Consider the following 57,671-nt stretch of genomic DNA (forward strand, 5'->3'; position numbering starts at 1 on the left):
AACTTAGCGTCTGGTATTTCTTTAATGTTATTTTACGCCTTCGCCATGCAATGCATGAGTACGTTAGCCATAGTAAAACGAGAAACCAATAGCTGGAAATGGCCCATGCTTCAATTAGTTACTATGAGTGTTTTTGCGTATCTTGTAGCTTTAGTGGCTTATCAAATTCTAAAATAATGAACGACCTTATTCAAAATATACTTGCTTTTACCACATTAGGGATTGCACTACTTTTCCTTGTTAGGAAGTTTATCTGGAATCCTAAGTCTGCTACTTCAAAAAAAGCTTGTGGCGACACCGATTGTGGCTGCCACTAACCTAAAGCAACATCTAAGGACATCATAATAATAAACCCGCCTATAAAACCAAGCGTGGCAATGTCGGTATAGTTGTCGCGTTGGGTTTCAGGAATCACTTCTTCTACCACAACAAAAATCATAGCACCTGCTGCAAATGCTAAGGCGTAAGGTAAAATGGGTGTAAAAAAAGTTACTGCTACGGCACCAATAACAGCCGAAATAGGCTCCACAATGGCACTCATTTGTCCATACCAAAAACTTTTAAACTTACTCACCCCTTGACGACGTAATGGCATAGAAACCGCTAATCCTTCAGGGAAATTTTGAATACCAATTCCCATAGCTAAGGCAACAGCGCCACCAATAGTGGCTTCAGGAATTCCTGCTGCAACACCGCCAAACAATACACCAACAGCCAAACCTTCTGGAATGTTGTGCAAGGCAATAGCTAATACCAAAAGTGTGGTTCTGTGCCAAGGTGTTTTTACGCCTTCTTTTTCACTTTCTTTAAAATTAATATGAAGGTGTGGTAACACTTTATCTAAACCATATAAAAACAAAGCGCCCAAGGCAAACCCAACTGCTGCGGGAATCACTTTTACAAACCCTTCGCCAGGACTCATTGCAATACCTGGCGCTAACAAACTCCAAAAACTGGCGGCCACCATAACACCACCTGTAAAGCCCAACATACCATCTAACAAGGCGCGATTCATACCTTTAAAAAAGAATACCAATGCTGCACCAGCTGCTGTTAAAATCCATGTAAATAATGAGGCGTACAACGCGCCCAACACGGGATCTATGCTTTCAAAATAGGAGATTATTTCTGTCATTTTATATTTAAATTACTTTTACAAATAGGTTGTTTGATACGGATTTAGAGATGCTTTTGGTCTCTTTGTTTATTAAAATAGTCATAGATTCGTCAAAATCTTCTTTGGAAACGACCTTAAAATGCGTCCCCAAAGCAATGCCATTTTTATCCAGATAGTTTAAAAACTCTTTTGAAGAATCTTTTACACCAACGCATAAACACTCATCACTTGGTTTCAAACTTGCCAATAATTCCTTATCGGTTTTCTTAATATGGCCATGCTTATCTGGAATAGGATCGCCGTGTGGATCGTGGGTTGGGAAATCTAAAAAAGCATCAAGTTGATTAATGAGTTTTTCCGATTTGATATGCTCCAATTGTTCGGCTACTTCGTGAACTTCGTCCCATTTAAAATTCAAGTTTTCTACTAAAAACACTTCCCACAAACGATGTTTTCTCACTACTGACGCAGCGGTTAGTTGACCTTTTTTAGTTAAAGTAGCTCCTTGATACTTTTTATAATTAACCAAGCTTTTTTCAGCCAGTTTTTTAATCATATCGGTAACAGACGAGGCTTTAGTTTGCATCTGCTCTGCAATAGCATTAGTGCTTACCGAATTGTTACCAAATTTCCCTAAATGATAAATGGCTTTTAAATAATTCTCTTCAGATAAGGTTAACATTCAAAAATTAGTTTACGCAAATATACAATTTACTTTTTAATAAATATATTTTTAGTCTTATCTAAATTTAATTTTATATTTGCATAAATATAAACTTTAAAGAATGTATTCATTTATATATTTCCTAATACCAATTATTTTATTTCCAGTTAGTGTAATGTCGCAAAGCTTTACTATACATGGGAAAGTCACTTCACAGGGTAAACCATTATCCTATGTTAATGTATATGTAAAAGGCACTACCAAAGGCGCTGTAACAAACGATAATGGTCGTTTTAAAATTTCGAATATCTCTCCAGGTGAATATACCATTATAGCGTCGTTTACAGGGTTTAAAACAGAAACAAAACACATCGTCATAACCAGCCAAAACCTAAACATAAACTTCAATTTAAAAATAACCGAAAGCCTAGATGAAGTCGTAGTTACTGGCACGCTAAAACCTGTTAATCGTCTGGAAAGCCCTGTTCCCGTTGAAGTTTATTCGCCAACATTCTTGAAGAAAAACCCAACGCCAAATATTTTTGAAGCCTTACAAAACGTAAATGGTGTTAGACCACAACTTAATTGCAACGTGTGTAATACGGGTGATATTCACATCAATGGATTAGAAGGACCGTATACCTTAGTCTTAATTGACGGAATGCCCATTGTTAGTGGCTTGTCTACTGTTTACGGACTTTCAGGGATTCCAAATTCGTTAATTGAACAAGTTGAAGTGGTAAAAGGCCCCGCGTCGTCTTTATATGGTAGTGAAGCTGTTGGTGGATTGATTAACATCATCACCAAACGTCCTGAACATGCTTCAAAGTTTTCGGCTGATGGCTTTGTTACAGGTTGGGGAGAAGCTAATTTGGATCTAGGCTACAAAGCCCAAATTGGGAAAAAAACAACAATGTTATTAGGTACCAATTATTACAACTATTCCAACCCCATAGACAACAACAACGATAACTTTACCGATGTCACGCTGCAAGATCGAGTTTCCATCTTTCAAAAATGGGATTTTAAACGTCGTGAAAACCGTAAGTTTTCTCTAGCTGGACGGTATTTTTACGAAGATCGTTGGGGTGGCGAAATGCAATGGAATACAAATTATCGCGGTGGAAACGAGGTATATGGTGAAAGTATTTACACCTCGCGATTTGAGTTTATTGGCAACTACCAACTACCATTAAAAGAGACCATTAATTTTCAGTTTTCATATTCCGATCACGACCAAAACTCGGTGTATGGCGATATGCCCTATTTAGCACAACAACGCATAGGGTTTGGACAATTGGTTTGGGACAAACCACTTAAAAATCACGATTTACTCGTTGGTGCTGCGGCACGTTATAACTATTACAACGACAACACCACTGCAACCCCAAAAGCAGATGAAGTCACTATTCCATCTCTATTTGTTCAAGATGAAATAAGCCTAACAACCAAACAAAAATTATTATTGGGTGCGCGATACGATTATGACAAACGTCACGGCTCTATTTTCACCCCTCGAATTGCCTATCGTTATAAACCTACTAAAGATGATATTTTTAGAGTAAATGCTGGAACAGGGTTTCGAGTGGTTAATCTTTTCACCGAAGAACACGCTGCTTTAACAGGGGCAAGAGATGTGGTGATAGAAGAAACTCTAAAACCAGAAAAATCATACAATATAAACATTAATTACCTTAAAAAACTCTATACAAAAAGTGGTATGATGTTCACTTTTGATGCCTCGGTTTGGTACACGCATTTCACCAATGCCATTTTACCTGATTATGATACCGATCCCAATAAAATTATTTATAACAATTTAGATGGTTATGCTACTTCCAAAGGTGCAAGTTTAAATATAGATGCCGTATTTGGAAGTGGTATAAAAGCCCTTCTGGGAGTCACCTATCAAGACGTATCGCAAACCGAAAATAATGTAACCATAGATCAAATTTTAACCGAAAAATTCTCTGGAACTTGGGCATTATCCTACAAACATTACAAAACCAATTTAACTTTGGATTATACAGGAAACATTTACGGCCCAATGCGATTGCCAACCCTAGGCGAATTAGACCCAAGAAGCGATATCTCGCCAACATGGAGCATTCAAAACATACAACTCACTTTTGATGGTTTAAACAATCTTGAATTTTACGCTGGTGTAAAAAACCTCTTAAACTGGACGCCAAATAAAGGTGAGCCATTTATAATTGCTCGTGCTCACGATCCGTTTGATGAACAAGTGCAATATAATAGCGATGGTAGTGTTATGGCAACACCAGAAAACCCTTATGCGTTAACATTCGACCCGTCGTATGTATATGCACCAAATCAAGGACGACGCTTGTTTTTTGGAATACGATTTAATTTGAATTAAAAACCACGCTCTTTCTGTAGTTGTTCGTAAGCTTCTTGTACCTGACGGAATTTTTCCTTAGCCCCTTCTTGATGTTCTTTCCCAAGGTGAATTACCTTGTCTGGATGATATTTCTTAGCCATCTTTCTGTAAGCTTTTTTAATCTCATCAACAGAAGCTGATTTATCAATTTCAAGAATTTTATAGGCATTATCACTACTGCTGTAAAACATCGCTTTAATGCTTTCAAAATCCCTATGACTAATTCCCAAATATCCTGAAATGGTTTGAATTTGTTTCACCTCAGCATCGCTAACGTGTCCATCGGCTTTGGCAATCCCAAATAAAAAATGAAGCAATTGCAAACGCGATGGATGATCCATCATTTGCCGAATCTGCATACACACTTGTCTCGCCGAAATATCTTGCTTATTAATACTTTTAAACAACTTAAACGCATGATTGGCACGGTCTTTACCATACATACCGGCAAATTGTTGGCGCACATAATCCAACTCACGCTGGTCTGGTTTGCCATCAGCTTTTATAACGATCGATGCCAAAACCAAAAGACTCACCTCAAAATCGCCCGACTGTGTTCTTCTGGTTTGATATTGTCTTTTAAACGTTTTTGCTTCACTGCTAGACATACCATCAATTACACCACCTAAGGCCATACCAACAATGGCACCAATAGGACCACCAAATGCCCAACCTAGTGCAGCACCAATCCATTTTGTAAAACTCATTAACTATCGATTTTATTTATGGGTAAATATACTATTTGTTTGTAGAACAGATATGGAGTTTGTTACACAATTGGTATCTTTGCACAAACAAATAAAAATTCTAAAACACATAATATATGTATCCAGCAGAATTAGTAAAACCAATGCGCGAAGACTTAACTCAGGTTGGTTTTGAAGAATTGCACACCGTAGAAGCTGTAGATGCCGCCATAGCCAAAGAAGGAACAACTTTAGTAGTTGTAAACTCGGTTTGTGGTTGCGCCGCAGCCAATGCTAGACCAGGGGCTAAAATGAGCTTAAACAATGCTAAAAAACCAGATCATTTAGTGACGGTTTTTGCTGGTGTTGATAAAGATGCCACCGATAAAGCAAGAGCTTATATGATACCTTTTCCTCCAAGTTCGCCAAGTATGGCCTTATTTAAAGATGGAGAATTGGTTCATATGTTAGAGCGTCATCATATTGAAGGTCGCCCAGCTGAAATGATTGCTGAAAACCTTGTTGATGCCTATAACGATCATTGTTAAGACAACACAAATAACATTTTAAAACCACGGCAATTGTGTCGTGGTTTTTTTGTGCGTTCTTTTTAATATTTTTGTGCTATGATAAAGTTACTCTCATATCCATTAACCATTTTATTTTTTATTTGCTTTGGGTTAACACTACTTATTTTTCACCCCATACAATGGATATGCTTGAATATTTTCGGCTATCAAGCGCATAAAAAAAGTGTTGATTGGTTACAATTTTTCTTAATGCGAAGCACCAATGTTTTAGGTACGAGATATTCGTTTGAAAACACTTATGCCATTAATACGAACCTACCTGTTATTATTGTCGCCAATCACCAAAGTATGTACGACATTCCTCCTATTATTTGGTATCTGCGAAAACACCATCCCAAATTTATTAGCAAAAAAGAATTAGGAAAAGGAATTCCTAGTGTCTCATTCAATCTAAAGTATGGCGGCTCAGCTTTAATCGATAGAAAAAAACCTAAAGAAGCTATTCAAGTCATTAAAGATTTTGCAGAATACATTAAAAGCAATAACCGTGCGGCGACCATCTTCCCAGAAGGCACACGAAGCAGAACGGGCCAACCAAAACCATTTCAGAAAAAAGGTTTGATTACCCTGTTTGAAGGTATCCCAAATGCTACAGTTGTTCCCATTACCATTAATAATTCCTGGAAAATGTTACGCTATGGAAAATTCCCTATGGGATTAGGAGCACATTTAAAGTTTAAAGTCCATCATCCCGTAAAAGTGAGCGATTTTGATTATGATACGCTTATAAAGCACTTAGAAAAAGAAATTACTAAAGACGTGATTGTATGACACAAACCGAAATCATCGATAAAACAAAAACCTTTGTAAAGCAACAACTTGAAAATGCCGAAGGCGGCCATGATTGGTTTCATACGCAACGCGTTTTAAACACTAGTTTACTTATCGCTAAAAATGAAAATGTAGATGACTTTGTGGTGTCTTTAGGTGCCTTACTACACGATATTGCAGACAGCAAGTTTCACGATGGCGACGAAAATGTTGGCCCTAGAATAGCCCGTGAATTTTTATTCAAATTGGATGTAGATTTAGATGTTATCGATCACGTGGTGAACATCATTAAAAACATTTCTTATAAAGGTGGTAATTTTGAACAAAACTTTACCTCGCAAGAATTAGACATCATTCAAGATGCCGACAGATTGGATGCCATCGGCGCTGTTGGTATTGCAAGGTGTTTTAATTATGGTGGATTTAAAAACCGAAAACTTTACGATCCAGATATTGCACCGAACCTTAATATGAACAAAGAGGAATACAAAGCTTCAACAGCACCAACCATAAATCATTTTTACGAAAAACTACTACTTTTAAAAGACCGTATGAACACCAAAACGGGAAAGCAATTGGCCGAGCAACGCCATCAATTTATGGAAACCTATCTAGAGCAATTTTATGCCGAATGGCGTGGCGAACGGTAGTTAAAACAATGTCAATTGACCATCCTTATACTGCTCGTGAAGCTGAGTATTTAATCTGGGTATCATTTTGTCTTTAAAGTATTTTTGTTTTGCCAATTGTATCAGCATATTTATTTGTTCGGCAATTTTACCTTCTCCTCGCATTCTAGTACCATAACGGCTATCGTTAAGTGTTCCGCCGTGGCAACTTTCAATTTGATGTAAAACTTTTTCAGCTCTGTCTGGCATTGTTTTTTTAATCCAATCGGAAAAAATCTCGCCAATGGCACCATTCAACCGTACAATCGTATACCCAATACTTAAGGCGCCAGCTTCTGAAACTGCTTTCGCCATTGGTAATATTTCGTGACTATTAATGGATGGAATGATAGGCGCCAACATCACATTGACAGGAATACCATTTTCTGAAAGTGTTTTTACGGTTTCCAAACGTTTTTTAATCGTGGCCGTTCTGGGCTCCAACACACGTCTAGTATCTTCAGATAAAGATGTGATGGAAACATTAACAGCCACCAAACCGTCTTTATGTAATGCTTTCAAAAGATCCAAATCACGCAATATCAAAGCATTTTTTGTAATAATAGCTACGGGATGCTTGTATTTTAAAAATACCTCTAAACATTGTCTTGTAAGTTGAAAGATTTTCTCTGCCGGTTGGTAGCAATCGGTATTACCAGACATAACAATAGTTTGGGCTTGCCAGCTTTTCTTTCTAAGAAGAGCTTCTAGTAACTTTGGTGCATTTTTCTTGACCAAAATGCGACGCTCAAAATCCAATCCAGCACTATAACCCCAATATTCGTGAGAGTTTCGTGCGTAACAATAAATACAACCGTGTTCGCAACCTTGATACATATTCATAGAATACGTCATCCCAACATCTGGGCTTTTCACTTTATTGACAATGGTTTTGGGAAAAGTCTCTAAGTATCGTGTTTTATTCTTGTCTGCTTCTTCACCTTCCTTAGCACAAAACTCCAAAAAATCGTCGCGCACCTCGTGGCTTAACTCAAAGAAATGATTGTGCACATTTTTTTGTGCACCACGACCTTTGATAATGGTTTTTTGTTGTTCCAAAGAAGACATAAAACGAGAATATTTCTTTAAAATTATAAAGAATAACCCACGAAAAATTGTTAAAATGAAACAAGTTTTCAACAAAAAAGGCAGCCTAAGGCTACCTTATATATTTAAAGACATTAAGACTATTTCCCAGGAAAATCGGCTTTACGTTTTTCTAAAAAAGCCGTGGTACCTTCTTTGAAATCTTCGGTACCGAAGCAACTCCCAAATTCTTCAACTTCAACATTAAAACCATTCACACCATCTTCGTAATTAGCATTAACCGCTTTAATAGCCGAACGAATGGCAACAGAAGAGTTTCGCATAATCTTATTCGCTAGTTTTTCGGCTAGAGGGATTAACTCATCTAAAGTTGCTACGTGGTTTACCAAACCATAATTTAGCGCCGTGTTGGCATCAATCATACCAGCTGTCATTACCAATTCCATTGCGCGACCCTTGCCAATAAGCTGTGGCAAACGTTGTGTACCACCATACCCAGGAATAACACCAAGCGAGGTTTCTGGCAAGCCCATTTTGGCATTGTCACTGGCGATTCTAAAATGTGCCGCCATCGCCAATTCTAATCCGCCACCAAGCGCAAAACCATTTACGGCTGCAATAACTGGCGTGCCTAAATTGGCCACAAAATCGAATAACAATTCTTGACCTTTGGCTGCTAATTCTTGACCTTGATTCACGTTAAAATCGGCAAACTCACTAATGTCTGCTCCCGCTACAAAAGCTTTTTCGCCACTTCCGGTAATAATAATCACTTTGGTATTGGCATCATTTTCGGCCGCTTCAAAAGCCTCGTGAAGCTCTTGGATGGTTGCTTTGTTTAACGCATTTAATTTTTTTGGTCTATTGATGGTAATAGTTGTAATACCATTATTTTGTTCTGAAAGAATATTGTTGTAACTCATTTTTATTGGTTTATTCGGTTGGAAAAACGACTTTAAATGTTGTTCCTTTATTTTTTTCTGTGGTAAAGGTAATACTTCCTTGGTAAGTTTCCACAATGTTCTTTACCATAGCCAAACCAAGTCCCATACCACTTGATTTTGTTGTGAATTTGGGTTCGAATATTTTGCCTTTGTTTTCTTCTAAAATACCTACGCCATTATCAGAAATGGTAATAATAACCTCTTGGTTACCTTCGGAAACATTAACCAAAATGGTCTTGTTGTCTTGCTCATCGGGAATGGCTTGCGTGCCATTTTTCACCAAATTTGTAACCACACGGATAAGTTGTGTGCGGTCTAATTTGGCCTCAATAAGTTCGTTTTCTGAAGTAAACTGAATGTAGTCTTCGCTAAAGATATCCAATGCTAATTTGGTAATCTCCACCACGTTTAAGGTTTCGTTTTTTTGTGCTGGCATTTTGGCAAAGTTTGAGAATGCCGAGGCTATCGAACTCATGGTGTCGATTTGCTGGATAAGTGTTTTGCTATATTCGTTTACTTTTTTATCAATATCCGGATCGTTGACATCAAACTTTCTTTGAAAACTCTGTACACTTAGTCGCATTGGCGTAAGTGGATTTTTAATCTCGTGAGCTACTTGTTTAGCCATTTCGCGCCATGCTTGTTCACGTTCACTTGTTGCCAATTTAACGGCACTTTCTTCAAGCTCGTCTATCATACTATTGTAAGCCTTTACCAGGTTTTCAATTTCTTCGCTAGACGATTCAACTTCTATTTTTTCGTTGCGTTTTTCAAGACGCGTGGCTTTCATTTTTTCGCTAATAGCTTTTAAAGACTTGGTAATGTATTTGGACAGCCAATAAGCCAAAGTTATGGCGAAAAATAACATAAATAAATATGCTAAGGCTAAGCGTTTTAAAAATTCATTAAGCTCGTTAGTAAAAAAGTCATCATCTTCTAAATATGGTAAATTTAAAATAGCTAGGGGTTTAAATTTTTGATCGGTGATGTATGAATACGAGGATTGAAAAACATGGCCTTCTTCAAAGTTCTTTTCAACATAACGCCGTTCTGAAGTTTGCGATAAATGATTTAAAATATTGGCATCCAAGCACGTTGTTGCTGTAGTATCTGGTGAAATAGATGCTTTTGAAGAAATAAGAAGTCCGCCATCTAAATCGTATAATTTAACCTGAAGGTTGTGAACATCAGCAATTTCGTAGATTTCTTCCTTAAAAATTAAGGGGATTTTTTCGGTGGTAACTTCGTAAGTAGTTTCACGTATAACAAAATCTATATTACGCTTTATGGCGCGTTCTTTTCTGTTTAGTCGCTCTTGATGATAGTCTTTTGTTTCTTCTCTATATTGATGAATTGTTACTACAGCAATTAAAATGGATGCGACAAGCACCAATAAAATCATGGCAATAAAAATTCTAAATCGTAGAGAGAGTTTTTTTAGCTGCATACGTTTATTCAGTTAGCTAAATATAGCAATAATCAAGCCACTTCGTTTTATGCATCGGGATTTTTTGACCTAATGTTTTTATAGATTTTAAACCCTAACATTAATAATACGCCTAAAACCACAATGCCAACAACGCCAAAAATCCAATTTATAGCATTTTTTAAAATAACTAAAAACACTACGGCAAACAAAATAAATGTGGCACCTTCGTTCCACAAGCGCATAAAATTTGATGTTTTTTTCACCTCATCACGCTGTAACTGCTTATAAAATTGATGCGTTTTTAGGTGATATACAACAAGCAATACAACGAATAATAATTTAACGTGCATCCATGGTTGTTGGAGCCAAACTGGTTGTAAAATTAATAACCACACAGCAAATATAGTTGCTAAAATAGCCGATGGCCACGTAATAATGTTCCATAAACGTTTGGCCATTAGTTTTAGCTGTTTGCCAAGAATGTCTTTCTCTGGCGATGGCTTATGAAAAGCTTCTATTTGGTATACAAAAAGTCTTGGAATGTAAAACAGTCCTGCAAACCAAGTCACGACAAAAATTAAATGTAACGCTTTTATATAATTGTAATATTCCACAAGCTAAAGGTAATTATTCTGAAATTGGTTTAATTAAAGTCTTTCGTATTTCCCTGTTTAAAAAATAGGCCGTAACAATAGTTGCCAACACATCGGCAATAGGGAACGACATCCACACGCCTAATTCACCATAAAAACTGGGTAAAATCAAGATTAACGGAATAAAGAAAAAGCCTTGGCGTGTTAGCGTTAACAGCAAAGCTGGCGTCGCTTTACCAATGGCCTGAAAATACGCAGCACCTATTAATTGAATGGCAATAATTGGTGTTGCAGCAAATACCCAGCGCATGGCACTTGGTGTTTCTTTAAGTACTTCGGCATCGTGTGTAAATAAACGCGTAATAACATCGGGAAACAGCATTAATAAAATAAAAATGACCGTTGCCAAAATAACCGCATATTTAATAGCCGTATTAATAGTTTCCCGAACGCGACTATATTTTGATGCGCCATAATTATAGCCTGCAATAGGCAAAAAGCCTTGGGTGATTCCGAAAACTGGAAATAAAGCAAACATTAACATTCGTCCAACAATAGCATAAGCCGTAACCGAAGTCTCACCCCCTAAATTGAATAGAATGTTGTTCATAAACAAATAGGTGATACTTACAACGGCTTGTCTAGCTAAAGTGACAAAACCTAAAGAGCCTATTTCTTTAACTATTAATTTATCTAAGCCTAAATGAGCAAAGCTTAATTTTAATTCGGAGTTTTTTGAGAAAAAGAACCACATAATAAACAACAAACACAACATATACGATCCTGTGGTTGCCCAAGCGGCACCATACATTCCTAAATCTAGAAGATTTATAAACACATAGTCTAAAATAAGGTTACCAACCGATGGAATCATCATAGCATACATCGCAAATTTTGGTTTGCCTTCAGCACGTATAACGGTATTTCCCATCATACAAAGCGCTAAAAATGGTACACCATAAAGCACAATGATGTAGTAAATTTTTGCGGGCTCGAAAATAGCACCTTTACCTCCAAAAGCAGGGATAATATCATCAACGTACAACAACCCAAAAACCACTAAAGTTACTGTAAACAAAAGGGTTAACGTAATTTGATTACCAAAAGTTTTTAACGCTTTGCTTTTATTATCTGCTCCTAAAGCACGTGAAATGATGGACGATCCACCAACGCCAATACTCATTCCAAGGGCTGCAATAAAAAACGACACAGGCAGCACGACATTAATGGCTGCAATGGCTGTAGAGCCTATCCAATTACCAACAAAAATAGTATCGACAAGTATATTTAGCGACATAACCAAAATACCTATCGATGCTGGAACAGCTTGTTTTACCAATAACTTACTTATGGGTTTGGTGCCTAAATCTTCCGAAGCTACTTTTGCCATTAAACGGTCACGGTTTCTGTGGCTATCCACGTATTAATCCACTTAGCTAATAAATCTACCCACTCTTGGTCGTCGTTTAAACAAGGTATTGTCGTGAAGTTTTCGCCTCCTACTTCGTGAAAAATCTCTTCACCTTCCATAGCAATTTCTTCTAAGGTTTCCAGACAATCACTTACAAAAGCAGGAGTCACAACCGCCATGTTTTTTATATCTTGACTTCCTAATCGCTCGATGGTTCTATCGGTATATGGTTGTAACCATGGATCGAACCCTAAGCGCGATTGAAATGATGTTGAATATTTTCCTTCTTCTAATTGAAGTTTTTCAGCAACCAAACGTGTCACCTCAAAACATTGATGGCGATAACAGAATTGATGTGCTTTTGATGCTGTTACACAACAGCTGCCATCTATTTTACAATGCGACTTCGTAATATCACTTTTTTTAATATGACGCTCTGGAACTCCGTGATAAGAAAATAGTAAGTGATCTATGTTCTTTCCTTTTAAATGTTTTGAAATGCTGTTAGACAGGACTTCTATATAATCCGGATTATTATAAAACGCCGGTAAATCGGTGATTTTTAAATTAGGAAAATCTGTTTTTCTTATGTCCTCGGCAAGTACCAAAATTGTTTCGGTTGTTGCCATAGCGAATTGTGGATACAATGGAATAAGCAACACCTCTTCTACACCTTTATCAACCAAATCTTGAAGGCCTTTTTTTATGGTCATACTACCATAACGCATGGCAAGACCAACAGGCATTTCTACTTGTTGTTGCACTTTCTCTTGAAGACGTTCTGAAATAACAATTAAGGGCGACCCTTCTTCCCACCAAATCTTTTGATAAGCAGCAGCCGATGCTTTTGGTCGTGTGTTTAAAACAATACCGCGCACAATAAAACTACGTAACCAAAATGGCACATCAATAACACGCGGATCCATTAAAAATTCGTCAAGATATGTTTTTACATCCTTTGGATTAGGACTGTCTGGCGAGCCCAGATTGACGAGTAAAATTCCTTTTTTCATTAATTTTTCTTAGTTAAGATATCGACATCACATATTTTTTTGGTGTCGTACCATATTTCTTTTTAAATGCTGCAATAAAATGACTTGCAGTACTGTAACCTACCTTTAATCCTACTTCATTTACATTGTGATCTCCCGATTCCAAAAGTTTTCTAGCGTATTCCATTTTGTAATCAAACAAAAAACTAAATACCGAATCGCCGTAAATTTCTTTAAAACCTTCTTTAAGCTTTTTAAGACTCAACCCAATTTCATCGGCTAATTCTTGCAAGGTTGGTGGTTCGGCCATTCTAGATATAATAATATCCTTAGCTTTTCGTATTTTAATGACATTAGTCTCATCAACTAAAAATGGGCATTGTTCTACATTGGCTTCTTCATTCCTATGAAAGTACAAACTTAATAGTTCATATGCTTTGCCATTGAAATAGAGATTTTTTATGGAGCTATTAAGGTTGTAATGTATTAATTGTGTTAACACAATAGCCATTGATGGCGTAATTTTTCCATCCTTATAATACTTTTTATCTTTATTATCGTCGCTTAAAAACGTAATGTAATCGGCTTCTTGAGAAAATAAGCTATGGAATTTTTTTATTGAAATTAATACCGAAACTAGCCAAGTATGCGGGTTACTATTAATATGAATAGGTAAATCGCGTTGTGGATTATACAACAACAACGATTTTTCGTCTTCAATATCTAAACCATAATTTCCTTGATTAAATACAAACTTACAAGACCCTTTTAAGCAAAAATGAAACTGTATAAAACTACTATCTATATCACGTTCTAAAACCTCAACAAGCTCATTTTCATTCTGATAGGTGAGCACAATAAAATCCTCATCTATTTTCACTTCTGAAAACGACCCTTTAGCGACATTTTTACTACGGTTAAAATCGGTCTTCATTATATATTTATTTAGATTTGTTCTAAATTATAAACATCAAAAGCATTGATATATCGGCAAAAATATGATATTTATCAATTTATATGAAAAAACAACGCTAAAAAACCACTATCGACATTAAAAGTTCTTTTAGCGTTACTTTTTGTTATATCGACCTTATATTTTTGTCACTTGTATTTTTATTTATTTATGCCGCAATCTAAAAAACACAAAACATTTTATGCTATTGGATTAAGCTACAAAAAAGCAGATGCCGTAACGCGCGGTCATTTTAGTTTAGATGAAAATGCTAAAACTGCTTTATTTAAACAAGCCAAAGCCGATAATATTTCTAGCCTGATTGTAACCTCAACGTGTAACCGTACCGAGTTGTATGGATTTGCAGAACACCCTTTTCAATTAATAAAATTACTTTGTGATAATACTAAAGGCACCGTTGAGGAGTTTCAAAAAGTGGCCTATATTCATAAAAGTAATGAAGCCGTTTCTCATATTTTTAAAGTTGGAGGTGGTTTAGATAGTCAAATTCTAGGCGATTTTGAGATTATAAGTCAATTAAAAGCAGCTGCAAGACAATCTAAAAAAGAAGGTTTGCTTAACAATTACCTAGAGCGTTTGGTAAACGCTGTAATTCAAGCTAGCAAGCGTATAAAAACCGAAACAAATATTTCATCTGGTGCTACGTCTGTTTCGTTTGCTTCTGTGCATTATATTCTCAACAATGTTTCGGATATCACCAATAAAAATATCCTATTATTTGGTACGGGGAAAATAGGTAGAAATACTTGTGAGAACTTAATAAAACATACCAAAAACGAACATATTACCTTAATAAACCGTACTAAAACGAAGGCTGAAGAAGTTGCTGGAAAATTTAATGTTGTAGTTAAGGATTATGCCAATTTACAAGAAGAAATCAACGCTTCAGATATTTTAATTGTTGCTACAGGTGCACAAAACCCAACGGTAGATAAATATTTAATTCAATCCAAAAAACCATTGTTAGTTTTGGATTTATCTATTCCTAAAAATGTAGACCATAATGTTTCAGAGTTAGAGAATGTAACGCTAGTTCATTTAGACCATTTATCGCAAATCACAGATAAAACTCTAGAAGACCGAAAAACGCATATTCCTGTTGCCGAAGCGATTATCGAAGAGGTTAAAACAGAGTTTAACGGCTGGCTAGAAACCCGAAAGTTTGCCCCAACAATAAAAGCCTTAAAGCTTAAATTGAATGATTTTAAAACAGCTGAGTTAGATACACAACGTAAAAAACTCAGTGATTTTAACGAAGAACAAGCCGAATTGATAAGTAACAACATCATTCAAAAAATCACCAATCACTTTGCCCATCATTTAAAAGATGATGACATCCCTACTGATGAAAGCCTGGAACTCATAAAAAAAGTGTTTCAATTAGAAGAAACGAAGTATGTCTAAAGTTATAAGAATTGGTACACGCGATAGTAAATTAGCACTTTGGCAAGCCAAAACCGTCCAACAAAAACTAGAGGATTTAGGATATAACACCAAACTGGTTCCTGTAAAATCGCAAGGCGATATTATTCTGGACAAACCCCTATACGAACTTGGTATAACAGGTGTTTTTACCAAAACCTTGGACATCGCCATGCTTAATGGCGACGTTGATATTGCCGTACATTCTATGAAAGATGTGCCAACGCAATTACCCAAAGGCATAATACAATCGGCTGTTTTAAAACGCGCCAACACCAAAGATATTTTGGTTTATAAAGATGTAGATTTTTTAAACACCGTTGGAACTATTGCAACAGGAAGTTTAAGACGTAAAGCACAATGGCTTAACAAATACCCTAATCATACCGTTGAAGGATTGCGCGGTAATGTTATAACACGTTTACAAAAGCTGAAAGACAATAACTGGAATGCTGCTGTTTTCGCCAAAGCTGGTTTAGAACGCATTGACATTCTCCCCGAAAACCACATCGAACTGGATTGGATGATTCCCGCACCCGCGCAAGGCGCTATGGTTGTTGTAACGTTACAAAACGATACATTTTCAACTGAAGCTATTTCAAAGTTAAACCATCAACCTACCGAAATTTGCACCCATATAGAACGTGAGTTTTTACGTGTTTTAGAAGGCGGTTGTACAGCGCCAATTGGAGCTTCGGCAATAATTAATGGCGATTCCATCCAATTTGAAGGCGTGTTACTTTCTATCGATGGAACTAAAAAATTAAGTGTACGTAAATCTGTGGCACTTTCCAATTACAAAGGTTTTGGAAAAGCTTGTGCTTTGGAAATCCTAGACAATGGTGGACGTGAATTAATGAAAGCCATAAAAGCTGCGCTATAAAATGACCATACTTTCCACCAAAATATTAAACCAAGAACAAAAAAATGTTCTCACAAAAGCTAATATCAATGTAATAGATTACAATGCCATTACTATTGATTTTTTAGATTTTGATGATGAAATTATTGCAGACAATGCCATTATTACTAGTAAAAATGCTGTAAAAGCGGTAATAGATAAAAAAGTAGTGATAAAAAATTGTTTTTGTGTTGGCGAAAAAACAAAAACCCGCTTAGAAGAAAATGGTCAAAATGTATCAAAAACGACTAATTATGGGGCAGATTTAGCTAAATTCATCGTAAAAAACCATAAAAACGAGCATTTTTGGTTTTTCTGTAATAATATTAGAAGAGATGAATTACCAAATATGTTAACCAAAAATAACATTAGCTTTAAAGAAGTTGAAGTTTACAAAACGTCTTTAAATAAACAGATTATATCGGAAGCATTTGACGCTGTTCTATTTTTTAGCCCAAGTGGCATTGAAAGCTTTACTGCAAACAATAACTTAAAAAACAAAACGGTATTTTGTATTGGCAAAACAACAGCTGAAGCAGCAAAACCGTATACCAAAAATATTCATATTGCAAACAAACCAACCATTGAAAGCGTTTTGCAATTAGCAGCAAAACACCTTACCAAATAACTTAACGCAATACAATTTAAGCCTTTATAAACAAGGTAAAATATAAAGACATTATGATAAAAAACGATTTATTCTTAAGAGCTTTAAAAGGAGAAACTGTGCAACGTCCACCTGTTTGGATGATGCGTCAAGCTGGTCGTTATCTTCCAGAATTTATGGAAATAAAAGCCAAGTACGATTTCTTTACGCGTTGTCGCACACCAGAATTGGCTAGCGAAATTACCGTGCAACCTATTAGACGTTACGGTATGGATGCCGCCATTTTGTTTAGCGATATTTTGGTCATTCCGCAGGCTATGAATATTGACGTAGAAATGAAACCCAACTTTGGACCGTATTTACCAAATCCTGTTCGTACGCAAAAAGACGTGGATAATGTTATTATTCCCGACGTAAAGGTGGAATTAGGCTATGTATATCAAGCCATAAAAGCCACCAAGGAATTACTTAATAACGAGATTCCGTTAATAGGATTTGCTGGTTCACCTTGGACTATTTTATGTTATTGTGTTCAAGGTCAAGGTAGCAAAACCTTTGATAAGGCCAAGGCCTTTTGTTTCACCAATCCAGTAGCGGCACATCAAATGCTTCAAAAAATAACCGATACCACTATTGCTTACCTTAAAGAAAAAGTGAAAGCAGGTTGCGATGTGGTTCAAATTTTCGATTCTTGGGGCGGTATGTTATCACCAACCGATTATCAAGAGTTTTCGTGGCAATACATCAACCAAATTATTGAGGCTTTAAAAGATATGGCACCTGTAATTGCTTTTGGAAAAGGATGTTGGTTTGCATTAAATGAAATGGCGCAAAGTAACGCTTCGGCATTGGGAATAGATTGGACGTGCTCACCAAGGAATGCACGATATTTAACGGGTGGAAACATTACGTTACAAGGTAATTTTGATCCTTCTAGATTGTTATCACCACCATCTGAAATTAAGAAAATGGTACATCAAATGATTGATGAATTTGGGAAAGATAAATATATCGTAAATTTAGGTCACGGAATTTTACCTAATATCCCATTGGAAAACGCCCAAGCATTTATCGATGCTGTTAAAGAATATAATGCTTAAAAACATTGTAAAAGGCATACAAGCATATTTAGGAGCTTTTGGAGTAATCTCCAAATTGAAGCTCTGGAAATACTTTGCCATTCCTATTTTAATAAGCATTATTACAGCACTTATTATTGGTGTTACGGCTTATGGGTTATCAGATAACATTGGTTTCTTCATCTCAAAACTATGGGTTTGGGATTGGGGCAAAGACACATTTACAACAATAGGTAATGTTATAGGCGGTTTATTTATTATTGCCATTGGGCTAATTTTATACAAACATATTGTTATGGCTTTGTCGGCACCATTTATGAGCCCAGTTTCCGAGAAAATCGAAGCCCATTTTTTAGGAACAACACATAAAACGCATCGCAATACTAGTTTTACACAACAACTTTGGCGAGGCGTTAGAATTAACCTTCGCAATTTAGGTTTAGAACTGTTTTGGACCATCCCAATTTTACTTTTTGGTTTTATTCCTGTTATTGGTATTATGTCATCTGTATTATTATTTTTAGTACAAGCGTATTATGCTGGTTTTGGTAATATGGATTACACCTTGGAACGACATTTTAATTACAAAGAAAGTATTCAATTTGTAAAACAGAATCGTGGCCGCGCCATTGGTAATGGTGTTGTGTTTATGCTGTGTTTATTAATTCCTGTTTTAGGATTTATCTTAGTATTACCGCTTTCGGTTACTGCTGCATCTAAAGAAACCGTTTCTTTACTACAATCAAATAACCATTACAAAATTGAGCGCTAATGGATTTGAGTAACGAGACCTTTTATTTAGATAATCTTAAACCAGAAGATGCGCCTAGCCTAAACCAATTGATGATTAGGAATGCAAGACATTTTCAACAGTATTTGCCCAAAACATTATCACAAAATCTTTCAGAAAATGCTTCAAAAAGTTATATTAAAAATAAATCTGAAGCATTTAAAAACAAAACCGAATTCACCTTCGCTATAAAAGAAAAAGACACCAACAATATTGCAGGTTTAGTTATTCTTAAAAACCTAGATTGGAACACCAAACAAGGGGAATTTGCCTATTGCCTTGGTAGTAAATATTCTGGAAATGGCTGGATGAGTAAAAGTGTAAAAGCTACCAAAGACTATGCGTTTAATGAATTAGGCTTAGAAAAACTTCAAGTCATCATACATCATAGTAATACAGATAGTATAAATGTAGCCAAACGTTCCGGCTTTACGTGGATTAAAACTTTAAAAAAGGAATTTGTTTCAGGAAAAGCCGTATTGGATATGGAACTATATGAAATCCAAAAAAATGATATTTAATTTACCATATATATGACAGAAAAATCTTTATTATCTCCATTTCAAAAATTCGTAAAAATTGAAAGTTTTAGTGGGCTCTTACTTCTAGCCGCTACTGTTTTAGCACTAATTTGGTCAAATTCGCCTTTTGCCGATAGCTATACGGCACTTTGGGACTATAAAGTGGGTATTACAACCGAAGCATTTGAGCTAAACAAACCTTTAATTTTATGGATAAATGATGGTTTAATGGCGATTTTTTTCTTCCTAATAGGTCTAGAAATTAAACGTGAATTTCTCATTGGCGAACTTAATTCACCAAAAAAAATTGGGTTTCCTCTAGTTGGGGCTTTTGGTGGTATGGCAATACCTGTACTTTGCTTCTTTTTAATTAACAACAACCCTGAAACTTTAAAAGGATGGGGAATTCCAATGGCTACCGATATTGCTTTCTCTCTTGCTATACTTACCGCATTAGGCAAACGTATCCCTTTAAGCTTAAAAGTATTTTTAACCGCTTTTGCCATTGTGGACGATTTAGGAGCCGTTTTGGTTATTGCTATATTCTATAGTAGTTCAATAAAGTTTGCTCTTTTAGGCGTAGCCATATTACTATTGGTATTTTTATACATATTATCTTATAAAGGTATTTATTCAAAATTCTTTACCATTGCTTTGGGTATTGTCATTTGGATTCTATTTTTAAAGTCGGGCATACACCCAACATTAGCAGGAGTATTATTAGCATTTTCGGTACCTATCAGACAAAAAATAAACACCCAAGAGTTTATAAACACCTTAGTAAGCATTACCGACAATATTAAACAAGCCTCCATTTTAAACAAACCCATTCTATCAAAAGAACAAATTCAACAAATAGACGATTTAGAAGATTGGACTTATAAATACCAATCGCCATTACAACAAATTGAACACAACCTTCACGACTGGGTGGCCTACTTTATAATTCCTGTTTTTGCATTTGCCAATGCTGGCGTTATTATTAATAGCTCGGCTCCATTAGCATTTAATCTCGTAACAGCCATCGTGGTTAGTTTGGTTTTAGGTAAAAGTATTGGAATAACACTATTTGTTGTTTTAGCACAAAAAATTAAACTTATTAATATTCCCAATGATATTACTATATGGCACATTATCGGGGTGTCGTTTTTAGCTGGTATCGGATTCACCATGTCCATATTTATAGCAGGTTTAGCATTTGCTGGCAATCCCATAAATATCGATTCGGCTAAAATAGGCATCTTAATAGGATCCTTAATTTCGGCTGTTATTGGTTTTCTTATATTAAAATTCAAAAAATAAGCATGAAAGATTCGTTCTATCAATACATACAAGATTTACAAGACACCATTACTTCAAAATTAGAAAGTATTGATGGTAAAGCGCGATTTGAAGAAGACCTTTGGGAACGCCCAGAAGGCGGTGGCGGACGTACTCGTGTAATTCAAAACGGTAATGTCTTTGAAAAAGGCGGTGTAAATATCTCAGCCGTTCACGGGAAATTACCAGAAAGTATGCAAACCTATTTTGGTGTAAAAGATGCCGATTTTTTTGCCTGCGGATTAAGCCTAGTTCTTCATCCAAAAAACCCTTTTGTACCAACAGTTCATGCCAATTGGCGCTATTTTGAGATGTATAACCAACAAGGCGAGATTGTTGATCAGTGGTTTGGTGGCGGACAAGACTTAACACCTTATTATCTTTTTGAAGAAGACGCCAAACACTTTCATAAAGTTTGTAAAACGGCTTGCGACAAGCACCACACAGAATTTTATAACACTTACAAAAAACGTTGCGACGAGTATTTTTGGAACACGCACCGAAATGAAGCCCGTGGTATTGGTGGATTGTTTTTCGATTACTGTAAAGCCAAAGACGATTTTTCAATGAAAGATTGGTACAACTTTGTTACCGAAGTAGGCGATAGCTTTTTAGAAGCCTACACACCTATCGTTGAAAAACGTAAAGACTTACCATATACTGAGGCCAACAGAAATTGGCAAGAAATTCGTCGTGGTCGCTATGTAGAATTTAATCTAGTACACGACAAAGGCACCTTATTTGGGTTAAAAACTAACGGACGAATAGAAAGCATTTTAATGAGTTTGCCGCCTTACGTGCAATGGAAATACGATCACCAACCAGAAACAGGCAGTGACGAAGAAAAATTAATTAAAGTTTTAAAAAAACCTAAAGATTGGGTTTAACTTTGTAATTCAGAAGGTAATAAGGAATCTCTTAATTTAAAGATTCTTTGTTTCTCTCAGAATGACATTTAAAAAAATAGAAAATGTATCCACTACAACGACATAGACGATTAAGACAAAACAGCGTCATAAGAAGTCTGGTAAGAGAAACCATCATTTCACCTAACGACTTTTTAGTACCACTTTTTGTGGTTGAAGGCAAAGGCGTAAAAGAAGAAATTGCCTCCATGCCTAATTACTTTAGATATAGTTTAGATTTATTAGAAAAAGAAGTAAAAGAACTCTGGCAGCTAGGTTTAAAATCGGTGCTATTATTTGTAAAAGTCCCCGACAATCTTAAAGACAATGCTGGCACCGAAGCCTTAAATCCTAACGGATTAATGCAACGCGCCATAAAAACCGTAAAAAATGTTTGCCCAGAAATGTTGGTAATGACTGATGTTGCCATGGATCCATACTCCAGTTTTGGGCACGATGGCGTGGTGGCTAATGGACAAATTTTAAACGACGACACAACAGCAATTCTATCAGAAATGGCATTAAGTCACGCCAAAGCTGGCGCCGATTTTGTAGCGCCAAGCGATATGATGGACGGCCGCATTTTTGAAATGCGAAGCCTCCTTGAAGATGAAGGTTTTTATAACACAGGTATTATGAGTTATTCGGCTAAATATGCCTCAGCATTTTACGGCCCATTTCGTGATGCCTTGGATTCGGCGCCAGTAGATATACAAGACATTCCAAAAAACAAAAAAACCTATCAAATGGATCCTGCCAATCGCCTGGAGGCCATTAAGGAAACCCAAACCGATATTGCCGAAGGTGCCGATATTGTTATGGTAAAACCGGGGTTATGTTATCTAGATATTGTTCGCGATATTAAAAACGTTGTCGATATTCCTGTTGCTGTATATCAAGTTTCAGGCGAATATGCTATGCTTAAAGCGGCTGCCGAAAAAGGCTGGTTAGACCACGATGCTGTTATGATGGAACAAATTACGGCCATAAAACGTGCTGGAGCCAATATTATAGCAAGTTATTTTGCTAAAGACGTTGTAAAATTGATTTCGTAACTTCGCATTAATCAAACTAAAACACAATAATGGGTTTACTCATTTTTTACGCACTTATTTCTATTTTCTTTTCGTTTTTATGCTCCATTTTGGAGGCTGTTTTGCTAAGCATTACACCAACGTTTATTTCACTAAAAGAAAAAGAAGGCAAAGCTTATGCCGAAACACTTAAGCAATTAAAAACCGATGTCGACAAACCACTTATCGCCATATTAACACTTAATACCATTGCGCACACCGTTGGTGCTATTTTGGTTGGTGTGCAAGCTAAAGTTGCTTATGCCGAACTTTATGGAACCACAACACGCAAAATTTTTGGGGTAACGTTTACCGAAGATATTATGGTTGGTGTAGTTTCTACCATTATGACGATTTTAATATTAGTTGCATCAGAAATTATCCCAAAAACCATTGGTGCCACCTATTGGAAAAAATTATCCAATTTTACATCCAAAGCCCTAACTATAATGATTTGGCCTCTTCGTGTTACAGGTATTTTATGGCTACTACAACTTACCACAAAACTTATTGGTGGTAAAGGACATCACGGAAGTGTCTTAAGTCGTGAAGATTTTCACGCCATGACCGATTTGGCCGAGGAAAAAGGCGTATTCTTAGAGTCTGAAAGTAAGGTTATTAAAAACATGCTTACGTTTAAAGATGTACAAGCTAAAGATATCATGACGCCGCGAACGGTGATGAAAATTGAAGATGAAGAAATGACTATCGAGGCATTTTTCAAAAAAAATTCCAATATTAGGTTTTCGAGAATTCCTGTTTACAAAGACGATTCCGATAACATTTCTGGTTTAGTTTTAAAAGACGAGATTTTTAAAGAAATGGCTTTTGGAAATGGTGATAAAAAACTTACTGAAATAAAACGAAACATTATCATCATAAATCGCACAATGCCTATTCCAAGATTGTTTGAACAATTAGTAGAAAGCAAAAACCATATGGCTTTAGTTGTTGACGAATACGGCTCAGTAAGTGGTTTAGTAACGATGGAAGATGTTATTGAAACACTACTTGGGATGGAAATTATGGACGAAAGCGATAACATTCCCGATTTGCAGCTATTGGCTAGACGTAGTTGGGAAACACGTGCCAAGCGCTTAGGCTTAATAGACGATGAAAGTGAAACCCCAGAAAATTAATGGAATCGTGCATCATCAACACACCCTTGGGATATACCAAAATTAGTGGCGATAACAATGGCATCAATGCAATCACTGTTTTAAATACCGAAGAACAAGAAACCGATATTATTCCTGGGATATTGCAGGATTGTGTTTACCAACTACAAGAATATTTTGAAGGCAAACGACAAAACTTCAGTTTAAAACTCAATCCGCAAGGCACCAATTTTCAAAAAACAGTTTGGGATGCTTTAGCTGAAATTCCCTACGGAAAAACGACCTCTTATCTCAAATTGTCTCGAGAATTAGGTGATGAAAAAGCCATTCGCGCTGTTGCTAACGCTAATGGTAAAAACCCTATTTGGATTGTAATTCCTTGCCATCGTGTTATTGGAAGCGATGGCAGTTTAACAGGTTATGCTGGTGGACTTCACAGAAAAAAATGGTTGCTAGAGCACGAAAGTCCATACAAGCAACAAACATTATTTTAGTTTTTACTATCTTTAGTTTTTTCAAACTAAAAACCGAATGAAATACTTAAAAAAACTCGTAAAATGGGTGGCTATCCTATTGGCATTACTTATTGTTGTTCTTTATATTACTGATACAGATTATCTTATAAAAGCTGTTAGAACCATCTATTTAAATGGCCATACAACAGCTTACCTCGAAGACTATAAGCATTTTGACAACAAACCGCTTGAGGTTGGCACACCTCAACCTTGGCCAAATCATAAAGATTACAACACAGTAAAAGTTACCAAAAAACTACAGCAAACCAATACAAATTTAGGCACCATAGCCTACGTTATCATTAAAAATGATAGTGTTTGGTTTGAAAAATATTACGATGGTTTTGATGAAAACTCAAAATCCAACTCATTTTCTATGGCTAAGAGTTATGTCTCGGCCATGCTAGGAAAAGCCATAATGGAAGGCCATATAGAAAGTCTAGATCAACCTGTTTGTGATTTTATCCCTGAATTTTGCGAAGGAAAAGCCGCAAAGATGACTGTTGGCGATTTATCTAGCATGTCGTCAGGCACCAATTGGGACGAACGTTACTATTCGCCTTTTTCTATCACCACAAGAGCTTATTTTGACGATGACTTAACAAAAGTTATGACCGGATTAAAAGTGGTAAACGAACCTGGACAAGCCTTTAAATATGCCAGTGGCGACACCCAAATGTTGGCTATTGTTATAGAACGCGCCACTGGGAAAAACCTGTATGATTATCTTACCGAAAGTTTCTGGAAACCTATGGGTAGCGAAAATCAAGCTTTGTGGCAGCTAGATAGTGAAGATCATGATTTAGTGAAGGCCTACTGCTGTATTGCGAGTAACGCTAAAGATTTTGCGCGTATGGGAAAACTTTACAAAGACCATGGTAAATGGAATGGCAAGCAATTATTAGATTCTTCTTTTATAGCTAGGTCCATTACACCACGTTTTAAAGAAAGCCCACAGTATGGTTATGGCTGGTGGTTACGTAAAATGGGGGACAAATCTTTCTTTATGATGCGTGGTCATTTAGGGCAATATGTTATTGTAGAACCTAACGATAATGTTATTATAGTACGTTTAGGACACTCTAAAGGTGCTGGCGATGCCGTAGCAACTTTTACACCAGATATTACAACTTATATTGAAGAAGCCTATAAAATGCTAGGAGATGATTTCTAAACTTAACTTAGAAAACATATTATTTTTAGATATTGAAACCGTTCCTGAAACAGCACAATTTTCCGATTTAGACGAAACCAAACAACAACTTTGGGAAACCAAATCGCAATACCAACGTAAAGACGATTACACTGCCGAAGAGTTTTACGAACGAGCTGGTATTTGGGCCGAATTTGGAAAAATAGTCTGTATTTCGGTGGGCTACTTTAACATTACAAACGATGTAAGAGCCTTTAGAGTGACGTCGTTTTTTGGCGATGAAGTCAAAATTTTAAAGGATTTTAAAAATCTCCTAATTTCACATTTCAGCAAAGCCAAACACTTATTATGTGCTCATAATGGTAAGGAATTCGATTTTCCTTACATAGCCAGACGCATGGTTATTCATAACATAGAATTACCCTACAAACTAAACTTATTTGGCAAAAAACCTTGGGAAGTTCCCCATTTAGATACTTTAGAACTATGGAAGTTTGGCGACTATAAAAATTATACATCGCTAAAATTATTAACTAATGTTTTAGGCGTTCCATCACCAAAAGATGATATAGATGGGAGTGAAGTTTATCAAGTATATTACGAAGAACAAGATGTTGATAGAATTGTTCAATATTGTGAAAAAGACACCATAGCTGTAGCGCAAATTTTATTACGTTTACGCGGTGACGAATTGTTACATGACAATGAAATTATTCATATATAAATGAGTTCAAATCCTATTCTCACTGTAGAAAACCTAACCATTTCGTTTACTTCTCAAAAACAAGAAAACGAAGTTATTCATGGAATCTCATACCAACTTTTTTCTAATGAGATTTTAGGTATTGTTGGAGAATCCGGCTCGGGAAAATCTATTTCTTCATTGGCTATTATGGGATTGTTACCAAAAAAAGTTTCTAAAATTACCCATGGCCGTATTACCTTTCTTAACAAAGAACTTATTGGTTTAACTAATAAAGAATTACAACATGTAAGAGGGCATGAAATTGCTATGATTTTTCAAGAACCCATGAGTTCTTTAAACCCTACAATGACCTGTGGTAAACAGGTTGAAGAAATACTATTACAACATACAAACTTAAATAAACAAGAAGCCAAGGAGGAAACCTTAACGCTTTTTGATAAAGTTAAACTACCACAGTCCAATCGTGTTTATAAGGCCTATCCACACGAAATTTCTGGCGGACAAAAGCAACGCGTTATGATTGCTATGGCCATTGCCTGCAAACCTAAAATATTAATTGCAGACGAACCCACAACAGCTCTGGATGTTACAGTACAAAAAGATATTATTCAGTTATTAAAAAGTTTACAAGAAGACACTAAAATGAGTATCATTTTTATCTCTCACGACTTGTCTTTAGTATCTGAAATAGCTAACAGAGTGCTAGTAATGTATCAAGGCAATATTGTTGAACAAGGTGATAAAACAAGCATTTTTAAATCACCAAAACACAAATACACCAAAGCTTTAATCGCTTCTAAACCATCGTTAAGTGTACGGTTTAAGCGGTTACCCACCATTAAAGATGTGTTAAATAATACCGTAAACAAAGCTATTATTAGCAAAGAAGAACGCGAAAAAAAACAGGCTTCTTTATATAGTAAACAACCATTATTAGAAGTATTTAATCTTGAAAAAACCTATTTCTCAAAGTCGGGTTGGTTTTCAAAAAAGGAAGGGTTTAAGGCTGTTAACAATGTAAGCTTTAAGGTTTATGAAGGTGAAACGTTAGGTCTTGTAGGCGAATCTGGTTGTGGAAAATCTACATTATCCAATGCTATTCTATTATTAGACAAAGCCACCAAGGGTAATATTATATATAAAGGAAAAGATATTACCAACTTAACACCAAAAGATGAACGTAAACTACGTAAGGATATACAAATTATTTTTCAAGATCCATTTGCATCTTTAAACCCAAGAATTCCTGTAGGAAAAGCTATTATGGAACCCATGGAAGTTCATAAAATAGGGACCTCAACAAAAGACAGAAAACAACGTGTATTAGAACTATTAGAACGTGTTGGACTCTCTAAAGACGACTTTAATAAATACCCTCATGAATTTTCTGGTGGGCAACGCCAACGTATTGGTATTGCAAGAACAATTGCTTTACAACCCGAGCTAATTATTTGTGACGAATCGGTCTCTGCTTTAGATATTTCTGTTCAGGCACAAGTATTAAATTTGTTGAATGAATTAAAAGAAAATTATAACTTCACTTATATTTTCATTTCCCACGATTTATCGGTAGTAAAATATATGTCCGATCAATTACTTGTTATGAATCAGGGTAAGATTGAAGACATTGGTGATGCTGACGACATCTACAACAGCCCTAAAACAGTCTATACCAAAAAATTAATTCATGCTATTCCAAAAGGATTATAGCATAAATACTTTTCTAGTTAACTTAAAAACGTTTCTTAAAAATTTTAATGAATTTTGAATGCTCGTAAAAAATTTGCTTTCAAAAAAAGTAGGTTTTGGTAGATTTGGGGCAACATGGTTCATAAGTAAAAATTCATGGTGGATTTAGGGCAAAAATCATAAATTTAAGTTTATGATAGATTTGGTTTAATTAGTTTGATTTGGGATTACTAATATGACAAACTTTTTAAAATTATCAGCTAAAAAGCATTAAAAATCGATGAAACGCATGTTTTTTTAACATTTTAAATGTAATAATAAACTTTTTCCCACAAAAAAGCCACTTCAATGAAGTGGCTTTTTAATATGTTATAGGTCTTATTATAGTTTCATTTCAGGGATATCGCCATTTACAATAAGTGTGCCTTCGGTAGCCGCTTGTATCTCTTCAACAGAAACTCCTGGAGCACGTTCTAGTAAGTGGAATGCATTGTCTTTTATTTCTATAACCGCTAAGTTTGTTACAATTTTAGTGACGCAACCTACCCCTGTAAGAGGTAAACTACAGCTTTTAAGCAGTTTGGATTCGCCACGTTTATTAGTATGCATCATAGCAACAATAATGTTTTCGGCACTAGCTACAAGGTCCATAGCGCCGCCCATACCTTTCACCATTTTTCCAGGAATTTTCCAATTGGCGATATCACCATTTTCAGCGACTTCCATAGCTCCAAGAATAGTTAAATCTACATGTTTTCCTCTAATCATAGAGAAACTCATAGACGAATCGAAAAAACTCGCGCCTGGTAATGCTGTTATGGTTTGTTTTCCTGCGTTTATTAAATCGGCATCTTCGTCACCTTCAAAAGGAAATGGTCCCATACCAAGAACGCCATTTTCGCTTTGAAACTCTACTTCTATATCATCGCGCACAAAATTGGCTACCAAAGTTGGTATACCTATTCCAAGATTAACATAAAAGCCATCTTTTACTTCTTTAGCAATACGTTTTGCTATTCCGTTTTTATCTAGTGCCATAATTATTGTCTTTGTCTTACCGTTAATTGTTCTATACGCTTTTCATAGTCTTGTCCTTGGAAAATGCGTTGCACGAAAATTCCAGGGATATGTATTTGGTTAGGGTCAAGTTCGCCTACTGGAACCAATTCTTCAACCTCGGCAACTGTTATGGTTGCAGCACCACACATACAAGGGTTAAAATTTCGTGCTGTGCCTTTAAAAATAAGATTTCCAGCTTCATCTCCTTTCCAAGCTTTTACAAAAGCAAAATCGGCTTTGAAAGCTTCTTCAAGAACATACATTTTGCCATTAAATTCACGTGTTTCTTTACCTTCGGCTACTTCGGTACCATAACCTGCTGGTGTGTAAAATGCCGGAAAACCAGATTGAGCGGCTTTGCATCTTTCGGCTAAAGTGCCTTGCGGAACAAGCTCTACATCTAACTCACCTGATAACATTTGACGTTCAAATTCATCATTTTCACCCACATAAGAGGAAATCATTTTATTAATTTGATGCTTTTGAAGTAATAACCCTAAGCCAAAATCGTCTACACCAGCATTGTTTGATATACAGGTAAGACCTGTTATATTACGTTTTACTAGCTCTGATATGGCGTTTTCAGGTATGCCACAAAGTCCAAAACCACCAAGCATAAAAGTCATGTCGTTAGAGACGCCTTCTAGAGCTTCTGCAACGTTGGATACTGTTTTATTTATCATTTTAATCGTATTTTTTCAATTCGTAAAATACAAAAATACGAGGAGATTTAATATGATCTAAGAAAACTTATCTGTATGACTTTTGTTCTTTTTACAAGGACCTTTGCAAAGAAGTAAGAAACATCTTAAAAATGAAGATTGTGACTTTTATTAAAATTATTAGTTGTTTCTAATATAAACGTAAAATACAACTACCAAAAAAATTACAAATTAAAAATCTAACTCGTCTGGTATGTTTTCTTCAGGTAATGTATTTTCTTCTTCTTCCTGGTAAGTCTCACAATCAACATTAATAGTTAACTCTTTTGGTTTTTCAAATTCTGCTTTAGAGACATTAAGTTGGTCGTCTTCATAACAGCTTTTCATAAACATTCCCCAAATAGGTAATGCCATAGAAGCTCCTTGCCCGTAAGTAATCGTTCTAAAGTGAGCTGCACGGTCTTCGGCACCAACCCAAACACCAGTTACCAAATTAGGTACCATACCCATAAACCAACCATCACTTTGGTTTTGTGTGGTTCCTGTTTTTCCTGCAATTGGATTGGAAAGTTCGTAAGGATATCCCGTGATAATTTCTTTGTAAACGGGCACTTTAGAAGCCCAAGTGTGTCTTAATCGTTGTCCAGAACCACTTTGGGTAACACCTTCCATTAGGTTTACAGTTACATAAGCGGTTTCGGCACTTAATACATCGCGCGATTCTGGTTTAAATTGGTATAATACGGTACCGTTTTTATCTTCAATATGTGTTACCATAACAGGTTCGTTATATACTCCTGCATTAGCAAATGTGGCATAAGCTGCTACCATTTCGTAAACACTCAAGTCTGCTGCACCCAATGCTATAGATGGTACAACAGGTATTTCGGCTTCTACACCTAGTTTTTTTACAAGATCGATAACAGGTTGTGGCCCTACTTTGTTCATTAAACGAGCCGTAATTGTATTTACCGAGTTTGCCAGAGCGTTTTTTAATGTTAAGTTACCACCGTATTTACCTCCCGCATTTTTTGGTGTCCATGGTTTTGTATTCCCATATTTACCGGCTTCTATGGTAATTTGTGTGTTAGGCAATTCGTCGCATGGCGATAAATGTAATTGGTCTATGGCTGTAGCGTAAACAAATGGTTTAAATGTAGATCCTACTTGGCGTCTTCCTTGCTTGACATGGTCGTATTGAAAATGCTTATAATTCATACCACCAACCCAAACTTTAACATGTCCTGTTTGTGGGTTCATACTCATCATTCCTGGATGTAAGAATGATTTGTAATAACGCATAGAATCTAGTGGCTTCATAATGGTATCTATTTCACCTTTCCAAGAAAACACCGTCATTTGTGTTGGTTTGTTAAACGATGCTTCAATCTCTTTATCCGATTTTCCTAAATCGTATTTCATGTGTCTCCAGCGCTCAGATTGTTTCATAGAACGCTTCATTAGTCCACTTATTTCAGACTCTGTAAGTCCTAAAAACGGTGCTGTTGCATTACGTTTAGGTGTGTTTTGATGATCAAACTCTGCTTGAAGCCTTGGCATGTGTTTTTGTATGGCCTCTTCGGCGTGTTGTTGCATACGAGAATCTATTGTGGTATACACTTTTAATCCATCGCCATAAAGATCGTATTTAGAGCCGTCTGGCTTACGGTTGTTTTCAATCCATTGCTTCATAAAATCGCGTAAATATTCTCTAAAATAAGTGGCCATTCCTTCACGGTGCGATTCTGGTGAATAGTTTAAATCTAATTCTGTTTTTTGGAGTGAATCTTTTAATTTTTCATCGATAAACTCATATTTTTCCATTTGGCTTAACACCACATTACGTCTGTTTTTTGTACCAACAGGATTTCTATGTGGTCTAGGATTATATAACGACGAATTTTTAAACATACCTACCAACATGGCAGATTCTTTAATATCTAAATCTCGTGGTTCTTTGTTGAAATAAATACGCGATGCTGAACGAATGCCATCGGCATTATTACCAAAATCATAAATATTAAAATACATGGCAATAATTTCTTCTTTGGTATATTGGCGTTCTAAACGAATAGCAATTATCCACTCTTTAATTTTCTGGGTAATTCTTTCGGCTATATTGGTTGAGCCTTCGCCATGAAATAATTGTTTTGCTAATTGTTGTGAGATAGTACTAGCACCTCCGCCACTTCCCATTTTTACGACTGCTCGTAAAGTCCCCCAAGCGTCAATTCCTGAGTGACTGTAGTAACGGGCGTCTTCGGTAGCGATTAAAGCATTTACTAAATGCTGTGGCAAATCGTCGTAACCTACAGGTGTTCTGTTGTCGTTAAAGTAAAATTTACCTAGTGTTTTTCCATCTGCCGATATAATTTCGGTAGCTAAGCTTGTTTTAGGGTTTTCTAAAACGGTGTGATCTGGCATTTCGCCAAAAACTTCAAATCGTGCCAAAACAAATAATAAGGCAACAAATAAAAGTCCGCCTAAAAAAAGCATCCAAAACCATCTTACGTATTTTGAAAAACCTTGCTCCTGTTTAACTTGTTTTTTCTTTGCCATACCTGATTTTTATTTACTTGCTGGTGTTTCAACACTAAACCCAACATCTGTAACGCCTTCTAAGTTTAACACACCATTTACCTTACCGTTTTCTCTCATAGCGTGTTGAATATTTACTTGATATTCGCCATTCTCTTTAAACACAACGTGTTCTTTATACCAAAGCTTGTTTTCTTTAATACTTGAAAAACCTGTACCTAACAACTCACCATTGGGTTTTGCCATTTTATACTCTAATGTATCTTTTATTATTTTTCCATGCGGAAAATTCATTTCAACAATAAGAAATAGGTTGTTGTACTTGTACTTATGGGTATTTCTTAAGTTGACATATAAGTTATACGGTTGTAAGGTGTCTGGCGGATGTATTTTAAAAGAAACTATAGAGTCTTTATGCCATTTTTGGTTTTGCAAAGACTTATATTCACTATAAACCATATTGTTATTACAAGACATTATGGCACAGCAAATAAGAAATAGAAAGAGGCTATTTCTCATTGTTTTTTTTGTTTTGAGGTTTTCGGCGTTTGTTTCTACTTTTTCTGCGTTTATTATTTCGACGTTTTTTTGGTTTTTTACTATCAAACCGCGTTAAACTGTCTTGTCCTACAACGTTCTCAAAGTTAGTTTTAGTATCTTCTTCTGCAGGAACCTCAGCAGAAAATTCTTCTAAACTAGCGACTTTTTTATTCTTCTTGTTTTGCGCTATAATTTCCTTTGCTTGGTCTTTGGTTATTTTAAACCAGTTTGCCCACTCGCCTTCGTAAGCATACCACATAATACCTTTAAAAATATCGGTTTTCTGGCAAACAGCAAGCCCCTTTTGGGTTTCTAATTTAATATCGGTTTTAGGAAACTCGTTAATAGCTTCTAGGTAAGTATCTAGCTCATAATTTAAGCAGCATTTAAGTTTTCCGCATTGCCCAGCAAGTTTTTGTGGGTTTAAGGACAATTGCTGGTATCTTGCTGCCGAAGTACTTACCGAACGAAAATCGGTTAACCAAGTTGAGCAACAAAGCTCTCTACCACAAGAACCAATACCTCCTAAGCGTGCGGCTTCTTGACGGAAGCCTACTTGTTTCATTTCAATTCTTGTTTTAAATTCTCTGGCAAAAATCTTGATAAGTTCTCTAAAATCTACCCGTTCTTCGGCGGTGTAATAAAACGTAGCTTTACTAGCATCTCCTTGATATTCAATATCGGAGATTTTCATTTTTAGGTTTAAGTCTATCGCAAATTGGCGTGCCTTAACCTTCATTTTTTCTTCTTTTTCTCGTGCAGATACCCAAATATCGATATCTTTTTGTGAGGCTTTTCTGTAAACTTTAAAGACCTCATCGCCATTAAAAGGAATTTTTTTTCGTTTCATTTGAACACGAACCAACTCTCCTGTTAAAGTTACTGTACCCACATCGTGGCCATATTGTGCCTGAGTTGCTACAACATCGCCTATATTTAATGTTAAGTTTTCGGTGTTTTTATAGTAGTGTTTTCTACCGTTTTTATAACGAACTTCTACCCAATTAAATGGCTCTTCGCCATTTGGTAAGTTCATATTAGAAAGCCAATCAAAAACGGTTAGTTTATTGCAACTATCCGTTCCACAAGTTCCGTTGTTCTTGCATCCTTTCGGCTGACCATCCTTTCCAGTTGAACAACTGTTACAACCCATAAAATGTGTATATATTGATTCTGAAAAGTGTGCGAAACACCTTCAGAAGAAAATTAATAATTCTATTTAATTTAATATGTAAAGATAAGATTATTCCAGCGACTATAAAACTTTGTTGTTTTAATTAAACTCAACTTCGTAATTAAGCCTGTTACTACGTGACTTTAATGCTGTTTTTGATTTAAAGATATTTGAAAATAAGGTTTTACTCCAACCTATTTTTTTAGAGTATTGGTTAAATGTCTCTGTTTGCCAATTAAAGCCTTCTTTCCAAAATTTTTGTGGGGACACATAACAAAATGTATAGTCGAATATTAAGCTAGAGTCGTTAGTTGAATTTTTATTTGGAATGGTATCTGATGCTAATAACGTAACATTGTTTTTCTTACAATTATATCGTATTTGTTTTATAAGTTTTGGATAATCTTCGCGTAAAGACTGCAAATCGAAGTCGTTATATTCGGTATTTCCTATTTTTTGTATAGGTCTTACTTGAAGGATATCGAAACTCTTACCATCAAAATGCTTAAAAAATTCTTGAAGCTCGTAAAAATTATCTTTGTTAAAGGTGTAATTAATACGTACTTTAAAATTATAATGCGCTTTTAGCTTGGCAAACGCTTTAAAAGCCTTATGAAATTTTTCGTAGTTCGCTTTTTTCATAAACCCCTCATAGCTTGCTTTTGTAACACCATGGAGCGAAATGGTAAACTCGTTTAAACCAGCTTTTAAAAGGGTTTCTATTTTTTCTTCGGTTAACAAATTAGCATTGGTAGTTAACGAAATATAAGGCACGTTATAACGTTTTCCTAAAGCCACCAATTCTGGTAATTTTTTATATAGTGTGGGTTCTGTCCCGCAACCTATTTGCAATTTTAGCGCCCGATTAAAAATGGTTTTAGCTACGCGTTGCAGTTCCTCTTCTTTAAATTGCCCTTTTAAGGTTTTTACATAATCGGCATCGGTAAAATAGCACATTTTACAACGTAAGTTACAAGCCATTACAGGATCTAAATTTACCGCTAAATAGCGTTTGTTAAATTTATGTAACAGATAAAGCCCCAGAAACTTAATTCTGTGGCTTTTTATTTTCCTGTTTAGCTGTAAAAGCTTGTATATATTCATTTAAGCATTTTTGCCCAAGGTATCAAAAATATTCCTCAAGTCTTTTTTATATGGTAAATAGTCTGCGCGTCCTTTTTTAAAGATGTCGTTGCTGTTACCTTGACCTCTTCTTAAGGCTTTTTGCTCTTCGTAAGGCAATTGTATAATCTCTTGACAGGTTGAAGAACAACAGTTTTCCATTTTCTCTTTACAGTCATCGCATTGAATAAATAATAAATGGCAGGCTTCGTTAGCACAGTTTGTGTGGGTGTCGGCTGGTTTTCCGCATTGGTGACATTGTGCGATAATATCGTCTGAAATACGTTCGGCACGACGATCGTCAAACACAAAGTTTTTACCAATAAACTTGTTATCTAGACCTTCCTCATTTACTTGGTGTACATAGTTTATAATGCCTCCTTCTAACTGAAATACATTTTTAAATCCACGATGCTTGTAATAGGCACTGGCTTTTTCACAACGAATGCCTCCCGTACAATACATCACCAAGTTTTTATCTTCTTTATGCTCTTTTAAATCATCTTCTATAATAGGCAGAGACTCTCTAAAAGTGTCTACATCTGGTGTTATAGCGTTTTTAAAATGACCTATTTCGGTCTCGTAGTGATTACGCATATCTACTAAAACCGTGTTGGGGTCTTCAATTAGCTCGTTAAATCTTTCTGCATTAACATGTTCGCCTTTATTGGTTACATCAAAGGTAGCATCGTTTAAACCATCGGCTAAAATCTTTGAGCGCACTTTTACCTTTAATTTTAAAAATGAAAAATTATCTTGCTCTACAGCAATATTTAATCTTACGTTTTCTAAAAAAGTAATAGTGTCTAAATGGTTTTTAAACGCATTAAAATTTTCGGCTGGCACAGATAATTGTGCATTAATACCTTCGTTAGCAACATAAATTCTTCCTAGGACTTCAAATTCATCCCAAGCCAAGAACATATGATTTCTAAAAATTTCTGGATTTCCAATTTTGGCGTACTTGTAGAAAGAGATTGTTAAGCGGTCTTTACCAGCTTCTTCAATAAGTTTTGCTCTTTCTTTAGCGCTTAAGTTATTGTACAGTTGCATGCTATACTAATGTTTTAAGGTTAAAGGTTTTATTTTATTTGGGGCAAAGGTACGTATTTTTTGTTGTTGCAAACAAAAAGCACTTTGTAGACTGTACAAAGTGCTTTAAGTAGACTAACTCGTTATTAATTTTTTAATTTCTTTTCTTAAATCAAAAAAGTTAACGAGTTAACCCCCATCGGCTTTACAACTGCTATTTATAAGTATAACAGCTGAAACGCCTAATATCGAATTTCTAATAATTTTTCTAAAAAATCGCATCCGATTAAAATATTTTAAACGTTAATCAGAGGAAAAATATGGTGCGAGCCTTAAAAAGGAATCACACCATACCGTTTTCATAGCAAATCTTCCCCATTTTATATAGTAGATGCATAAAGTAGAAAAAGGTTGCGTTGTAAAATTGAAAAGATGAAAACTTATCGTATTTTAGCATGAATAATTTAACGCAAAAGACGAGTAATGAGTAACGAAAAAGATGCCAAATTAAAAGCCTTAAAACTTACCTTAGATAAATTAGACAAAGCTTACGGAAAAGGTACCGTAATGAAAATGAGCGACCAAGCTATTGTAGATGTTGATGCGATTTCTACAGGATCTTTAGGTTTGGATTTAGCCTTAGGCGTAGGCGGCTACCCTAGAGGTCGTGTTATAGAAATATATGGTCCAGAATCTTCTGGTAAAACCACGTTAACGCTTCATGCTATTGCCGAGGCACAAAAAGCCGGAGGTATTGCTGCGTTTATTGATGCCGAACATGCTTTTGATAGATTTTATGCCGAAAAACTAGGGGTGGATATTGACAATTTAATTATTTCGCAACCAGACCATGGTGAACAAGCCCTTGAAATTGCCGATAATTTAGTACGCTCTGGCGCTATTGATATCATTGTAGTAGACTCTGTAGCAGCTTTAACACCAAAAAGCGAAATTGAAGGCGAAATGGGAGACTCTAAAATGGGATTACATGCCCGCTTAATGTCTCAAGCTTTAAGAAAGCTTACAGCTTCTATTAGCAAAACCAATTGTACTATGGTGTTTATTAATCAGCTGCGTGAAAAAATTGGTGTTATGTTTGGTAACCCAGAAACAACTACGGGTGGTAACGCCTTAAAATTTTATGCTTCGGTACGTTTAGATATTAGACGCTCTACACAAATAAAAGACAGCAATGGTGAAGTTTCTGGTAATAAAACTAGAGTTAAAGTTGTTAAAAATAAAGTAGCACCACCATTTAAAACCGCCGAGTTTGATATTATGTATGGCGAAGGCGTTTCTAAAGTTGGTGAAATATTAGACATTGCTGTAGATTATAATGTTGTTAAAAAAAGTGGCTCATGGTTTAGTTATGGCGACACCAAATTAGGGCAAGGCCGAGATGCTGTTAAAGCATTAATAAAAGACAACCCCGAGCTTATGGAAGAGCTTGAAGAAAAAATTAAAGAAGAAATAAAAGCTTCTAAAGAATAATTTTAAAAATCCCGTTAATTCGGGATTTTTTATTTTACTACGCAACCTTTTTCTACTTTCTGCATCTACCAATTAAAGGAAGAATTGTATTTATTTTTTTATAATGAAGAAAACCCTAGCAATATTACTTATTTTACTTACTTTTTCATGTTCTGTAGAAGATGATTCTCCAGAAACATATCATGAGATTTTACCTGTAGAATCAGCTATTGTGCCGGATGAATTTGAACTTAACGAAGTTTATGACATTCAACTAACTTATATTCGTCCTACAAATTGCCATGCGTTTTACGATATTTATTACGCCAAATCTGAAAACGAAAGAACAGTGGCTATAATTTCAACAGTATTTCCAAACGATGCTTGCGAAACTATTGATGCCGAACTTGAAATCTCTTTCAACTTTAAACCAACAGAAACAGGATCGTATATATTTAAGTTTTGGCAAGGAGAAGATGATAATGGCGAAGACGAATATATGATTGTTGAAGTACCTGTTGTAGAATGAATTTAAAAATTAATACACTTTCATTTGGGTTTAAAAAAACTCATACAAAAATGTAGTAACAATGATACTAAAGCGCAAGGCGAACTTTACCATCTCTTTTCGAGAACACTGTTTTCTATTTGCTTAAAGTATTCTAGAAACTACGCTGAGGCAGAAGATAATCTGCAAGATACCTTTGTGACTATTTTTAAAAAAATATCACAATATAAAGGTAAAGGTTCTTTTGAAGGTTGGATGAAACGCATTGCTATAAACACAGCGTTGCAACGGTATAGAAAACAAGATGTTTTTGAAATTATCGATGAAGAAAATATTGAAAGTAATCAAGTTGATATAAATGATGACATTGATATTCCTTTAGACTATTTATTAGAATGTGTGCAAGAATTACCCGACAGATACAGACTGGTTTTTAACCTTTATGTGTTAGACGGGTTTTCACATAAAGACATTTCAGAAATGCTTTCCATTTCAACAGGAACATCAAAATCTAACCTTTCCAGAGCAAGAGCTATTTTAAAAGAAAAGGTGACGCATTATTTAGAAAAAACAAACTCACAATCATTATAATAAATGAGTGATAAAAAACATATAGACAGAATTTTTCAAGAAAAATTCAAAGATTTTGAAGCCTCACCAAGCAAACAAGTTTGGGAAGGCATTCAAAATGAGCTTCATCAATCTGAGAATAATAAAACGCCAAAAGCTATTCCTTTTTGGGTTAAACTTTCTAGCGTGGCAGCTATTTTAATTTTTATACTCGCTATAAGTGGTTTACTACAAATGGATTTTAACGAGAATGAAGAAAAAAAACCTACTGTTGTTAACACGAATACTAATAATATAAAAACAGCAGAAAACGACTCTCCTTCTAGTACAAAAACGCTTAATACAAACGCTTCCAAAAATGCATCAATAGAAGAAAGTGATAAGCAAGAGGTTTTGTTAAAACAAAAGCAAAACATAAAAACAAAGCAATATGTTTCTACGCCTTCAAAAACAGTTTCTAATAAAGCATTAACCGAAAGCGGCAAGACAGCTTCTAACACAAGTACTGTGACAAAAAACACAGGGCGTAAAAATATGGCAAGTGCCAATAAAACTCAAAACACAACACAATTAGCTAATACAAACCAAACACCTGTTAATACAAAAAATCGTACTAACTCTTTAAAACAAAAGAATATTTATCAAGCTTCTAATGATGAAAGTAGTATTTATTCTTATTCTTCAACAGCAAAAAATAGCATTACAGAAATAGAAAGCTATTTAAGCCCTAACTTAAAAACAACTATACCTAAAAATGGAATAACCGCAGATACCTTAATAACAATTCATACAGAAAATGCTATAGAAAAAGCAATAGCCACAGCTAAAGAAGCCGAACAAAATAATGAAGAAGAAAACGTAACAAACAGGTGGCAAGTTAGTGCTAACATTGCCCCTGTTTATTACAACTCTTTTGGCGATGGCTCACATATTGATGAGCAATTTGTAGGAAACTCTAAAACTGGAGAAGTTAACACAAGTTATGGTGTTAATGTAAGTTATGCTTTAAATAAAAAATGGGCGCTTAGAACAGGTATAAATTCATTAAATTTAAGTTACGATACTAATGGTGTCATCTTATACGAAAGCGCAGGAAATCAGCAAATTTCTCCTTTAAAGAATGTCTCTTTATCGTCCAGTAGTCAAAATATTGCTGCTATTAGCTCTAATACTATTCAGGCCTCTAATGTTCCTGAAATATTCTCTCAAAACTACAATGCAGCTATTAGTCAACGATTGAGCTATTTTGAAATTCCTATAGAAATAGAATACAATTTATTGGAAAGTAGATTTGGAATACAAGTTATTGGTGGTGTTAGCACCTTTTTCCTAGACGACAATCAGATTTATTCTGAATTTGATGGCTATAAAAATCATATTGGCGAAGCAAACAATATTAACGATTTAAGTTTTAGTGGTAACCTTGGGCTTGGTTTTAACTATAAATTTACCGATACGTTTAAATTTAATTTAGAACCAACATTTAAGTATCAATTTAACGCATACGAAAACACGTCTGGTAATTTTAACCCATATATTATTGGCGTGTATTCAGGATTTAGTTTTAGGTTTTAGTTGGTTAAGCTAGAATTATTATTGAAAGTAACCATAAGTGCCTTCAATAATATAAAAAAGTCACTTAGTGCCATAGGTGGCTTTTTTTAATTAAATACCTTTAATTGCTTTAATATAACCTCTCTTGCTTCCAGATTAAGAGTTCTCGTATCTTTAATAGTTAATTCCTCAGTGCTTAAAAACTTATGAATTTTCACGCGCATCTTTCCAGGACTTCCACTAAAAAATGTGTAAGAAAATCGCTTTTTATTATCGGCAAAAGTTAAAGGCACAACAGGAATTTGGTGCTTTATGGCCAACCTAAACGCACCATCTTTAAAATCGTCTAACATAATGCTTTCCTCTGGCACACCACCTTCAGGGAAAATACATATACTTAAGCCTTGCTTTAATCGTCTTTGTGCACTTAAAAACACCGCTTTTCGGCTTTTTTCAGAACTTCTATCTACCAAAATACAGGTGCGCTTATAGAAAAAACCAAACAACGGAATTTTTGCCAACTCTTGTTTGCCAACAAAGACAAACGGATTTTTAACCGATACCAACATTAACATTATATCTGTCATCGATGTATGGTTTGCTATAAACATATAACTTTTCTTAGGCTCTGGTACTTGCTCACGTACAATTTGATATCTAAATCCCATACCTATTAAAATAAACTTAGCCCAAAATCTTGCCAACTTAAAAAAGAAGGGATACCACGCTTCTTTTGATATAGAAATTAATAAAATAGGAAACAATACTATAATTGGTAAAGCTACCAAAATATAAAACCAGATACGGTATAACGCCCACAAAGGATACTTTAACACTTTCATCGCGAACAAAAATAGTATTTATAAATTGATTATATTTAAAACATACTAACATTAAAAAAACACTATTATGAGTTTACTTTATGCATTATTAATTGGTGCCATTGCTGGTTGGTTAGCTGGAAAATTAATGAAAGGTGGTGGTTTTGGAGTCTTAATGAATATCATTTTAGGTATCATTGGTGGTATTGTAGGTAATTGGGCTTTTGGCGCTTTAGGAATTTCTATTTCCGATGGTATAATTGGAGATGTAATTACTGGAGCCATTGGTGCCATCATCATTTTATTCATCGCCGGGATTTTTAAAAAGTAATTTACTCTTTAAAACTAAAACATAAAGCGGTTCTTAGGAATCGCTTTTTTTATTAATAACATATAACTACTTTTGCTACTTATTTACAATCAAGTTTAACGTAACAAGATTCCCGCTTATCGGGAAGTACTATGGCAAGAATACTTACAGGAATACAAAGTACAGGAATACCACATTTAGGCAATATTTTAGGCGCTGTTTTACCAGCAATAGAATTAGCAAACGACGACGCTAACGAATCGTTTTTATTTATTGCCAATATGCATACCCTAACCCAAATTAAAAATGCTGAAGAATTAAGACAAAACACCTATGCTGTAGCAGCAACGTGGCTAGCTTTTGGATTAGATATTGAAAAAACAGTATTCTACAGACAAAGCGATATTCCTCAAGTTACCGAACTCTCTTGGTACTTAAGCTGTTTCTTTCCATATCAACGTTTAACTCTGGCACATAGTTTTAAAGATAAAGCTGATAGATTAGCCGATGTAAACACAGGACTTTTCACCTATCCAATGCTTATGGCTGCAGATATATTAGCTTACGATGCCGAGTTTGTTCCCGTTGGAAAAGACCAACTACAACACCTTGAAATGACACGCGATGTAGCCGCTCGTTTTCATGCTAAAATGGGCGACACTTTTGTTATGCCAGAAGCCAAAATTCAAGAAAACACCAAATTGGTACCTGGAACCGATGGCGAAAAAATGAGTAAAAGCCGAAACAACTTTATCAATATCTTTTTGAATGACAAAAAACTACGTAAGCAGATTATGTCTATTCAAACTGATAGTACACCTCTTGAAGATCCCAAAGATTGGAATACCTGCAACTGTTTTGCTATTTACAGTTTATTAGCTTCGGAAGAACAAACCGCAGACATGAAAGCTAATTACGAAAATGGCGGCTATGGTTATGGGCATGCCAAACAAGCTCTTTTTGAATTGATTATTGAAAAATTTGCCGAGCCTCGTGAGAAGTTTCATTATTACATGAACAACCTTGAAGAAATTGACAAAGCACTTGCTGTTGGTGCCGAAAAAGCTAAAGTTGTTGCTAATAATGTGATTGGAAGAGTACGTGAAAAAGTGGGGTATTAAATTAATTCAAACTGTTTTCCTGGTAGTGGTCTAATAACACCTTTTAGCTCCATATTTAATAGAATGCTGGCCATTTTATAAATAGGAATTTTACATTCGAGAGCGATCACATCTAAAAGCTGTTTATTGTGTTGTTTTAGGTAATTGTAGACCTTTTTTTCATCATCTCCCAACTCAACAAACAATTGCTTTTGTATAGGTTGTTGTTTGGCGTCGTCTTCCAATTTCCAATTCAGCATTAAAGGAATATCCAACGGATTAGATAACAAATGTGCTTTTTGAAATTTAATTAAGTTATTACAACCTTCACTCATTTTATCTGTAACTCGTCCTGGTGCAGCAAATACGTCACGATTGTAAGAATTGGCAATATCTGCTGTAACAAGGCTGCCACCTTTTTCAGCCGATTCTATAACAACGGTTGCCTCACTTAATCCAGCTATAATTCGGTTCCGTTTTAAAAAGTTCTTTCTGTCAAAAACAGCTGTACTCCAAAAATCGGTAAAAAATCCTCCGTGTTTTTCAACATCGGCCACATACTTTTTATGAGTTTTAGGATAAATTTGATTAAGTCCATGCGCCAAACATCCAATGGTTTGCAAATTGTGTTTTAGAGCTGCTTTTTGCGCCGTAATATCCGTGCCATAAGCAAACCCTGATACAATAATAGGATTATAAATTGCCATTTCTTCAATTAGTTTTTCGCAAAAAGCCATTCCATTAACCGTTATTTTTCTGGCACCCACAACACTTAATATCGGTTGGTTTTTTATGTTTATTTGCCCTCTTTGGAATAGTAAAATTGGACCATCAATACAGTGTTTTAAACGTTCGGGGTAATCTGAGTCTAAAAAATAAAGACACGTAATGTTATTATTCTTTATATACTTTAGCTCCTCTTCGGCAGCTTTTAAATGATGTTTGCCAAAAACATCTCTAATCGTACTTGTGCCAATACCATCTATCTTTAATAGATTTTGCTTCTTTTCGGTTAAAACAGCTTCAGGAGAACCACAATATTGAATTAATTTTTTTGCCGTAATATCACCAATATTTGGTATATGCTGTAAGGCTAACGTATAGATAAGCTGCTGTTCTGTCATAGTATCTTTCTCATTTACAACCTACAAGAAACTAAATTTTAAGATGTTAATAAATAGTTAAGCCGGATTTTTATTCAACAACAAAAATTTATACATTTGTTTTATGCACATAGACTCTTACATAAGTGATTTATTATATCGTTACGATTGCGTGACAATTCCTGGGTTTGGAGCGTTTTTAACCACTCGTGTTTCTGCTAAGGTTCACGAAACAACTAACTCCTTTTATCCACCAAAAAAAGTGTTATCATTTAACGAGCAATTACAACATAACGATGGATTGCTAAGCAGTTATATTGCCGAAGTTGAAAAAATCCCTTATGAGTCTGCTGTAAAAAAGCTTAACAAGCACGTTAAAGCTATTAAAGCCTATTTAGTAGAAGGGGAAACCATTACTTTTGAAAACATTGGCGATTTAACATTAAATGAAGAAGGTAATATTATTTTCGATCCTTCATATCATATTAATTATCTAACCGATGCGTTTGGCTTATCGCAATTTGTATCTCAAAACGTTACTCGCGAAGCTTACAAACAAGAGGTTGAAGCTATTGAGGAAACGGTACCTTTAACAATTACTCCCGAAAAACGCCAAGCAAGACCCTATTTAAAATATGCTGCTATTGCTGTAATAGCTTTAGGTTTGGGTGGCTTTTTAGGGGCTAATTATTACGTTAACCAAATAGAAACCCAAAATCAAATAGCCCAAGAAGAAGCCAACAAGCAACTAGAAAACAAAATACAAGAAGCCACATTTGTTATTGACAACCCGTTGCCTGCTGTTACCCTAAACGTGAAAAAGCAAACAGGTAATTATCATATTATTGCTGGAGCATTTCGTGTAGAAGAAAATAGCGATAAAAAAGTATCGCAATTAAAAGCGCTTGGATATCCTGCAAGAAAAATTGGTCAAAACCGTTATGGTTTACACGAAGTGGTTTATGCTAGCTACGAGAATCGTTTGGAAGCCTTAGACGCCTTACGTGAGGTTAAAAATAACCATAATACTGCTGCTTGGTTATTGGTTAAAGCCTTAGACTAAACGTCCTTTTTAATTTTAATTAAAATTTAATACGGTGTCTTTTTTATTCGCCTTACCTTTGCATTTTCAATGTTACAATGTTATGGCACCTAAAACACCGGAACAATCTAAAACCACAATGACCGACTTGGTTTTACCAAGCGAAACCAACCCCTTAAACAACTTATTTGGTGGTGAATTATTAGCGCGTATGGATCGTGCTGCAAGTATTGCTGCCAGACGTCATTCCAGACGTATTGTAGTAACCGCATCGGTAAACCATGTGGCGTTTAATCGTGCTGTGCCTTTAGGAAGTGTGGTTACTGTTGAAGCTAAAGTATCGCGTGCGTTTAAAACCTCTATGGAAGTGTTTTTAGATGTTTGGATTGAAGATCGCGAGTCTGGTGTACGCACCAAAGCTAACGAAGCTATTTATACCTTTGTTGCCGTTGATGAAACGGGACGTCCTGTGGATATTCCAGAAATCACTCCTGAAAGTGAACTTGAAAAAGCCCGTTACGATGCTGCTTTACGCCGTAAGCAACTTAGTTTAGTGCTTGCTGGTAAAATGAAAGCTCACGATGCTACAGAGCTTAAAGCCTTGTTTGAATAGGGTTTAGTTTACATCCTATAAATCCAATGAGCTGGATCTTGGGTTTTGGTTTCTTTAAACACACTAAATCTTAAAATGGTTTTTCCATCGGAAGGGTTAGTAAACACCTCGCCTATATCTTGCTTTGTAGATAGGTTATCGCCCGTTTTCACAAAAACTTTAGATAAATTGGTATACGATGTAATATAGTTACCGTGTTGTACCATAACCGTTAAATTACCGTGCTTTATGGCTTGTACACGCATAACACGACCTTTGTAAACAGCACGTACTTTGGCATGTTCCTCGGTGGCTATACGTACGCCGTTACTTTGTATCATAACCGTTGGCACAATAGGCGATGGTTGCCTACCGTAACGCAATTTAACCACACCTTTTTCTACTGGCCAAGGTAGTTTTCCTTTATTAGACACAAAACTACTGGCCAAGGCTTTGTCTTCTGGTGTTAACGAAAATGTACTTGTAGATTTAGTCGTCTTTCCAGCAGCTTTATTAGATTTTGCAATAGCCTCACGAATAATTTTTTCAATCTCACGATCTATAGCTCTTGCTTCACGCTCTTTTTGCTTAATTTGTTGGCTATACTTGCTTAAATTTTGGTTAATAGATGCCATTAACGTTTTGTGCTGCGATAACTCTTGCTCTAGTTGGCGTTGGGCAACTCTATTTTCTTCAATTAACTTTTGTTTGTCTTGCTTTTGACGCAACAAATCTTTATTAATCTCTTGAAGTTCGGTTGTTTTTGTTTTTATGGCTTGACCTTGTTCTCGTTGATATTTAGTATATTGATTAAGGTATTGTAACCGTTTATAAGCTTGTTTAAAGTTATTAGAAGACAATAAAAACATAATTCTGCTTTGTTCACTTTTACTTTTGTAAGAATGTACAATCATTTTAGCATAATTGTCTTTTAGTGTTTCAAGTTCGGCGCGTAACTCGGTTATTTTGTTTTGGTTTGTATTAATCTCACGTGTTAATAAATTAGCTTGCTGATTGGTAACACTAATCAAGTTTTTACGAACATTAATCTTGTAGTTAACATCTTCTATTAACGTGATTTGCGACTTTTTCTTGGTTTTATTTTTAAACAACAAGTTGTTTATCTGCTGAATTTCTTTACGGAGTTCTTGACGACGTGTTTCTAACTCTTGCTGTTTTTTACTTTGAGAGAACGATAATGTGCTGCAAAAAAGCAGCAACAATGTTAAAATAAAGTATGTTTTTTTATTGGTAATAATCATTAGTCTAGTGTAATTTCGTCGTATCCTTTCGGGATTTTAAACGGGTACCTTAAATCTTGGTTCAAAGATACCGATTTGAAGTCTAGTTCTATTATAGTTTCTTGATCTCCTTCTAAAGAAATTACTTTTATGTTTTTAGGAAACGTTTGTTTCTCTATGGTTTGATATTCCAAATAGTCTATTTGTAAAAACCGTTGTGTACTAGCTTGTGCTAACTGCTGCGATTCCATATTTAAAGTGGCATTAATTAAATAGAACAACTCAAAAAGCGAAGATTGTTCATTGGGCTGAAACATATAATTATTATTATGTATGGACATCTTATGTGTCTCATTATCTAACCCAAATAATGGCTGACCAAGCAATAGGTTTTGTACCTTTTCAAAATTAACGTCTGTACCCAGCATATCACTAATATAGCTAAAGTCGCCTTCAAAATAAGTATTGTCTAATTTGTTATAAAACCCAACCGATTCTGGTGTTATTTTAGCCCTAACGATATTTAATGGCGCTGTTAACCAAATAATGCCATCTTTTAACATTCTAAATGTTACGGTATGCGATTGCGTACTGTTATCCTCGGTATAACTTATACGTACTTTTGCTTGTAATGTTTTAAAACTTGGTGCTGTTTTAAGATGCTCTTTAATAACGTATTTTTCCGAAAGGTCTGGGTTAACGTTCCCATCGGTAACAACGTGCTTTGTTTTACACCCAAAACATGTAATAAGTAACACCAGTAAAAAACCTGTAATTATTTTGTTAGGGGTTTTCTTCATTTAATTTGTAGGTTTCAGTTTTTGGGCCCTTTCACGGTACATCTTTCCTTTTGAAGCATGATTTAATTTGGTATGTGCAATGCTTAACTGTACGTAAAAATCGGACAACATTTTATCGTCTTCTATAATATAATCTAGCCCCATAGTTAACACATCTATGGCTTGGTGCGATTTATCTTGTTTATTTAATGCCACACCATTTATTAAATAGAAAATAGGTTGTGATGGATACATAATTAAAGCGTTTTCACTTTTGCTTACTACATCATCATATTGCTCTAAATCTAATTGCAGAAGCAAAATATTACGCAACACCCCAAAATTATTGCCTTCTAGATTTAAGGCTTTTTGAAAATACTCTAGGGCTTTTTCTTTATTTCCTTTTTGTAAGAAATATTGCGCCACCTCTTGATAACTTTTAGGGTCGTCTTCTTGTGCTAAGGTTGTTGCTTCTACTAAATCGGTTTCATATTCTGGGTGGTCTTTAACAAACTTTACAAAATCGGTTAAAACCATGGCTTTTGCTTGCGGTTTTATTTGTAGGCTTTTTAAAACGACTTTCATCGATGTTATAGCCTTTTCGGCCTCGCCATCTTCTAAATAAAATTTATATAGTGCTAAATGAACTAACTCGGAATTAGGCTTAATTTCTAAAAGTTTCTTGGCCGTTTCGAAAGCTTCTTCCTTTTGATTGTTCTCGCTATAACGAAATATTAATGCCAAATAATTAGATTCTTCATCTGGATTATCCTCAACACGTTCTTCCAAGTTTTCAATTTGATCTTTTTTCTTCCCTGTAGCCTTATAAACCTGATTACGCAAAATATCTCGACTTGGTGAAACACCATAAGTTTCATCTAGCTCATCCAACAGTTTTAAAGCATCTTTATAGTTTTCTGTTCTCACATAAAGCGCTGCTAAATCTTCTTTGTAATCTGGATGATATTCTACCAACTGTTCTACGGTTTTAATAGCGCGTTTAAAGTCCTCTTGCTGAATGTAAACATCGTAAAGCTCATCTAAGTACCATTCATTATCTTCATCCATGGAAACTGCCTCTTTTAAAGCGTCTTCTGCGGCACCAAAATTTTTAAGCTTGTTGTAGTTTTTACCTAATTCGTAATAAACAACAGCGACGTCACTTTTAATGTTTAGACATTTTTTTAAAGCTTCAACTGCACGGTCGTAATTTTCGATACCTTTTTGTTTTAGGGCTTCGAAAAAATGTTGCTGAAACTCGTCTTCAACATTACCAAGATCATCGTCTGGTGTTTTGTTGAAATCTACTTGCGCACTTACTGTTATAGGAAAAAATATTCCTAAAACTAGTAATAGTATGTAGATGTGTTGTTTCATTAGTTTTTTAGGAGATTGAATTCAATTATTATTCCAAAACCGAATAATCGCCAATACTTATTGATGTGAATTTGCCATTATAAGTAACATGGTTACCTATCATAGCGTTATCTAAATTAGCGTTTTTAATGCTTGTTTGGTTTTGAATTAAGCTATTTTTAACGGTTGAATTTTCGATAATAGTGTTGTTACCTATAGAAACGTTTGGTCCTACGGTTGTATTGTTTAGCACCACATTTTCACCAATAAAACAAGGTGGAATAACTTTAGAGTTGTTTAACGTCACCGAATCGCTAACCAGTTTCTCTCCATCCTGAGTTAAAAACTGAAGCATTTTTGAATTGGTTTCAACCGTTACGGTTTTATTACCACAGTCCATCCATTCATCCACAGTTCCGGTTTTAAAAACTTTTCCTTCGGCCATCATACGTTTAATACCATCGTTAATTTGGTATTCGCCGCCATGCATAATATTTTCATCTAACACCTCTTGAAGCTTGCTTTTTAGAATACTAATATCTTTAAAATAGTAAATACCAATAACCGCTTGATCGCTTACAAATTGTTCTGGTTTCTCAACCAATTCGGTAATTTCGTTATTGTAATTTAAATTAACAACACCATAAGCTTCAGGGTTTTCAACACGTTTGGTCCAAATTACAGCATCGGCTTGAGGATCTAAATCGAAATCGGCGCGAATTAGTGTATCGGCATACGCAACAACAGCCGGGCCTGACAACGACTCTTTAGCACTCATAATAGCGTGACCTGTTCCTAAAGGTTTATCTTGACGATAAATTGACGTTTTTGCATCCAGACTTTTCCCTAATTCCTGAAGACTACTCACGATATCGTCTCCAAAAAAGGCAGGATCGCCAAGCACAAAAGCAACTTCTTCTATGGGTTGCTTTAATATTTTGGCAATATCTTTTACTAAGCGATGCACAATAGGTTCGCCAGCAACCGGAATTAATGGTTTTGGAACTGTTAAGGTATGAGGGCGAAGTCGTGAACCACGACCTGCCATTGGAACAATTATTTTCATATCATTGCCCGCAAAAGCGGATATCTTTTTTAATTAAACTTGATCTCTATTGATTATAAAATTCCTGTCTGCGCAGAAATTTACTTCACGCCCGTGCTTCCAAAACCACCTTCACCTCTATCGGTTTCGGTAAGCTCGGTGACTTCTTGCCATTCGGCGCGTTCGTGTTTAGCTATAACCATTTGCGCTATACGTTCGCCATTGTTAATGGTAAATTCCTCGTTGGATAAATTCACTAAAATCACGCCTACTTCACCACGATAATCGGCATCGATAGTTCCTGGTGCATTTAATACGGTAATGCCTTTTTTTGCAGCCAACCCGCTACGTGGTCGTACTTGAGCTTCGTAACCAACTGGCAACTCCATAAACAGTCCTGTTCCGACAATCGTACGTTCTAAGGGTTTTAATGTTCTAGGTTCTGACAGACTTGCACGCAAATCCATTCCTGCCGATGCTATGGTTTCGTAATGTGGTAATTCGTGATTGGATGTATTGATGATTTTTATGGTCATTTTTTTCTATTTAATAGTTGTTTGATATCATTCTTTTCCAATAGGAAAACAACACCCAAAAATACAAAAACACAAACGGTACTAATATAATAATTGGGTTTAAATAATAGATTGGTATATGCGATTGTTGCCAAAACTACAGCTACAAATAAGTAAGTAAAAATACTAGATATATTATAAGGTACTGGATAATGTTTTCTTCCCAAGAAATATGATGTTATCATCATTACACCGTAAGCAGCCAATGTTGCCCAAGCTGAAGCCATAAAGCCAATTTTTGGAATCATATAATAATTAAAAGCAATTGTAATTAAAGCCCCAAAAACCGAAATATACATGCCATAACGTGTTTTGTCGGTTAGCTTGTACCATATGGCCAAATTAAAATACATTCCTAAAAACAGATTGGCTAGTAACACAATAGGCACAATATCTATCGCTATCCAATAGGCTTCATCCCTAACAATAAGTTCTTTAAAAACATCTAGATAAGCAACTATAAATACCAACATAAAACTTCCGAAGATCACAAAATACTTCATAATGGCAGCGTAAGTTTGTTTGGCATTTTGTTCTTTGGCGTGATTAAAGAAAAAAGGCTCGGCCCCCAAACGAAATCCTTGAATAAAAATGGTCATAAAAACTGCAATTTTGTAACAGCCACTATAGGCGCCATTTATATTTTTACCCAATAGTTCTGGCAATAGCCATTTATCAAAATTTTCATTGATAACATAGGCTAGACCCGCTACCATAATTGGCCAACCATAGTTGAGTAATTGCTTAAATATTGTTGTGTTAAACTCTAATTTGGTCTTAAAGAAGTAGGGCGATAACAATAGTAGTGTTAATACACTAGCTGCAAGATTAGCAACGAATATGTATTGTACTAAATCGGTTTTATCATAAAATGAAAACTGCCAACCAAACTTGGGAATAGCCCATAAAAAAAAGAAGTTCAACAGCACATAAACAACAATATTAGACAACTTGATTGCTGTAAATTTAATAGGCCTTCCCGTTGCTCTTAAATAAGCAAAAGGCACTACAACCAAAGTATCTAAGGCCAAAACACCAACCAATAAATTGAAATAGGATTGTTTTAAGTTTACCCAATTTGCCAAACTTTCAGCATTAAAAAACACTATAGCAAAAAAGAGAATCGTGGTAATAGTTAAGCTTATGAATGCCGTTGAAAACACTTTGCTTTTTTCATCACTTCTGCTAAAAAACCTAAAAAAGGCCGTTTCCATTCCATAAGTTAACAAGACATTGAAAAAAGCCGCATACACATAAAACAATGTATTATCAGAATAGCTAGTGGTTGGCAATGTGTCTGTATGAAGCGGCACCAAAACAAAGTTCATAAGTCTTGGTAATACGGTTGCCAGGCCATAAATAGCCGTATCCTTAAAAAACGATTTTAATGCGCCCAAAAAGTTGATTTTAACTCCGCTAAAGATAGGGCTTTAAAAAAGGAATTGCAATGCGAATTATTCCTTATTTGGTGGTGCAGAAGGATAATGCAATGGCTGTTTTTCAACAAGATCTTGTATTTTGTAGTATTTGGTTTTGCCTTTATCCTGATAACTTACAATACATTCATTTTTAGTTAATGGAAAAGGTGGCTTAACGGTCTTTGGCAAGGTATTGCCATACTCCGCTTTTGGGTTGCTGCTCATTATCAAATCTTGCTTATTTTTCGACTGAAACCGACCTATGTAAATGGTCTTATCTACAATTTGCTTTTTAAGTTTAACCGCTTGATTTCTAAAATAGATACTATCTAAAACTATGCTCTTGGGATTATCTTTAATGGGTATATATACATTTACTCCCGAACCTCCATCTTCAATTCCAGCTACCCAATCTTGGTAATAGGCCTTGCCCAAAGTAAACGGTGGTCTTGTTTCAAGTTGCTTGGAACTTGAACATCCTAAAATTACTATGAAATAGAATATCGATGCTAATATTCTCATTTTAAACTTTATTTATAGTTTAAAGGTAATCATTCAAAATAAATGCCATAAAAAAACCTCACCAAAACGGTGAGGTTTTTTATTATAAGATACTGAAACAAGTTCAGTAAGCATACTTTATTAGTTGTTCAAAGCTTCTGCTCCACCTACAATCTCCAAGATTTCGTTGGTAATGGCTGCTTGACGCGCTTTGTTGTAAGTCAGTTTTAACTGATCTCTTAATTCGGTAGCGTTGTCTGTTGCTTTGTGCATAGCTGTCATACGTGCGCCATGTTCAGAAGCAAACGAATCTCTAATCGCTTTAAACAATTGTGTTTTTAACGATTTAGGAATTAATGTTTCTACAATTTCAATTTTTGATGGTTCAAAAATGTAATCTAAGTTTACGTTTTTATCGCTTTCAACTGATACAATTGGTAAAAATTGTTCTGTCTTTACGATTTGTGTTGCAGCATTTTTAAAGCTATTGTAAACAATCTCTACTTTATCAAACTCACCAGCTACGAACTTGTCCATAATCATTTGAGCGATGTTGGCAACATTATCAAACGTTAAATCATCAAAAACATCACTATCATTAGATATAACATTTTGCTTTTTTTCTAAAGCGTCGTTAGCCTTTTTACCTATAGTTACAAACGATACGTTTTTACCCGTGTAAGTTTCGTTGGTTAATCGTGTAACTTCTTTAATGATGTTTGCGTTAAATGCACCACAAAGTCCTCTATTCGAGGTAATAGCTACAATTAAAACCTTGTTTACTTCACGTTGCTCTGCAAAATCACTTCCTGAATCGCCTTCTAGAGTGGCACTCAAGCTTTGTAAAAGCTCGGTTAATTTGTCGGCATAAGGACGCATAGCAGTAATAGCATCTTGGGCTTTCTTTAACTTTGCAGCCGATACCATTTTCATGGCACTAGTAATCTGCATCGTAGAAGATACCGATGATATTCTGTTACGTATTTCTTTTAAGTTTGCCATATTTCAGTTATTAGTATTGAGTATTCAGTAGTGAGCAAAAACACTCACTACTCAATACTAAAATCTTTGTTATGCTTTATATTTAGCCGATAAGTCTTTCGCTACATTGGTTAATGTATCTGTAACTTCATCGGTTAATTTTCCTGCTTTAAGCGTATCTAAAACATCTCTGTGTTTAGCGTTTAAGAATTCTAAGAAATCTCTTTCAAATTCTTTTACTTTATCTACAGGAACGTCTTTCAGTAAGTTTTTAGAACCTGCATAGATGATAGCAACCTGATCTTCTACAGTAAATGGATCGTTTTGTGCTTGCTTTAATATCTCTACGTTACGTTTTCCTTTTTCAATTACGTTAAGCGTAGCAGCATCTAAATCTGAACCAAACTTAGCGAACGCTTCTAGTTCACGGAACTGCGCTTGGTCTAATTTTAACGTACCTGCTACTTTTTTCATGGATTTAATCTGAGCAGATCCACCTACACGAGATACCGAGATACCTACGTTAATCGCTGGACGAACACCAGAGTTAAATAAATCTGACTCTAAGAAAATCTGGCCATCGGTAATCGAAATTACGTTGGTTGGAATATAAGCCGAAACGTCTCCTGCTTGTGTTTCAATAATTGGTAACGCTGTTAGCGATCCACCACCTTTAACAATTGGTTTTAACGATTCTGGTAAGTCGTTCATTTCTTTTGCAATAGCATCATCAGCAATAACTTTTGCCGAACGCTCTAATAAACGTGAGTGTAAGTAAAAAACGTCTCCAGGATACGCTTCACGTCCTGGTGGACGACGTAATAATAACGATACCTCACGATACGCTACCGCTTGTTTAGATAAATCATCATAAATGATTAATGCTGGACGACCAGTATCTCTAAAGTACTCACCAATTGCAGCTCCTGCGAAAGGTGCATATACTTGCATAGGTGCTGGATCTGATGCGTTTGCAGCAACAATAGTTGTGTAAGCTAAAGCGCCTTTATCTTCTAAGGTTTTAGCAATGTTTGCTACCGTAGAGGCTTTTTGACCTACAGCAACATATATACAGTATACAGGCTCGCCTGCATCGTAAAATTCTTTTTGATTTAAGATGGTATCGATACAAACGGTTGTTTTACCAGTTTGACGGTCACCAATTACCAACTCACGTTGTCCACGACCTACAGGAATCATGGCATCGATAGATTTAATACCTGTTTGTAATGGCTCGTTTACGGGTTGACGGTAAATTACACCTGGTGCTTTACGCTCTAATGGCATTTCGTAAGTTTCACCTTCAATAGGCCCTTTACCATCTATTGGGTTTCCTAATGAATCAACAACACGTCCAACAATACCTTCACCTACATTAATAGAGGCAATACGCGTGGTACGTTTTACTGTTGCGCCTTCTTTAATTTCTTTTGAAGGCCCTAATAATACAACACCTACGTTATCTTCTTCTAGGTTTAAAACGATTCCTTCAAGGCCGCTTTCAAACTCTACCAACTCGCCGTATTGTGCATTTGATAGTCCGTAAACACGTGCAATACCATCACCTACGGTTAGTACTGTTCCTACTTCGTCTAATGAAGCACCTGCTTCAAAACCTGATAGTTGTTGTTTTAAGATTGCTGATATTTCAGCTGGTTTAACTTCTGCCATCTTTATTTAGATATTAGATGTTAGATATTAGATGTTAGATCTAATTCTAACCGTTTTTAATTTAATGTAAATTCTCTTTTTAATCTGTTTAATTTGTTGGCGATACTTGCGTTATATTGAATGTCGCCTACACGTAAAATGAAACCACCTAAAATACTTTCATCTACAATATTTTCTATTTGAGCGTCTTTACCTGTAAGTTCTTTTACTTTTTCTAGAACTTTACTTTCTAAGTCGCTGGTTAATGGAACCGCAGTCGTTACTTTAGCCGTTTGACTACCTTGGTATTCTGCAAAAAGTTGGGTATAACTTTTAGCTACATCGCCTAATAAGGCAATGCGCTTGTTTTCCATTAAGATTTCAACTAATTTTCCTGTAAGATCTTGAGTCCCTTTAAAAACTTCTGCTAAAGCAGCTTGTTTTACTGAAGAACGTACCACAGGATTTTGAAGAAAATCGTTTAATTCTTGACTTTCTGATATAGCTTGAGATATGGTTAGCATATCTGTATTAATAGCTTCAGCAGCGTTTTGACTTTTTGCCAAATCTAATACTGCTTTTGCGTAACGTATTGCTGCTCTTGCTCCTGCCATAATTAGTTTAATTTAGCGTCACCTAACATAGATTCTACCAACTCCATTTGCTTGTCTTTGCTAGACAATTCGTCTTTTACAACTTTTTCTGCAATTTCTAGAGATAGGCTTGCTACTTGACCTTTAAGCTCGGCCATAGCAGATTTCTTCTCACTTTCGATAGCTGCTTGTGCTTGCTCGATCATTTTGTTGGCTTTAGCTTGTGCATCGCCTTCTGCATCGGCAATCATTTTTGCTTTTAGCTCTCTAGCTTCTTTAAGCATTGTTTCACGCTCGGCACGTGCTTCGTTTAAAAGCTTTTCGTTGTCTGCTTGAAGATTTTGCATTTCTAGCTTAGCATTTTCTGCTGCTTGCAACGCATCTTCAATACCGCTTTCTCTTTTCTCTACAGAATCAAGAATTGGTTTCCAAGCAAATTTTCTTAACAATAGTACTAGCCCAACAAAAAGGAGTAATTGCCAAAAAAACAATCCAAACGAAAATTCATTAATTAACTTGTCCATTTATATCTAGTTATAATCTTAATTAATCTTTTTAAACAACAGCTATAACCAACCGTTATAGCTGTTGTTAATTGTTTTACGCTGCAAATAAAGCAGCAAATCCAATACCTTCAATAAGTGCAGCTGCAATAAGCATAGCTGTTTGGATTTTTCCAGAAGCTTCTGGTTGGCGAGCGATAGCTTCCATAGCTTGTCCACCAATTCTACCGATACCTAAACCAGCACCGATTACAATTAAACCAGCTCCTACAATGTTTGGAATAGTCATAATATATATATTAAAAATTAAACATTCAATTTTAGTGGTCGTCGTGTTCCTCTACAGCTTGACCAAAATACAGTGCTGATAGCATTGTAAAGATATAAGCTTGTAAAGCTGCTACTAACAACTCTAATAAGGCTAGCGCAAAAGCTAAACCAAAGGATAGCGAACTTCCTATCCAGTTTTTAAATATGAACATTAAACCAATGATACTCATTAATACAATGTGACCTGCTGTAATGTTAGCGTACAGACGTATTAATAATGAAAATGGCTTAATAAAAATCCCCAACAACTCTATTGGTGCTAATACGATACGCATTAGTTTTGGCACACCTGGCATCCAGAAAATATGCCCCCAATAACTTTTGTTGGCTGTAAAATTTGTAATTAAAAACGTTAACAAAGCTAATGCAAATGTTACCGCTATGTTGTTTGTTACGTTAACACCTAATGGTGTTAATCCTAATAAGTTGATAATCCAAATAAAGAAGAAAATGGTTAACAAGAAACTCATGTAACGTTTGTAATGTTTCTTTCCTATATTTGGAATAGCAATATCGTCACGAATATAAAGCACAATAGGCTCTAAGAAACGACCCATACCTTTTGGTAACGCACCTTTTTTGTAAGATTTTGCCATAGAACTAAACATCCAAAGCATTAATAATCCTACAATTAATATAGTAAATACGTTTTTAGTAATTGAAAAATCTAATGGCTTTACATTAGTTGGATGGTGATGATCATCTAAATTAATATCGCCTTCGGCATTGGTTCTGTAAATCTTATTGTGGTAGCTTTTGTAGTAATTTCCACCAGCTTCAGCAACAGCTTCGCCATGATGTAATTTTGAAGAAGAGAATACTTTTAAGCCATCATCCCATAAAATTACAGGCAATGGAAAACCTACATAAACATGCTCTCCATTATCTTTTGTATAAGAAAATAAACTGAAATCGTGAGAATCTAAAAGGTGATGATCTATATACTCCTTGATCTCTTCCTTAACACCTTGTTCACCCTCTACACCAGGGGCGATTTCTTCTAGATGCATATCTTCTTGAGCTAATACACTAAGTGGTAAAAAAGCTATTAATAAAAAGAATAGCAAACTAACAACTGGTTTTCTTTGCATGTTAAATGAAAATTGTATCCTTAAAAATCGGTGCAAAGGTATGCTTTTCTCTTAAAATCAAAAAACAAAAATTCACATTATTTTTTTAAGCTGTTTTCCCTATTTAAAATTTAGCTAATCTAAACTGTTCAAGAGTTTTATTCCGCCTAAAGTTTCTGTGAATAAACATGTTGCGTAGGGCACGAAAAATGAAGCAAATTCTAAATTAGAAATATCGCCATCTGCTCTAAACGACGGGTAAAAAAAAATGAAGAAACAAGTAAATTTTAAAAAGCTACCCACCATAAATAAAAACCCTAATTGCTGTTTAAATTTATGCCTAAAAA

61 protein-coding genes (2 of these 61 cut by a window edge) are annotated in these 57,671 nt (G+C 35.4%); 28 read left to right on the forward strand and 33 right to left on the reverse strand.

Going from position 1 to position 57,671, the window contains the following annotated elements; translation table 11 throughout:
* Together feoB and R3L15_RS12855 are read left to right on the forward strand one after the other, a co-directional pair.
* Window positions 1–177: the final stretch of a ferrous iron transport protein B gene (gene feoB / locus R3L15_RS12850; protein WP_338732150.1), read on the forward strand. 1,926 nt of this gene lie to the left of the window's left edge; only the last 177 of its 2,103 coding nucleotides appear in the window; its start codon lies beyond the left edge, outside the window; it ends in the stop codon at window positions 175–177.
* Complete coding sequence (locus R3L15_RS12855; RefSeq protein ID WP_338732151.1) at window positions 177–317, forward strand: FeoB-associated Cys-rich membrane protein; 141 nt, start codon at window positions 177–179, stop codon at window positions 315–317. The genes feoB and R3L15_RS12855 overlap by 1 nt, the downstream gene beginning before the upstream one ends.
* Here the strand turns inward: R3L15_RS12855 and R3L15_RS12860 are convergent.
* A complete protein-coding gene (locus R3L15_RS12860) occupies window positions 314–1,135 on the reverse strand; it encodes a ZIP family metal transporter (RefSeq protein ID WP_338732152.1) in 822 nt (273 codons plus the stop codon). The two genes, R3L15_RS12855 and R3L15_RS12860, sit on opposite strands and share 4 nt — an antisense overlap.
* A gap of 7 nt (window positions 1,136–1,142) precedes the next feature.
* Complete coding sequence (locus R3L15_RS12865) at window positions 1,143–1,799, reverse strand: metal-dependent transcriptional regulator (protein WP_338732153.1); 657 nt, start codon at window positions 1,797–1,799, stop codon at window positions 1,143–1,145.
* A 103-nt stretch (window positions 1,800–1,902) separates the two neighbouring features.
* On the opposite strand from R3L15_RS12865, the gene R3L15_RS12870 reads away from it, so the two are divergent.
* Window positions 1,903–4,161, forward strand: a complete 2,259-nt coding sequence (locus R3L15_RS12870; protein ID WP_338732154.1) for a TonB-dependent receptor — start codon at window positions 1,903–1,905, stop codon at window positions 4,159–4,161.
* Here the strand turns inward: R3L15_RS12870 and R3L15_RS12875 are convergent.
* The gene (locus R3L15_RS12875; RefSeq protein WP_338732155.1) at window positions 4,158–4,889 is read right to left on the reverse strand and encodes a TerB family tellurite resistance protein; all 732 of its coding nucleotides are present in this window, start codon (window positions 4,887–4,889) and stop codon (window positions 4,158–4,160) included. The two genes, R3L15_RS12870 and R3L15_RS12875, sit on opposite strands and share 4 nt — an antisense overlap.
* A gap of 116 nt (window positions 4,890–5,005) precedes the next feature.
* Here R3L15_RS12875 and R3L15_RS12880 point away from each other — a divergent pair, with 116 nt between their 5' ends.
* The 3 genes from R3L15_RS12880 (at window position 5,006) to R3L15_RS12890 (ending at window position 6,879) form a co-directional block, all read left to right on the forward strand.
* Complete coding sequence (locus R3L15_RS12880) at window positions 5,006–5,416, forward strand: BrxA/BrxB family bacilliredoxin (protein ID WP_338732156.1); 411 nt, start codon at window positions 5,006–5,008, stop codon at window positions 5,414–5,416.
* Window positions 5,417–5,494: 78 nt separating this feature from the next.
* Window positions 5,495–6,229: a lysophospholipid acyltransferase family protein gene (locus R3L15_RS12885; protein WP_338732157.1), complete on the forward strand. Its 735-nt coding sequence runs from the start codon at window positions 5,495–5,497 to the stop codon at window positions 6,227–6,229.
* Window positions 6,226–6,879: an HD domain-containing protein gene (locus tag R3L15_RS12890; RefSeq protein WP_338732158.1), complete on the forward strand. Its 654-nt coding sequence runs from the start codon at window positions 6,226–6,228 to the stop codon at window positions 6,877–6,879. The genes R3L15_RS12885 and R3L15_RS12890 overlap by 4 nt, the downstream gene beginning before the upstream one ends.
* Here R3L15_RS12890 and R3L15_RS12895 read toward each other — a convergent pair whose 3' ends face one another.
* From R3L15_RS12895 to R3L15_RS12925, 7 genes are all read right to left on the reverse strand, one after another.
* The gene (locus R3L15_RS12895) at window positions 6,880–7,965 is read right to left on the reverse strand and encodes a PA0069 family radical SAM protein (protein WP_338732159.1); all 1,086 of its coding nucleotides are present in this window, start codon (window positions 7,963–7,965) and stop codon (window positions 6,880–6,882) included.
* A 119-nt stretch (window positions 7,966–8,084) separates the two neighbouring features.
* A complete protein-coding gene (locus tag R3L15_RS12900) occupies window positions 8,085–8,867 on the reverse strand; it encodes an enoyl-CoA hydratase-related protein (protein WP_338732160.1) in 783 nt (260 codons plus the stop codon).
* Window positions 8,868–8,877: 10 nt separating this feature from the next.
* Entirely contained in the window at window positions 8,878–10,335 is a 1,458-nt protein-coding gene (locus R3L15_RS12905) for an ATP-binding protein (RefSeq protein ID WP_338732161.1), read from the reverse strand.
* Between the two features lie 47 nt (window positions 10,336–10,382).
* On the reverse strand, window positions 10,383–10,931 hold the full coding sequence (locus R3L15_RS12910) for a CopD family protein (protein WP_338732162.1): 549 nt from the start codon (window positions 10,929–10,931) through the stop codon (window positions 10,383–10,385).
* A gap of 13 nt (window positions 10,932–10,944) precedes the next feature.
* Window positions 10,945–12,300, reverse strand: a complete 1,356-nt coding sequence (locus tag R3L15_RS12915) for an MATE family efflux transporter (protein ID WP_338732163.1) — start codon at window positions 12,298–12,300, stop codon at window positions 10,945–10,947.
* Complete coding sequence (gene hemH, locus R3L15_RS12920) at window positions 12,300–13,334, reverse strand: ferrochelatase (RefSeq protein ID WP_338732164.1); 1,035 nt, start codon at window positions 13,332–13,334, stop codon at window positions 12,300–12,302. Before hemH ends, R3L15_RS12915 begins: the two co-directional genes overlap by 1 nt.
* A gap of 13 nt (window positions 13,335–13,347) precedes the next feature.
* The gene (locus R3L15_RS12925; RefSeq protein ID WP_338732165.1) at window positions 13,348–14,247 is read right to left on the reverse strand and encodes an AraC family transcriptional regulator; all 900 of its coding nucleotides are present in this window, start codon (window positions 14,245–14,247) and stop codon (window positions 13,348–13,350) included.
* A gap of 189 nt (window positions 14,248–14,436) precedes the next feature.
* Between R3L15_RS12925 and hemA the strand changes: the two genes are divergently transcribed.
* From hemA to R3L15_RS12995, 14 genes are all read left to right on the forward strand, one after another.
* Window positions 14,437–15,690, forward strand: a complete 1,254-nt coding sequence (hemA, locus tag R3L15_RS12930; protein ID WP_338732167.1) for a glutamyl-tRNA reductase — start codon at window positions 14,437–14,439, stop codon at window positions 15,688–15,690.
* Window positions 15,683–16,591: a hydroxymethylbilane synthase gene (gene hemC, locus R3L15_RS12935; protein ID WP_338732168.1), complete on the forward strand. Its 909-nt coding sequence runs from the start codon at window positions 15,683–15,685 to the stop codon at window positions 16,589–16,591. Before hemA ends, hemC begins: the two co-directional genes overlap by 8 nt.
* A 1-nt stretch (window position 16,592) precedes the next feature.
* Complete coding sequence (locus R3L15_RS12940) at window positions 16,593–17,237, forward strand: uroporphyrinogen-III synthase (RefSeq protein ID WP_338732169.1); 645 nt, start codon at window positions 16,593–16,595, stop codon at window positions 17,235–17,237.
* Window positions 17,238–17,290: 53 nt separating this feature from the next.
* A complete protein-coding gene (gene hemE / locus R3L15_RS12945; RefSeq protein ID WP_338732170.1) occupies window positions 17,291–18,316 on the forward strand; it encodes a uroporphyrinogen decarboxylase in 1,026 nt (341 codons plus the stop codon).
* Complete coding sequence (locus tag R3L15_RS12950) at window positions 18,309–19,067, forward strand: EI24 domain-containing protein (RefSeq protein ID WP_338732173.1); 759 nt, start codon at window positions 18,309–18,311, stop codon at window positions 19,065–19,067. Before hemE ends, R3L15_RS12950 begins: the two co-directional genes overlap by 8 nt.
* A complete protein-coding gene (locus tag R3L15_RS12955; RefSeq protein WP_338732174.1) occupies window positions 19,067–19,606 on the forward strand; it encodes a GNAT family N-acetyltransferase in 540 nt (179 codons plus the stop codon). Before R3L15_RS12950 ends, R3L15_RS12955 begins: the two co-directional genes overlap by 1 nt.
* A gap of 12 nt (window positions 19,607–19,618) precedes the next feature.
* Window positions 19,619–20,908 (forward strand): Na+/H+ antiporter NhaA, encoded by a 1,290-nt coding sequence (nhaA, locus tag R3L15_RS12960; protein WP_338732175.1) that lies wholly within the window; start codon window positions 19,619–19,621, stop codon window positions 20,906–20,908.
* Window positions 20,909–20,910: 2 nt separating this feature from the next.
* Window positions 20,911–21,813: an oxygen-dependent coproporphyrinogen oxidase gene (hemF, locus tag R3L15_RS12965; RefSeq protein WP_338732176.1), complete on the forward strand. Its 903-nt coding sequence runs from the start codon at window positions 20,911–20,913 to the stop codon at window positions 21,811–21,813.
* Window positions 21,814–21,896: 83 nt separating this feature from the next.
* On the forward strand, window positions 21,897–22,886 hold the full coding sequence (gene hemB, locus R3L15_RS12970) for a porphobilinogen synthase (RefSeq protein ID WP_338732178.1): 990 nt from the start codon (window positions 21,897–21,899) through the stop codon (window positions 22,884–22,886).
* Window positions 22,887–22,915: 29 nt separating this feature from the next.
* A complete protein-coding gene (locus R3L15_RS12975) occupies window positions 22,916–24,043 on the forward strand; it encodes a hemolysin family protein (RefSeq protein ID WP_338732180.1) in 1,128 nt (375 codons plus the stop codon).
* Window positions 24,043–24,516 (forward strand): methylated-DNA--[protein]-cysteine S-methyltransferase, encoded by a 474-nt coding sequence (locus R3L15_RS12980; protein WP_338732181.1) that lies wholly within the window; start codon window positions 24,043–24,045, stop codon window positions 24,514–24,516. Before R3L15_RS12975 ends, R3L15_RS12980 begins: the two co-directional genes overlap by 1 nt.
* Window positions 24,517–24,553: 37 nt before the next feature.
* Window positions 24,554–25,711 carry a serine hydrolase gene (locus R3L15_RS12985; protein ID WP_338732182.1) on the forward strand — a complete coding sequence of 386 codons (1,158 nt, stop codon included), beginning with the start codon at window positions 24,554–24,556 and terminating at the stop codon, window positions 25,709–25,711.
* Entirely contained in the window at window positions 25,701–26,414 is a 714-nt protein-coding gene (locus tag R3L15_RS12990) for a 3'-5' exonuclease (RefSeq protein WP_338732183.1), read from the forward strand. The genes R3L15_RS12985 and R3L15_RS12990 overlap by 11 nt, the downstream gene beginning before the upstream one ends.
* Window positions 26,415–28,106 carry an ABC transporter ATP-binding protein gene (locus tag R3L15_RS12995; protein ID WP_338732184.1) on the forward strand — a complete coding sequence of 564 codons (1,692 nt, stop codon included), beginning with the start codon at window positions 26,415–26,417 and terminating at the stop codon, window positions 28,104–28,106.
* 360 nt (window positions 28,107–28,466) lie between these two features.
* Here R3L15_RS12995 and R3L15_RS13000 read toward each other — a convergent pair whose 3' ends face one another.
* From R3L15_RS13000 to R3L15_RS13030, 7 genes are all read right to left on the reverse strand, one after another.
* Window positions 28,467–29,123 carry a 3-oxoacid CoA-transferase subunit B gene (locus R3L15_RS13000; RefSeq protein WP_338732185.1) on the reverse strand — a complete coding sequence of 219 codons (657 nt, stop codon included), beginning with the start codon at window positions 29,121–29,123 and terminating at the stop codon, window positions 28,467–28,469.
* Window positions 29,124–29,125: 2 nt separating this feature from the next.
* Window positions 29,126–29,827, reverse strand: a complete 702-nt coding sequence (locus tag R3L15_RS13005; RefSeq protein WP_338732186.1) for a CoA transferase subunit A — start codon at window positions 29,825–29,827, stop codon at window positions 29,126–29,128.
* Window positions 29,828–30,037: 210 nt separating this feature from the next.
* Complete coding sequence (locus tag R3L15_RS13010) at window positions 30,038–32,365, reverse strand: transglycosylase domain-containing protein (protein WP_338732187.1); 2,328 nt, start codon at window positions 32,363–32,365, stop codon at window positions 30,038–30,040.
* A gap of 9 nt (window positions 32,366–32,374) precedes the next feature.
* On the reverse strand, window positions 32,375–32,863 hold the full coding sequence (locus R3L15_RS13015) for a gliding motility lipoprotein GldH (protein WP_338732188.1): 489 nt from the start codon (window positions 32,861–32,863) through the stop codon (window positions 32,375–32,377).
* Window positions 32,853–34,037 carry a regulatory iron-sulfur-containing complex subunit RicT gene (locus R3L15_RS13020; protein ID WP_338732189.1) on the reverse strand — a complete coding sequence of 395 codons (1,185 nt, stop codon included), beginning with the start codon at window positions 34,035–34,037 and terminating at the stop codon, window positions 32,853–32,855. The genes R3L15_RS13015 and R3L15_RS13020 overlap by 11 nt, the downstream gene beginning before the upstream one ends.
* A gap of 120 nt (window positions 34,038–34,157) precedes the next feature.
* Window positions 34,158–35,162 (reverse strand): radical SAM protein, encoded by a 1,005-nt coding sequence (locus tag R3L15_RS13025; protein ID WP_338732190.1) that lies wholly within the window; start codon window positions 35,160–35,162, stop codon window positions 34,158–34,160.
* Window positions 35,163–36,233, reverse strand: coding sequence for a rhodanese-related sulfurtransferase (locus R3L15_RS13030; protein WP_338732191.1), 1,071 nt, complete (start codon window positions 36,231–36,233; stop codon window positions 35,163–35,165).
* A 462-nt stretch (window positions 36,234–36,695) separates the two neighbouring features.
* Between R3L15_RS13030 and recA the strand changes: the two genes are divergently transcribed.
* The 4 genes from recA to R3L15_RS13050 all read left to right on the forward strand — a co-directional run bounded on the left by recA (window position 36,696) and on the right by R3L15_RS13050 (window position 40,335).
* Window positions 36,696–37,703, forward strand: coding sequence for a recombinase RecA (gene recA, locus R3L15_RS13035; protein ID WP_338732192.1), 1,008 nt, complete (start codon window positions 36,696–36,698; stop codon window positions 37,701–37,703).
* Between the two features lie 103 nt (window positions 37,704–37,806).
* Window positions 37,807–38,211 (forward strand): hypothetical protein, encoded by a 405-nt coding sequence (locus R3L15_RS13040; protein WP_338732193.1) that lies wholly within the window; start codon window positions 37,807–37,809, stop codon window positions 38,209–38,211.
* Between the two features lie 24 nt (window positions 38,212–38,235).
* The gene (locus R3L15_RS13045) at window positions 38,236–38,781 is read left to right on the forward strand and encodes a sigma-70 family RNA polymerase sigma factor (protein WP_338732194.1); all 546 of its coding nucleotides are present in this window, start codon (window positions 38,236–38,238) and stop codon (window positions 38,779–38,781) included.
* A 3-nt stretch (window positions 38,782–38,784) separates the two neighbouring features.
* A complete protein-coding gene (locus R3L15_RS13050) occupies window positions 38,785–40,335 on the forward strand; it encodes a hypothetical protein (RefSeq protein WP_338732195.1) in 1,551 nt (516 codons plus the stop codon).
* A gap of 86 nt (window positions 40,336–40,421) precedes the next feature.
* Here R3L15_RS13050 and R3L15_RS13055 read toward each other — a convergent pair whose 3' ends face one another.
* Window positions 40,422–41,156, reverse strand: a complete 735-nt coding sequence (locus tag R3L15_RS13055) for a lysophospholipid acyltransferase family protein (protein ID WP_338732196.1) — start codon at window positions 41,154–41,156, stop codon at window positions 40,422–40,424.
* Between the two features lie 67 nt (window positions 41,157–41,223).
* Here R3L15_RS13055 and R3L15_RS13060 point away from each other — a divergent pair, with 67 nt between their 5' ends.
* The gene (locus R3L15_RS13060; RefSeq protein ID WP_338732197.1) at window positions 41,224–41,466 is read left to right on the forward strand and encodes a GlsB/YeaQ/YmgE family stress response membrane protein; all 243 of its coding nucleotides are present in this window, start codon (window positions 41,224–41,226) and stop codon (window positions 41,464–41,466) included.
* Between the two features lie 131 nt (window positions 41,467–41,597).
* A complete protein-coding gene (gene trpS, locus R3L15_RS13065) occupies window positions 41,598–42,566 on the forward strand; it encodes a tryptophan--tRNA ligase (protein ID WP_338732199.1) in 969 nt (322 codons plus the stop codon).
* Here trpS and dprA read toward each other — a convergent pair.
* Entirely contained in the window at window positions 42,563–43,669 is a 1,107-nt protein-coding gene (gene dprA, locus R3L15_RS13070; RefSeq protein ID WP_338732201.1) for a DNA-processing protein DprA, read from the reverse strand. The two genes, trpS and dprA, sit on opposite strands and share 4 nt — an antisense overlap.
* 103 nt (window positions 43,670–43,772) lie before the next feature.
* Between dprA and R3L15_RS13075 the strand changes: the two genes are divergently transcribed.
* Window positions 43,773–44,711: an SPOR domain-containing protein gene (locus R3L15_RS13075; RefSeq protein ID WP_338732202.1), complete on the forward strand. Its 939-nt coding sequence runs from the start codon at window positions 43,773–43,775 to the stop codon at window positions 44,709–44,711.
* Window positions 44,712–44,793: 82 nt separating this feature from the next.
* Window positions 44,794–45,303: an acyl-CoA thioesterase gene (locus R3L15_RS13080; protein WP_338732203.1), complete on the forward strand. Its 510-nt coding sequence runs from the start codon at window positions 44,794–44,796 to the stop codon at window positions 45,301–45,303.
* 8 nt (window positions 45,304–45,311) lie between these two features.
* Here the strand turns inward: R3L15_RS13080 and R3L15_RS13085 are convergent, their stop codons facing one another.
* The 14 genes from R3L15_RS13085 to R3L15_RS13150 form a co-directional block, all read right to left on the reverse strand.
* Complete coding sequence (locus R3L15_RS13085; protein WP_338732204.1) at window positions 45,312–46,544, reverse strand: peptidoglycan DD-metalloendopeptidase family protein; 1,233 nt, start codon at window positions 46,542–46,544, stop codon at window positions 45,312–45,314.
* Entirely contained in the window at window positions 46,544–47,323 is a 780-nt protein-coding gene (locus tag R3L15_RS13090; RefSeq protein ID WP_338732205.1) for a DUF4292 domain-containing protein, read from the reverse strand. The genes R3L15_RS13085 and R3L15_RS13090 overlap by 1 nt, the downstream gene beginning before the upstream one ends.
* Window positions 47,324–48,679 carry a tetratricopeptide repeat protein gene (locus tag R3L15_RS13095; protein ID WP_338732206.1) on the reverse strand — a complete coding sequence of 452 codons (1,356 nt, stop codon included), beginning with the start codon at window positions 48,677–48,679 and terminating at the stop codon, window positions 47,324–47,326.
* Window positions 48,680–48,707: 28 nt separating this feature from the next.
* On the reverse strand, window positions 48,708–49,724 hold the full coding sequence (locus R3L15_RS13100) for a sugar phosphate nucleotidyltransferase (RefSeq protein WP_338732207.1): 1,017 nt from the start codon (window positions 49,722–49,724) through the stop codon (window positions 48,708–48,710).
* Between the two features lie 80 nt (window positions 49,725–49,804).
* On the reverse strand, window positions 49,805–50,239 hold the full coding sequence (dut, locus tag R3L15_RS13105; protein WP_338732208.1) for a dUTP diphosphatase: 435 nt from the start codon (window positions 50,237–50,239) through the stop codon (window positions 49,805–49,807).
* Window positions 50,236–51,675 (reverse strand): oligosaccharide flippase family protein, encoded by a 1,440-nt coding sequence (locus R3L15_RS13110; RefSeq protein ID WP_338732209.1) that lies wholly within the window; start codon window positions 51,673–51,675, stop codon window positions 50,236–50,238. The genes dut and R3L15_RS13110 overlap by 4 nt, the downstream gene beginning before the upstream one ends.
* A gap of 57 nt (window positions 51,676–51,732) precedes the next feature.
* Window positions 51,733–52,218: a hypothetical protein gene (locus tag R3L15_RS13115; RefSeq protein WP_338732210.1), complete on the reverse strand. Its 486-nt coding sequence runs from the start codon at window positions 52,216–52,218 to the stop codon at window positions 51,733–51,735.
* 120 nt (window positions 52,219–52,338) lie between these two features.
* Complete coding sequence (gene atpG / locus R3L15_RS13120) at window positions 52,339–53,199, reverse strand: ATP synthase F1 subunit gamma (protein ID WP_338732211.1); 861 nt, start codon at window positions 53,197–53,199, stop codon at window positions 52,339–52,341.
* A 69-nt stretch (window positions 53,200–53,268) separates the two neighbouring features.
* A complete protein-coding gene (atpA, locus tag R3L15_RS13125) occupies window positions 53,269–54,849 on the reverse strand; it encodes a F0F1 ATP synthase subunit alpha (protein ID WP_338732212.1) in 1,581 nt (526 codons plus the stop codon).
* A 56-nt stretch (window positions 54,850–54,905) separates the two neighbouring features.
* Entirely contained in the window at window positions 54,906–55,442 is a 537-nt protein-coding gene (gene atpH, locus R3L15_RS13130) for an ATP synthase F1 subunit delta (RefSeq protein WP_338732213.1), read from the reverse strand.
* Between the two features lie 2 nt (window positions 55,443–55,444).
* On the reverse strand, window positions 55,445–55,945 hold the full coding sequence (locus tag R3L15_RS13135) for a F0F1 ATP synthase subunit B (RefSeq protein WP_338732214.1): 501 nt from the start codon (window positions 55,943–55,945) through the stop codon (window positions 55,445–55,447).
* A gap of 76 nt (window positions 55,946–56,021) precedes the next feature.
* Window positions 56,022–56,213, reverse strand: a complete 192-nt coding sequence (atpE, locus tag R3L15_RS13140; protein WP_053970734.1) for an ATP synthase F0 subunit C — start codon at window positions 56,211–56,213, stop codon at window positions 56,022–56,024.
* Window positions 56,214–56,244: 31 nt separating this feature from the next.
* Window positions 56,245–57,345, reverse strand: a complete 1,101-nt coding sequence (gene atpB, locus R3L15_RS13145) for a F0F1 ATP synthase subunit A (protein ID WP_405023540.1) — start codon at window positions 57,343–57,345, stop codon at window positions 56,245–56,247.
* A gap of 114 nt (window positions 57,346–57,459) precedes the next feature.
* Window positions 57,460–57,671, reverse strand: the 3' portion of a protein-coding gene (locus R3L15_RS13150; protein WP_338732215.1) for a DUF6168 family protein. It continues 178 nt past the right edge of the window; only the last 212 of its 390 coding nucleotides appear in the window; the start codon falls outside the window, past its right edge; the stop codon is at window positions 57,460–57,462.

The sequence above is a fragment of the Mangrovimonas cancribranchiae genome (genome assembly GCF_037126245.1).
Classification (GTDB): domain Bacteria; phylum Bacteroidota; class Bacteroidia; order Flavobacteriales; family Flavobacteriaceae; genus Mangrovimonas; species Mangrovimonas cancribranchiae.

What these genes read in the sequence shown, in the direction of transcription:
- R3L15_RS12855 (WP_338732151.1), top strand. Translation starts at nt 177, where the DNA reads ATGAACGACCTTATTCAAAATATACTTGCTTTTACCACATTAGGGATT.
- R3L15_RS12860 (WP_338732152.1), bottom strand. Translation starts at nt 1,135, where the DNA reads ATGACAGAAATAATCTCCTATTTTGAAAGCATAGATCCCGTGTTGGGC.
- R3L15_RS12865 (WP_338732153.1), bottom strand. Translation starts at nt 1,799, where the DNA reads ATGTTAACCTTATCTGAAGAGAATTATTTAAAAGCCATTTATCATTTA.
- R3L15_RS12870 (WP_338732154.1), top strand. Translation starts at nt 1,903, where the DNA reads ATGTATTCATTTATATATTTCCTAATACCAATTATTTTATTTCCAGTT.
- R3L15_RS12875 (WP_338732155.1), bottom strand. Translation starts at nt 4,889, where the DNA reads ATGAGTTTTACAAAATGGATTGGTGCTGCACTAGGTTGGGCATTTGGT.
- R3L15_RS12880 (WP_338732156.1), top strand. Translation starts at nt 5,006, where the DNA reads ATGTATCCAGCAGAATTAGTAAAACCAATGCGCGAAGACTTAACTCAG.
- R3L15_RS12885 (WP_338732157.1), top strand. Translation starts at nt 5,495, where the DNA reads ATGATAAAGTTACTCTCATATCCATTAACCATTTTATTTTTTATTTGC.
- R3L15_RS12890 (WP_338732158.1), top strand. Translation starts at nt 6,226, where the DNA reads ATGACACAAACCGAAATCATCGATAAAACAAAAACCTTTGTAAAGCAA.
- R3L15_RS12895 (WP_338732159.1), bottom strand. Translation starts at nt 7,965, where the DNA reads ATGTCTTCTTTGGAACAACAAAAAACCATTATCAAAGGTCGTGGTGCA.
- R3L15_RS12900 (WP_338732160.1), bottom strand. Translation starts at nt 8,867, where the DNA reads ATGAGTTACAACAATATTCTTTCAGAACAAAATAATGGTATTACAACT.
- R3L15_RS12905 (WP_338732161.1), bottom strand. Translation starts at nt 10,335, where the DNA reads ATGCAGCTAAAAAAACTCTCTCTACGATTTAGAATTTTTATTGCCATG.
- R3L15_RS12915 (WP_338732163.1), bottom strand. Translation starts at nt 12,300, where the DNA reads ATGGCAAAAGTAGCTTCGGAAGATTTAGGCACCAAACCCATAAGTAAG.
- hemH (WP_338732164.1), bottom strand. Translation starts at nt 13,334, where the DNA reads ATGAAAAAAGGAATTTTACTCGTCAATCTGGGCTCGCCAGACAGTCCT.
- R3L15_RS12925 (WP_338732165.1), bottom strand. Translation starts at nt 14,247, where the DNA reads ATGAAGACCGATTTTAACCGTAGTAAAAATGTCGCTAAAGGGTCGTTT.
- hemA (WP_338732167.1), top strand. Translation starts at nt 14,437, where the DNA reads ATGCCGCAATCTAAAAAACACAAAACATTTTATGCTATTGGATTAAGC.
- hemC (WP_338732168.1), top strand. Translation starts at nt 15,683, where the DNA reads ATGTCTAAAGTTATAAGAATTGGTACACGCGATAGTAAATTAGCACTT.
- R3L15_RS12940 (WP_338732169.1), top strand. Translation starts at nt 16,593, where the DNA reads ATGACCATACTTTCCACCAAAATATTAAACCAAGAACAAAAAAATGTT.
- hemE (WP_338732170.1), top strand. Translation starts at nt 17,291, where the DNA reads ATGATAAAAAACGATTTATTCTTAAGAGCTTTAAAAGGAGAAACTGTG.
- R3L15_RS12950 (WP_338732173.1), top strand. Translation starts at nt 18,309, where the DNA reads ATGCTTAAAAACATTGTAAAAGGCATACAAGCATATTTAGGAGCTTTT.
- R3L15_RS12955 (WP_338732174.1), top strand. Translation starts at nt 19,067, where the DNA reads ATGGATTTGAGTAACGAGACCTTTTATTTAGATAATCTTAAACCAGAA.
- nhaA (WP_338732175.1), top strand. Translation starts at nt 19,619, where the DNA reads ATGACAGAAAAATCTTTATTATCTCCATTTCAAAAATTCGTAAAAATT.
- hemF (WP_338732176.1), top strand. Translation starts at nt 20,911, where the DNA reads ATGAAAGATTCGTTCTATCAATACATACAAGATTTACAAGACACCATT.
- hemB (WP_338732178.1), top strand. Translation starts at nt 21,897, where the DNA reads ATGTATCCACTACAACGACATAGACGATTAAGACAAAACAGCGTCATA.
- R3L15_RS12975 (WP_338732180.1), top strand. Translation starts at nt 22,916, where the DNA reads ATGGGTTTACTCATTTTTTACGCACTTATTTCTATTTTCTTTTCGTTT.
- R3L15_RS12980 (WP_338732181.1), top strand. Translation starts at nt 24,043, where the DNA reads ATGGAATCGTGCATCATCAACACACCCTTGGGATATACCAAAATTAGT.
- R3L15_RS12985 (WP_338732182.1), top strand. Translation starts at nt 24,554, where the DNA reads ATGAAATACTTAAAAAAACTCGTAAAATGGGTGGCTATCCTATTGGCA.
- R3L15_RS12990 (WP_338732183.1), top strand. Translation starts at nt 25,701, where the DNA reads ATGATTTCTAAACTTAACTTAGAAAACATATTATTTTTAGATATTGAA.
- R3L15_RS12995 (WP_338732184.1), top strand. Translation starts at nt 26,415, where the DNA reads ATGAGTTCAAATCCTATTCTCACTGTAGAAAACCTAACCATTTCGTTT.
- R3L15_RS13000 (WP_338732185.1), bottom strand. Translation starts at nt 29,123, where the DNA reads ATGGCACTAGATAAAAACGGAATAGCAAAACGTATTGCTAAAGAAGTA.
- R3L15_RS13005 (WP_338732186.1), bottom strand. Translation starts at nt 29,827, where the DNA reads ATGATAAATAAAACAGTATCCAACGTTGCAGAAGCTCTAGAAGGCGTC.
- R3L15_RS13010 (WP_338732187.1), bottom strand. Translation starts at nt 32,365, where the DNA reads ATGGCAAAGAAAAAACAAGTTAAACAGGAGCAAGGTTTTTCAAAATAC.
- R3L15_RS13015 (WP_338732188.1), bottom strand. Translation starts at nt 32,863, where the DNA reads ATGAGAAATAGCCTCTTTCTATTTCTTATTTGCTGTGCCATAATGTCT.
- R3L15_RS13020 (WP_338732189.1), bottom strand. Translation starts at nt 34,037, where the DNA reads ATGGGTTGTAACAGTTGTTCAACTGGAAAGGATGGTCAGCCGAAAGGA.
- R3L15_RS13025 (WP_338732190.1), bottom strand. Translation starts at nt 35,162, where the DNA reads ATGAATATATACAAGCTTTTACAGCTAAACAGGAAAATAAAAAGCCAC.
- R3L15_RS13030 (WP_338732191.1), bottom strand. Translation starts at nt 36,233, where the DNA reads ATGCAACTGTACAATAACTTAAGCGCTAAAGAAAGAGCAAAACTTATT.
- recA (WP_338732192.1), top strand. Translation starts at nt 36,696, where the DNA reads ATGAGTAACGAAAAAGATGCCAAATTAAAAGCCTTAAAACTTACCTTA.
- R3L15_RS13040 (WP_338732193.1), top strand. Translation starts at nt 37,807, where the DNA reads ATGAAGAAAACCCTAGCAATATTACTTATTTTACTTACTTTTTCATGT.
- R3L15_RS13050 (WP_338732195.1), top strand. Translation starts at nt 38,785, where the DNA reads ATGAGTGATAAAAAACATATAGACAGAATTTTTCAAGAAAAATTCAAA.
- R3L15_RS13055 (WP_338732196.1), bottom strand. Translation starts at nt 41,156, where the DNA reads ATGAAAGTGTTAAAGTATCCTTTGTGGGCGTTATACCGTATCTGGTTT.
- R3L15_RS13060 (WP_338732197.1), top strand. Translation starts at nt 41,224, where the DNA reads ATGAGTTTACTTTATGCATTATTAATTGGTGCCATTGCTGGTTGGTTA.
- trpS (WP_338732199.1), top strand. Translation starts at nt 41,598, where the DNA reads ATGGCAAGAATACTTACAGGAATACAAAGTACAGGAATACCACATTTA.
- dprA (WP_338732201.1), bottom strand. Translation starts at nt 43,669, where the DNA reads ATGACAGAACAGCAGCTTATCTATACGTTAGCCTTACAGCATATACCA.
- R3L15_RS13075 (WP_338732202.1), top strand. Translation starts at nt 43,773, where the DNA reads ATGCACATAGACTCTTACATAAGTGATTTATTATATCGTTACGATTGC.
- R3L15_RS13080 (WP_338732203.1), top strand. Translation starts at nt 44,794, where the DNA reads ATGGCACCTAAAACACCGGAACAATCTAAAACCACAATGACCGACTTG.
- R3L15_RS13085 (WP_338732204.1), bottom strand. Translation starts at nt 46,544, where the DNA reads ATGATTATTACCAATAAAAAAACATACTTTATTTTAACATTGTTGCTG.
- R3L15_RS13090 (WP_338732205.1), bottom strand. Translation starts at nt 47,323, where the DNA reads ATGAAGAAAACCCCTAACAAAATAATTACAGGTTTTTTACTGGTGTTA.
- R3L15_RS13095 (WP_338732206.1), bottom strand. Translation starts at nt 48,679, where the DNA reads ATGAAACAACACATCTACATACTATTACTAGTTTTAGGAATATTTTTT.
- R3L15_RS13100 (WP_338732207.1), bottom strand. Translation starts at nt 49,724, where the DNA reads ATGAAAATAATTGTTCCAATGGCAGGTCGTGGTTCACGACTTCGCCCT.
- dut (WP_338732208.1), bottom strand. Translation starts at nt 50,239, where the DNA reads ATGACCATAAAAATCATCAATACATCCAATCACGAATTACCACATTAC.
- R3L15_RS13115 (WP_338732210.1), bottom strand. Translation starts at nt 52,218, where the DNA reads ATGAGAATATTAGCATCGATATTCTATTTCATAGTAATTTTAGGATGT.
- atpG (WP_338732211.1), bottom strand. Translation starts at nt 53,199, where the DNA reads ATGGCAAACTTAAAAGAAATACGTAACAGAATATCATCGGTATCTTCT.
- atpA (WP_338732212.1), bottom strand. Translation starts at nt 54,849, where the DNA reads ATGGCAGAAGTTAAACCAGCTGAAATATCAGCAATCTTAAAACAACAA.
- atpH (WP_338732213.1), bottom strand. Translation starts at nt 55,442, where the DNA reads ATGGCAGGAGCAAGAGCAGCAATACGTTACGCAAAAGCAGTATTAGAT.
- R3L15_RS13135 (WP_338732214.1), bottom strand. Translation starts at nt 55,945, where the DNA reads ATGGACAAGTTAATTAATGAATTTTCGTTTGGATTGTTTTTTTGGCAA.
- atpE (WP_053970734.1), bottom strand. Translation starts at nt 56,213, where the DNA reads ATGACTATTCCAAACATTGTAGGAGCTGGTTTAATTGTAATCGGTGCT.
- atpB (WP_405023540.1), bottom strand. Translation starts at nt 57,345, where the DNA reads ATGCAAAGAAAACCAGTTGTTAGTTTGCTATTCTTTTTATTAATAGCT.